General features: G+C 38.8%; 51 protein-coding genes. 14 read left to right on the top strand and 37 right to left on the bottom strand.

The genetic code is table 11. The annotated features are described in order from the left end of the window. Positions 1 to 664: 664 nt before the first annotated feature. The 10 genes from Q1K78_RS11230 to Q1K78_RS11185 all read right to left on the bottom strand — a co-directional run bounded on the left by Q1K78_RS11230 (position 665) and on the right by Q1K78_RS11185 (position 11660). Entirely contained in the window at positions 665 to 2386 is a 1722-nt protein-coding gene (locus Q1K78_RS11230; protein ID WP_101214633.1) for a DUF6119 family protein, read from the bottom strand. A gap of 192 nt (positions 2387 to 2578) precedes the next feature. Next, entirely contained in the window at positions 2579 to 3118 is a 540-nt protein-coding gene (locus Q1K78_RS11225) for a GNAT family protein (RefSeq protein ID WP_300178369.1), read from the bottom strand. Positions 3119 to 3363: 245 nt separating this feature from the next. After that, positions 3364 to 4383 (bottom strand): formate dehydrogenase subunit gamma, encoded by a 1020-nt coding sequence (locus Q1K78_RS11220; RefSeq protein WP_300178366.1) that lies wholly within the window; start codon positions 4381 to 4383, stop codon positions 3364 to 3366. Between the two features lie 16 nt (positions 4384 to 4399). Next, a complete protein-coding gene (fdh3B, locus tag Q1K78_RS11215; protein ID WP_300178363.1) occupies positions 4400 to 5008 on the bottom strand; it encodes a formate dehydrogenase FDH3 subunit beta in 609 nt (202 codons plus the stop codon). Between the two features lie 13 nt (positions 5009 to 5021). Further along, on the bottom strand, positions 5022 to 7877 hold the full coding sequence (locus Q1K78_RS11210) for a formate dehydrogenase subunit alpha (protein WP_300178360.1): 2856 nt from the start codon (positions 7875 to 7877) through the stop codon (positions 5022 to 5024). A 12-nt stretch (positions 7878 to 7889) separates the two neighbouring features. Beyond that, positions 7890 to 8090, bottom strand: a complete 201-nt coding sequence (locus Q1K78_RS11205) for a twin-arginine translocation signal domain-containing protein (RefSeq protein ID WP_300178357.1) — start codon at positions 8088 to 8090, stop codon at positions 7890 to 7892. Between the two features lie 78 nt (positions 8091 to 8168). Next, positions 8169 to 8780: a molecular chaperone gene (locus tag Q1K78_RS11200; protein ID WP_300178354.1), complete on the bottom strand. Its 612-nt coding sequence runs from the start codon at positions 8778 to 8780 to the stop codon at positions 8169 to 8171. Positions 8781 to 8784: 4 nt separating this feature from the next. Further along, positions 8785 to 10449, bottom strand: coding sequence for a 4Fe-4S dicluster domain-containing protein (locus tag Q1K78_RS11195; RefSeq protein ID WP_300178351.1), 1665 nt, complete (start codon positions 10447 to 10449; stop codon positions 8785 to 8787). A gap of 202 nt (positions 10450 to 10651) precedes the next feature. Then, on the bottom strand, positions 10652 to 11218 hold the full coding sequence (locus Q1K78_RS11190; protein WP_300178348.1) for a DUF3306 domain-containing protein: 567 nt from the start codon (positions 11216 to 11218) through the stop codon (positions 10652 to 10654). Then, a complete protein-coding gene (locus Q1K78_RS11185; protein WP_300178345.1) occupies positions 11199 to 11660 on the bottom strand; it encodes a DUF3305 domain-containing protein in 462 nt (153 codons plus the stop codon). Before Q1K78_RS11185 ends, Q1K78_RS11190 begins: the two co-directional genes overlap by 20 nt. A 162-nt stretch (positions 11661 to 11822) precedes the next feature. Between Q1K78_RS11185 and Q1K78_RS11180 the strand changes: the two genes are divergently transcribed. After that, positions 11823 to 12662 carry a formate dehydrogenase accessory sulfurtransferase FdhD gene (locus Q1K78_RS11180; RefSeq protein ID WP_300178343.1) on the top strand — a complete coding sequence of 280 codons (840 nt, stop codon included), beginning with the start codon at positions 11823 to 11825 and terminating at the stop codon, positions 12660 to 12662. Between the two features lie 85 nt (positions 12663 to 12747). Here Q1K78_RS11180 and Q1K78_RS11175 read toward each other — a convergent pair whose 3' ends face one another. The 11 genes from Q1K78_RS11175 to Q1K78_RS11125 form a co-directional block, all read right to left on the bottom strand. Then, positions 12748 to 14880 (bottom strand): transporter substrate-binding domain-containing protein, encoded by a 2133-nt coding sequence (locus tag Q1K78_RS11175; RefSeq protein ID WP_300178340.1) that lies wholly within the window; start codon positions 14878 to 14880, stop codon positions 12748 to 12750. 43 nt (positions 14881 to 14923) lie between these two features. Beyond that, positions 14924 to 16072, bottom strand: coding sequence for a membrane-bound lytic murein transglycosylase MltC (mltC, locus tag Q1K78_RS11170; RefSeq protein ID WP_300178338.1), 1149 nt, complete (start codon positions 16070 to 16072; stop codon positions 14924 to 14926). Positions 16073 to 16300: 228 nt separating this feature from the next. Next, positions 16301 to 18193, bottom strand: coding sequence for a methyl-accepting chemotaxis protein (locus tag Q1K78_RS11165; RefSeq protein ID WP_300178335.1), 1893 nt, complete (start codon positions 18191 to 18193; stop codon positions 16301 to 16303). Positions 18194 to 18536: 343 nt separating this feature from the next. Then, a complete protein-coding gene (gene pcp, locus Q1K78_RS11160; RefSeq protein ID WP_300178332.1) occupies positions 18537 to 19175 on the bottom strand; it encodes a pyroglutamyl-peptidase I in 639 nt (212 codons plus the stop codon). A gap of 9 nt (positions 19176 to 19184) precedes the next feature. Next, a complete protein-coding gene (locus Q1K78_RS11155) occupies positions 19185 to 20090 on the bottom strand; it encodes a DUF979 domain-containing protein (protein ID WP_300178329.1) in 906 nt (301 codons plus the stop codon). Between the two features lie 9 nt (positions 20091 to 20099). Beyond that, the gene (locus Q1K78_RS11150) at positions 20100 to 20777 is read right to left on the bottom strand and encodes a DUF969 domain-containing protein (protein ID WP_300178327.1); all 678 of its coding nucleotides are present in this window, start codon (positions 20775 to 20777) and stop codon (positions 20100 to 20102) included. Positions 20778 to 21046: 269 nt separating this feature from the next. After that, positions 21047 to 21184, bottom strand: a complete 138-nt coding sequence (locus Q1K78_RS11145; RefSeq protein WP_300178324.1) for a hypothetical protein — start codon at positions 21182 to 21184, stop codon at positions 21047 to 21049. A gap of 33 nt (positions 21185 to 21217) precedes the next feature. Next, complete coding sequence (locus Q1K78_RS11140; RefSeq protein ID WP_300178321.1) at positions 21218 to 24109, bottom strand: alkaline phosphatase family protein; 2892 nt, start codon at positions 24107 to 24109, stop codon at positions 21218 to 21220. Positions 24110 to 24339: 230 nt separating this feature from the next. Next, positions 24340 to 24690, bottom strand: coding sequence for a hypothetical protein (locus Q1K78_RS11135; RefSeq protein ID WP_300178318.1), 351 nt, complete (start codon positions 24688 to 24690; stop codon positions 24340 to 24342). A gap of 65 nt (positions 24691 to 24755) precedes the next feature. Next, the gene (locus tag Q1K78_RS11130; RefSeq protein ID WP_300178315.1) at positions 24756 to 25286 is read right to left on the bottom strand and encodes a GNAT family N-acetyltransferase; all 531 of its coding nucleotides are present in this window, start codon (positions 25284 to 25286) and stop codon (positions 24756 to 24758) included. 101 nt (positions 25287 to 25387) lie between these two features. Then, positions 25388 to 27640: a peptidase U32 family protein gene (locus Q1K78_RS11125; RefSeq protein WP_300178311.1), complete on the bottom strand. Its 2253-nt coding sequence runs from the start codon at positions 27638 to 27640 to the stop codon at positions 25388 to 25390. A gap of 182 nt (positions 27641 to 27822) precedes the next feature. Here Q1K78_RS11125 and Q1K78_RS11120 point away from each other — a divergent pair, with 182 nt between their 5' ends. Continuing rightward, entirely contained in the window at positions 27823 to 28473 is a 651-nt protein-coding gene (locus tag Q1K78_RS11120) for a glutathione S-transferase (protein ID WP_300178308.1), read from the top strand. 9 nt (positions 28474 to 28482) lie between these two features. Here the strand turns inward: Q1K78_RS11120 and Q1K78_RS11115 are convergent, their stop codons facing one another. From Q1K78_RS11115 to Q1K78_RS11090, 6 genes are all read right to left on the bottom strand, one after another. After that, complete coding sequence (locus Q1K78_RS11115) at positions 28483 to 28947, bottom strand: GNAT family N-acetyltransferase (RefSeq protein WP_300178305.1); 465 nt, start codon at positions 28945 to 28947, stop codon at positions 28483 to 28485. A 167-nt stretch (positions 28948 to 29114) separates the two neighbouring features. Next, positions 29115 to 29333 (bottom strand): DUF6500 family protein, encoded by a 219-nt coding sequence (locus tag Q1K78_RS11110; protein ID WP_300178302.1) that lies wholly within the window; start codon positions 29331 to 29333, stop codon positions 29115 to 29117. 18 nt (positions 29334 to 29351) lie between these two features. Beyond that, positions 29352 to 30197: a sulfurtransferase gene (locus Q1K78_RS11105; protein ID WP_300178299.1), complete on the bottom strand. Its 846-nt coding sequence runs from the start codon at positions 30195 to 30197 to the stop codon at positions 29352 to 29354. Positions 30198 to 30232: 35 nt separating this feature from the next. Continuing rightward, positions 30233 to 31018, bottom strand: coding sequence for an SDR family oxidoreductase (locus Q1K78_RS11100; RefSeq protein WP_300178296.1), 786 nt, complete (start codon positions 31016 to 31018; stop codon positions 30233 to 30235). A 12-nt stretch (positions 31019 to 31030) separates the two neighbouring features. Then, entirely contained in the window at positions 31031 to 31450 is a 420-nt protein-coding gene (locus tag Q1K78_RS11095; RefSeq protein WP_300178293.1) for a GNAT family N-acetyltransferase, read from the bottom strand. A 56-nt stretch (positions 31451 to 31506) separates the two neighbouring features. Next, positions 31507 to 31953 carry an N-acetyltransferase gene (locus tag Q1K78_RS11090; protein WP_300178290.1) on the bottom strand — a complete coding sequence of 149 codons (447 nt, stop codon included), beginning with the start codon at positions 31951 to 31953 and terminating at the stop codon, positions 31507 to 31509. Between the two features lie 185 nt (positions 31954 to 32138). On the opposite strand from Q1K78_RS11090, the gene Q1K78_RS11085 reads away from it, so the two are divergent. Continuing rightward, complete coding sequence (locus Q1K78_RS11085) at positions 32139 to 33827, top strand: glycoside hydrolase family 19 protein (protein WP_300178287.1); 1689 nt, start codon at positions 32139 to 32141, stop codon at positions 33825 to 33827. Positions 33828 to 33892: 65 nt separating this feature from the next. On the opposite strand, the gene Q1K78_RS11080 is transcribed toward Q1K78_RS11085, so the two are convergent. After that, positions 33893 to 34327 carry a hypothetical protein gene (locus tag Q1K78_RS11080; RefSeq protein ID WP_300178284.1) on the bottom strand — a complete coding sequence of 145 codons (435 nt, stop codon included), beginning with the start codon at positions 34325 to 34327 and terminating at the stop codon, positions 33893 to 33895. Between the two features lie 188 nt (positions 34328 to 34515). Continuing rightward, complete coding sequence (locus tag Q1K78_RS11075; RefSeq protein WP_300178281.1) at positions 34516 to 36075, bottom strand: BCCT family transporter; 1560 nt, start codon at positions 36073 to 36075, stop codon at positions 34516 to 34518. A gap of 305 nt (positions 36076 to 36380) precedes the next feature. On the opposite strand from Q1K78_RS11075, the gene Q1K78_RS11070 reads away from it, so the two are divergent. The 3 genes from Q1K78_RS11070 to Q1K78_RS11060 are packed head-to-tail and all read left to right on the top strand — an operon-like array spanning position 36381 to position 38842. Then, positions 36381 to 36770 (top strand): PepSY domain-containing protein, encoded by a 390-nt coding sequence (locus Q1K78_RS11070; protein ID WP_300178278.1) that lies wholly within the window; start codon positions 36381 to 36383, stop codon positions 36768 to 36770. A 35-nt stretch (positions 36771 to 36805) separates the two neighbouring features. Continuing rightward, positions 36806 to 37462 (top strand): response regulator transcription factor, encoded by a 657-nt coding sequence (locus tag Q1K78_RS11065; protein ID WP_300178275.1) that lies wholly within the window; start codon positions 36806 to 36808, stop codon positions 37460 to 37462. A 15-nt stretch (positions 37463 to 37477) separates the two neighbouring features. Further along, positions 37478 to 38842 (top strand): ATP-binding protein, encoded by a 1365-nt coding sequence (locus Q1K78_RS11060; protein WP_300178272.1) that lies wholly within the window; start codon positions 37478 to 37480, stop codon positions 38840 to 38842. Positions 38843 to 38903: 61 nt separating this feature from the next. Here Q1K78_RS11060 and Q1K78_RS11055 read toward each other — a convergent pair whose 3' ends face one another. The 4 genes from Q1K78_RS11055 to Q1K78_RS11040 all read right to left on the bottom strand — a co-directional run bounded on the left by Q1K78_RS11055 (position 38904) and on the right by Q1K78_RS11040 (position 44899). Continuing rightward, complete coding sequence (locus Q1K78_RS11055) at positions 38904 to 40181, bottom strand: LssY C-terminal domain-containing protein (protein ID WP_300178269.1); 1278 nt, start codon at positions 40179 to 40181, stop codon at positions 38904 to 38906. 21 nt (positions 40182 to 40202) lie between these two features. After that, a complete protein-coding gene (locus Q1K78_RS11050) occupies positions 40203 to 40934 on the bottom strand; it encodes a glycosyltransferase (protein ID WP_300178266.1) in 732 nt (243 codons plus the stop codon). A 507-nt stretch (positions 40935 to 41441) separates the two neighbouring features. Continuing rightward, entirely contained in the window at positions 41442 to 43484 is a 2043-nt protein-coding gene (locus tag Q1K78_RS11045) for a cache domain-containing protein (protein ID WP_300178264.1), read from the bottom strand. After that, a complete protein-coding gene (locus tag Q1K78_RS11040) occupies positions 43481 to 44899 on the bottom strand; it encodes a sigma-54 dependent transcriptional regulator (protein ID WP_300178259.1) in 1419 nt (472 codons plus the stop codon). The genes Q1K78_RS11045 and Q1K78_RS11040 overlap by 4 nt, the downstream gene beginning before the upstream one ends. Before the next feature lie 283 nt (positions 44900 to 45182). On the opposite strand from Q1K78_RS11040, the gene Q1K78_RS11035 reads away from it, so the two are divergent. From Q1K78_RS11035 to Q1K78_RS11010, 6 genes are all read left to right on the top strand, one after another. After that, complete coding sequence (locus Q1K78_RS11035; RefSeq protein WP_300178256.1) at positions 45183 to 46004, top strand: substrate-binding domain-containing protein; 822 nt, start codon at positions 45183 to 45185, stop codon at positions 46002 to 46004. A gap of 3 nt (positions 46005 to 46007) precedes the next feature. After that, on the top strand, positions 46008 to 46706 hold the full coding sequence (locus Q1K78_RS11030) for an ABC transporter permease (protein WP_300178253.1): 699 nt from the start codon (positions 46008 to 46010) through the stop codon (positions 46704 to 46706). A gap of 12 nt (positions 46707 to 46718) precedes the next feature. After that, positions 46719 to 47426, top strand: a complete 708-nt coding sequence (locus Q1K78_RS11025; protein WP_300178250.1) for an energy-coupling factor ABC transporter ATP-binding protein — start codon at positions 46719 to 46721, stop codon at positions 47424 to 47426. After that, positions 47404 to 47988, top strand: coding sequence for a molybdenum cofactor guanylyltransferase MobA (mobA, locus tag Q1K78_RS11020; protein WP_300178247.1), 585 nt, complete (start codon positions 47404 to 47406; stop codon positions 47986 to 47988). The genes Q1K78_RS11025 and mobA overlap by 23 nt, the downstream gene beginning before the upstream one ends. Then, positions 47985 to 49766, top strand: a complete 1782-nt coding sequence (locus tag Q1K78_RS11015) for a bifunctional molybdopterin-guanine dinucleotide biosynthesis adaptor protein MobB/molybdopterin molybdotransferase MoeA (protein ID WP_300178244.1) — start codon at positions 47985 to 47987, stop codon at positions 49764 to 49766. The genes mobA and Q1K78_RS11015 overlap by 4 nt, the downstream gene beginning before the upstream one ends. An 86-nt stretch (positions 49767 to 49852) precedes the next feature. Further along, complete coding sequence (locus Q1K78_RS11010; protein WP_300178242.1) at positions 49853 to 50185, top strand: PBPRA1643 family SWIM/SEC-C metal-binding motif protein; 333 nt, start codon at positions 49853 to 49855, stop codon at positions 50183 to 50185. A gap of 143 nt (positions 50186 to 50328) precedes the next feature. Here the strand turns inward: Q1K78_RS11010 and nagK are convergent, their stop codons facing one another. Together nagK and Q1K78_RS11000 are read right to left on the bottom strand one after the other, a co-directional pair. Beyond that, positions 50329 to 51237 (bottom strand): N-acetylglucosamine kinase, encoded by a 909-nt coding sequence (nagK, locus tag Q1K78_RS11005; RefSeq protein WP_300178239.1) that lies wholly within the window; start codon positions 51235 to 51237, stop codon positions 50329 to 50331. Between the two features lie 124 nt (positions 51238 to 51361). Next, positions 51362 to 52105 carry a tRNA-uridine aminocarboxypropyltransferase gene (locus Q1K78_RS11000; RefSeq protein ID WP_300178236.1) on the bottom strand — a complete coding sequence of 248 codons (744 nt, stop codon included), beginning with the start codon at positions 52103 to 52105 and terminating at the stop codon, positions 51362 to 51364. 86 nt (positions 52106 to 52191) lie between these two features. On the opposite strand from Q1K78_RS11000, the gene Q1K78_RS10995 reads away from it, so the two are divergent. Next, positions 52192 to 52995 carry a sterol desaturase family protein gene (locus tag Q1K78_RS10995; RefSeq protein ID WP_300178232.1) on the top strand — a complete coding sequence of 268 codons (804 nt, stop codon included), beginning with the start codon at positions 52192 to 52194 and terminating at the stop codon, positions 52993 to 52995. A gap of 48 nt (positions 52996 to 53043) precedes the next feature. Here the strand turns inward: Q1K78_RS10995 and Q1K78_RS10990 are convergent, their stop codons facing one another. Then, positions 53044 to 53733, bottom strand: coding sequence for a pseudouridine synthase (locus tag Q1K78_RS10990; protein WP_300178229.1), 690 nt, complete (start codon positions 53731 to 53733; stop codon positions 53044 to 53046). 168 nt (positions 53734 to 53901) lie between these two features. On the opposite strand from Q1K78_RS10990, the gene Q1K78_RS10985 reads away from it, so the two are divergent. Further along, a complete protein-coding gene (locus Q1K78_RS10985) occupies positions 53902 to 54381 on the top strand; it encodes an NlpC/P60 family protein (RefSeq protein ID WP_300178226.1) in 480 nt (159 codons plus the stop codon). 91 nt (positions 54382 to 54472) lie between these two features. Here Q1K78_RS10985 and Q1K78_RS10980 read toward each other — a convergent pair. Then, positions 54473 to 54543: DUF3802 family protein (locus tag Q1K78_RS10980; RefSeq protein WP_300178401.1), on the bottom strand; the 71-nt coding region annotated here is incomplete at its 5' end.

Genomic DNA, 54543 nt, shown 5'->3' with positions numbered 1-54543 from the left:
CTTGTTCTCCTTAGAAACTTAACGCCGCATTAAGTAGTGAGCAACACTACCACCTTACTAAACCATTACACCGTAAACACAAAACTCAACTTGAATTGAAAACGCCGAGTGTTGCGAATCTGTCTTAAATGCCTTGTTATTTTACCTACATGATGAAGCCAAAGTTTAGCACCAAGGTGCTGAATTGGTTACAAAACTACTGGCTTTCGACGCAGATGTAAAACTGAAAACTACGAAACTCAAACCCAACTAACAAAACAAACTTGGCTAAGAAGCGACATGCGCTAAACAACCAAAATTGAAGCTCTCAAACTGACAAAGGATTCGTTCGATGAACCTGACAACCAAGTACGACTAAAACCAATATTCACGGATTAGCCACCAAGAAAAAGAAGCCACACCAAAGAACTATCACGAAAAAGTTAGAGCCAGTAAGTGACTACGCAACCACGAACACTTCCCATATAGTGCCACCGGAAAGTTCGTGATATTAGTAAACGAACAGGTGCAAAGCACAATAACCGGACAAGCTCTTGGAATAAAATCCCTGTTCTACTCTTGTAAACTAACGCCCCAATAAGGGGCTAAAAATTGTTTGCTAAAATGTGTAGCGAAGCGAAACCGAGCAAACTGTTTTTAGTCCCGCTTGATTGGCTTGTTAGTTTTATTTTTTCACCAACCTGATAGCGCATGATAACTCTATCCCCCTCTCTTCTAATAGGTACTTATGAGTTTTTGCTAGTTCATACCTAACCATGAAGGGTAAACTATCAATATTCTTTTTTTTGTCGAATGTTAATATACACAAAATAATAGAATAACTTGAAGCATGGACATCCTTTCTATCTTTCGGAATTAAGGTTAAAAACGTTTTTTTGTTTTTATTTTTATTTTCATCATTTGTGTTGTTGTTTACAAAATCCCTCATAGAATTTCGAGTTGCTTCTTCTTTAATAAATGCATCTATATAGAATCGAGATTGTAGAAAAAGGTGACTTAAAGAGCTTGTGCCTGATTTAAAAACCTTCACATGGATAAAGCTTTTATCTGAATGAAATAAATCACATATTTCATATAACTTTTGATCTGCAATTTTAATTTTTGATTTATCAAAAAGGAAAATATCATTATAGTTTTTAGCTACATGAGAATTATATACCTCCTCTTTATATCTATCTTCACCTTTCACTATGCAATGTATTGAAACATCATTAGGTAAATATGTTTCTTGGTTGTCATTTACCTTATTTTTAATGTAGTCATCGATTTGTGTTTTAAAATCAGTACTAACACTTCGCCATACCCCGCCAGTGAGTATAAAGGTTTCTCCTTTGATCACAGTTTCAAAATTAATACAATCATAAGCTCTCATACTTGAGTATTCACCAGCATCACTAGCACTATAAATTTTCCAGTTTTTTATAGTCGTAATAGATGATTTTACATTGAACTTAGGATGAGCTTTTAATAATTCATATATGTTCAAATCATCATGTTTTACAGATGAGTCCTGAATATCCTCATAACTATAAAAAGCATGGTCATCACTTTCAATGACACTTGAAGATAAATGAATAGAATCGAGCTTATTCAATTTAAGCTTGTCAAATAATATATTATCAAGAACTTTTATTTGGTCATTATCACTAACAAAATCTAACCGTCCGTATGTAGGGAAACTTTTTTTATAAGAACGCAATTCGTAAGCAGTATCTAATTTCAGTAAGATATTTATTAAATCATCATTGTCTACGAAAGCTTTTTTATTGAAATTTACTTGAATTGAGTTACGGCCTGAAAATGATTTAATAAAGTCATAGTTTGTATGAGTCGTTCCTGCAATAGATCTAAAAAACTCCTTTTCATCGTTAATATCAAAGATATCTAAACTGGCTCCTTTGCTTGCTTGCCTATCAGTTAAGGTAGATACTGATGAATGAGTCATCGTATTTACTTTCCGTAAATTTTCAGGGTCACAAATATTCATAGCGACTTTAATACCAAAGTCGTTAACAAGCTTATCGTTGTTTATGAATCTAGACGTGTGCATTCCAAAGGTTAAAAGAAAAAACAAAACATCATTACTAGGCTGTTTTGTGATTTTTATCCCCACAACAGCAGAAGGAGTTTTATTAGTAGATGAAAACTTAAGATTTATATCCTCTGATAACTCATTGACCATTGCCATCCATGGATAATCATCTTGTGTTTTTTTTACCCCGCCAACTTCACTATATTTGACAATACCTTCAACAAGGTTTTCTTCGCTTTTGAATTTAAAGCTATCAAGAGTTTTAGTCGTTACGTCAAAAATTTCAGAAAAAGCTTTTACCGCTTTCTTTGCCCTGAAAATCGTCATTTTATCCAATTTATTAACGCTCAACATATACTCCTTTATACATTATAAAACTAACGCTCTTTCTACGACAAAATGTCTTATAGTTCCCTACCAGATTTGTCGCTACTTATTCTATTAAGGCTTACTAGCCTTTTTCTTAAACTGAAATAAATCAACATCATAACAATTCGACATTCATCGTTTCATTCATGCTATACGACAACGTGTCGCTTTATGCGCTTAGCTCACAGGCTGCTTCGATAAACCATAAATAGCATGGTTGATAATACGGCCATTCAGGTTTTCTCGATTAGAAATAATGCCTTCTAATGTCATTCCTAAACGCTCACAAACCTTACGGCTTGGTAAGTTGTGCTCGCCTGCTGCTATTTGAATTTTCTCAAGCTGTAAATCTGTGAAAGCAATCTCGATTAACTTAGATACCGCACGAGTAATAATACCGTTACCCTGATAAGACTCACTGAGCCAATAGCCAATCTCAGCCATTTTTAAATTATGATTAATCGTGTTAAAGCTGACATTACCGACTAACTCACCTTGGTAAATCATGGCGCAAACCATTCCTTTACCTTCGGCATAATCAAGTAACGATTTACGCACAAAGCGTAGAAAGAAATCCTCAGACTTTGCGTGTGACGGCCAAGCTAGCCATTGAGATAAATAAGCGTCTTCCTTCGATACGATCTCAAAGTACTTTTTCGCAAAAGAAGGTTCAATAAGTGCCAGTTTTAATTCACTATCAACTTCTACTGTAAACATAAGTCATCCTTTGAAATGGTTATTTATCTTGCGTATATCATACTCATTCTTAGGTAGATTTCATGTGGTTTCTTTTTGTTTTGCCTTTAAGCTCTGGTTTTTGTTAAAACTCAACCTATTGATAGTATTAATTATAAATGATGATATTTCTCTTTTGCCAATCTTTAGGTACAAAAAAGCCGAGCAAGTTACCCTGCTCTGCTTTTGATTTTACCAATTATCGCTATACGAATATTAACTCGCTATTAGCTGTTTTTGTCTTTTGGCTGATTCTCAGGTAAGTCTTTTACTTCGTCATACCATAAATCGTGGTGTTCTTTAGCCCATGTTTCGTCAACATCACCGGTGATCATGCCATCCAGTGCGGCTTCCATACCGAACAGACCAATGTATATGTGGAAAATAAAGCCACAAATCAAGATCAGTGCAGAGAACATGTGGATCAAGTTCGATAATTCCATATCACGGCGTAATTGGCCGAAGATTGGGAAATCGAGAACAAAGCCACTGATTGCCGCAATAATACCAAAAACGATAAGTAACCAAAAAATCGCTTTTTCACCACCATTAGAGAAACCTGCTGATGGGTGCGTTCCTTTGTGTTTACCTACCATGCCGCCCATTTTCATAAACCACACAATATCGGTTTTATTGACCATGGATTTTCTCCACCATTTCACTAATACCGTGATCAGTAGAATGGCAAAAATTGGACCCATGTAGTTATGGTATTGCTTCGCGGCATAAATGATCATACCCCAAATGTCTGTCGGTAAGATTGGTTTTAAAAAGTGCTTACCGTAAACCAAACATAACCCACTGAACGCCAGTGTTAAAAACGTAAACGCCATGCTCCAGTGCAATGCACGGTCCATTTTGCTCCAACGTTGAATTCGACGTCCTGTTTTTGGTTTACTTAACTTTAGGGGACCAATCGTAAAATACGCCAGTGCCACCATAACTAAACTACCAAAGATAGCTAATGCACCTAATGGCGACATCCACTTCTCTTTCAATACATACCATGTTTCACCAGCAGTACTGATCAATACACCATGCTCTGGTGACTGTGAAGTCGTATAGCCTTCTTCGCCCGCTCTTACTTGACGCCAAAAATCAGCACCACCAAGTTGGGTCATTTCTTTCTCTGCACTTTTCGCGGCTACACTGTCATTTGCCATGCTAGGCATAGCAAATGTCAGTGTTAATGCTGCCAATACTGGCAGCAATAACGAAAGAGAAAGACGTTTTAGTTGTTTCAACATCGCTCTCTCCACTGGATTAGCTCTTAGTCGCATCAAACGATAAGTCTTCACCGTTTGTCCAACCCGCGTCTTTTGCACCACGCTCTACAACACGTTGACGGAAGATGTCAGAAACTTTCTCAGCATCACCAGCAAGCAGTGCTTTTGTTGCACATAATGAAGCACACATTGGCAACTTACCTTCTGCAATACGGTTTGAACCATACTTTTCACGTTCTTCTTGTGAACCTGGTTCTACACCCGGACCACCAGCACAGAATGTACACTTGTCCATTTTTCCACGCTCAGCAAAGGCACCCTGTTTAGGGAATTGCGGCGCACCAAATGGGCAAGCAAATAGGCAGTAACCACAACCGATACAAAGATCTTTGTTGTGACGTACGATGCCATCTGCTGTCTGTTCAAAACAATCCGCAGGACAAACGGCCATACAAGGCGCATCGGTACAGTGCATACATGCAACTGAGATTGACGTTTCACCCGGCTCACCGTCGTTTAGTGTTACTACGCGACGACGTTGGATGCCCCACTCTAGCGCATCATCATTTTCATTTTTACATGCTGTGACACAGCCGTTACATTCAATACAACGCTTGGTGTCACATAAGAATTTCATTCTAGCCATTTTATATCACCCCTTACGCTTTCGTGATTTTGCATAGTGTCACTTTGGTTTCCTGCATTTGTGTTACAGGATCATAACCATAAGTGGTTGCTGTGTTTGCTGCTTCGCCAATAACGTATGGAACCGTACCTTCTGGGTACTTAGTCGTTAAGTCTTCACCTTGGAATTTACCGCCAAAGTGGAATGGTACGAACGCTAAGCCCGGTTTAACACGACGTGTCACCATTGCTTTAACGTGAATTCGACCTTTCTCTGCGCCTTCAACCCAAACCATATCACCATCTTTAAAGCCGATGTCGTTTGCGTCTTTCGGGTTAACTTCTACAAACATTTCTTGTTGAAGCTCTGCAAGCCATGGATTAGAACGCGTTTCTTCACCGCCACCTTCGTACTCAACCAGACGACCAGAAGTCAGAATAATTGGGTATTCTTTTGACTTATCTTGGTCTTGAATTGTTTTGTACAACGTTGGTATACGGAAGTTAGCCGCGCGGTCATCCCATGTTGGGTAATCAGCAACTAAATCACGACGTGGTGTGTATAACGGCTCACGGTGTTGTGGAACACGGTCAGGGAACGTCCATACAATCGCACGTGCTTTTGCATTACCAAAAGGCATACAACCGTGTTTAATTGCAACACGTTGAATACCGCCTGATAGATCGGTTTTCCAGTTTTTACCTTCAGCAGCTACTTTTTCAGTCGCTGTTAAATCGTCCCACCAGCCAAGTTGCTTAAGCAGTTTGTCAGTGAATTCTGGGTGACCATCTTCAATTTCACAGCCTACTGGGTAGCTGTCTTCAGCTAATAGACTTTGACCTTCAAATTCCACACCAAAACGGGTACGGAAGTTACCGCCGCCTTGCGCTACAGGTTTTGACGTATCATAAAGAATGTGCGTACCTGGGTGCTTCATTTCTGGCGTACCCCAACAAGGCCAAGGAAGACCGTAGGTTTCGCCATTAACTGGACCGCCTTCTGCTTCTAGCGTTGTTTTATGGAAGGTGTGCCAGTTCATTGTGTGCGCTTTAATACGCTCAGGGCTTTGACCTGTATAACCGATTGTCCACATGCCTTTGTTGAATTCACGAGTAATGTCTTCAATGACAGGTTGGTTGTTCTCATCAATTTTGATGTGTTTGAACAGTTGATCTGAGTAACCTAATTTTTTAGTCAGTAGGTACATGATCTCGTGGTCAGGTTTTGATTCAAACAATGGCTGAATTACTTGCTCACGCCATTGGAATGAACGGTTTGATGCGGTTACTGAACCGTGCGTTTCAAACTGCGTTGTTGCAGGAAGAAGGTATACGCCATCAGTACGATCATTCATTACTGCTGCAACGGTTGGGTATGGATCGACGATAACCATCATATCCAACTTGCTCATTGCTTTTCTGATCTCAGTACCACGTGTTTGTGAGTTTACTGCGTGACCCCAGTAGAACATTGCACGGATATTGTCGTTTTGTTCGATGTTTGCTTTGTCTTCTAAAACACCATCAACCCAACGAGATACAGGGATACCAAAGTTGTTCATTGGCGTTTTGCCGTTGTATTTACCTTGGTCGAATCGATTTTGAACCCATGCGTAATCGAGATCCCATACTTTTGACCAGTGTTTCCATGCGCCTTCACCAACACCGTAGTAGCCAGGAAGCGTATCTGAAAGAACACCTAAATCCGTTGCGCCTTGTACGTTATCGTGGCCACGGAAGATGTTTGCACCACCGCCTGATTTACCCATGTTGCCAAGAGCAAGTTCTAGAATACAGTAAGCACGTGTGTTGTTGTTACCAGTCGTATGTTGAGTACCACCCATACACCAAACAACACAACCTGGACGGTTTTCTGAAAGCAGTTTTGCAGTCTCAAAAACTTCCGCTTCTGTCACGCCAGTAACACGTTCAACTTCCACAGGATTCCATTTTGCAACTTCAGTGCGGATCTCATCCATACCAAACACACGTTGGTTAATGAATTCTTGATCTTCCCATTTGTTTGCGAATACATGGAACAATACGCCCCAAATAAAGGCAACATCAGAGCCCGGACGCAATGAAACATAATGATCCGCTTTTGCTGCGGTACGTGTGCGACGTGGGTCGGCAACAACGATTTTACAACCATTCTTCTCTTTAGCGATCAGAATATGTTGCATTGCTACTGGATGAGCTTCCGCAGGGTTTGAACCAATAAATAGCATAGATTTACAGTTATGCATGTCATTGAATGAGTTGGTCATAGCACCGTAACCCCAAGTGTTTGCAACACCGGCTACTGTGGTTGAGTGACAAATACGCGCTTGGTGATCGACGTTATTTGTGCCCCATAATGATGCCATTTTACGATACAAATACGCTTGTTCATTGTTGTGCTTCGCAGAACCTAACCAGTAAACTGAGTCAGGACCTGATTCTTTACGGATCTCTAACGCTTTGTTACCGATCTCTTCGATCGCTTGATCCCAAGACAGTTTTTTCCACTTGCCGTTTTCAAGCTTCATTGGGTATTTTAGACGACGTTCGCCATGACCGTGCTCACGCAGTGCTGCGCCTTTTGCACAGTGACCGCCTGCGTTAAATGGATGATCGAATGCAGGTTCTTGACCTGTCCACACGCCATTTTGAACTTCAGCGTAAATACCACAGCCAACAGAACAGTGTGAACAAATAGTACGTTTCACTTCTGTTGGTGCATCAACTGGCACTTCCTGTGCTTGTGCTTTTCTCATCATGCTTGGAACAAACATGCTTACGCTTGCTACTGCACCAGCGGCAATAGTTGAGGTACGCATGAACATACGACGAGTAATGCCCAGTTGGTTCTCTTGTTTTTGTACCGAATCGGAACGTTTAGTCAGTTTCATTATTATGCTCCGTTATAGGCTGTCGTAATAATCACGAATGTGTTGAGTTTCACGATATCCATCGCCTTTTTTCTCAACGCTTTTTTCAGCAGTTACTGATGGTGTTGCGTTTGCTGTACCTGAAACCGCAGCGGCTACTGTTCCTACGGCTGCAGCAGTTGCAAGGCCCTTTAGTACATTTCGGCGGTTTAGGTCCGTTTTGTTATTGCTCATTCAATGCTCCTTTGCTTCCAATTCACTTGGAATGGGCGTTTGTTTTTATGGTTTTAATTCGGGTTGTCACTACTACGTTTATACTTCTGTGACTTCAATTGCGTTTGGATTTTTTGCAAAGCGTACTTGTTCTACACTAAAGAACGCTTCGGTTAGGCACGCCACTGATTGGTAGAAATCCGCATTTTCTGCGTTATTGATTTGCTCGCACAGTGATACATACCAAGGTTGAATATGACGATTAAAGAAACGTTGTTGCAGCACTTCTGCCTCACCCGCTTCAATAAGCATGGCCATTACTTCACATAATGCTGAAATATGGTCTTCTGGTTCTTTTACGTCTTCTGCTCGCTCAAAACCTAATTGCATTAGATCTTGGCGAAGTGCGACTAATGGTTTTTCCATTAATGCACCCGCAATGTGCCATGATCCAAACTGCATCACTTCACCGCGGCCAACACCAATAAATAGATTTTGGTATTCGTCTTCTAGTTTTTCTAGCGTGTCGTTAAGGCTTGCTTGCTCTGCCGCCTTAACCAATTGGCTCCACGCTTGGCTCATACCGTGGGTTTCGCTCTGTTCCGTTTCGATGGTAACTAACCAATCAATCAATGCTTGCTCTGGTGCTGAACGGAATAAATGCGCTAATAAGCCATAAATTTCTTGTCGGATCTGGTGTTGTTCATTCATGGTATTAGACCTTTAATTGTTTTTCTGGATTTGCTGATAAGTCGATAAAGATGTCTTTTACTCGACAGTCTTCACACATGTATAGACGGTTGATGGAAGCTTCATCGCTAAAGTGAGGGTTACCTTGTAACTTAACTCTTAGCATTTCAATCATTGATGCAGGAGCAAATGGTTTGCCACACGTTAAACAGCATGCTGCGTCTTCTTTATGCATGATCTGTGTTTCTTGACGTTGTTCTTTATTCCAGTTCATTTGCACTTTCATGCTTAATGCTTTTTCTGGACACGCATTGACACACAAACCACATTGAACACAGTCTTGCTCGATGAATTTCAATGTTGGCGAATCAGGATCACTGTGTAATGCACGCGTTGGACATACCGCAACGCAACTCATGCACAACGTACAATCTTTAGTTTCGCAATTAACCGTTCCGTAAGGAGCATGAGATGGCATCACTTGGATTTCAGTAATTTCAATACTGCTTACTGCTAGATGATCCAATGCGCCCATTAAACGTTCACGTTTATTACCCGTTAATTGACCGTCAATGATTGATAATGGTGTATCAATTAACATCATGTCATTTAATGCTTCCATGTACACAACTTGTACACGTTCTGGTTCAAGACCAAGTTGCATTAAGAACGCTTGTGCGATTTCAACTTCTTGCGTTAATACTCGTTGAATTGTTTCTGGCATTCTGCGGCTTGCGATAAATAGAACTTGAGCTGCACCATTCACTAACGCGGAGAACCACGTATCAATACCGACAGATAAAATCTCATCAAGTACGACAGGAATTACATGATCAGGCATGGTTTTTAATGCCATGACATTGAAGTTTTCATGGCGATCACTACAGAAAGCGATGATTGGAGTCTCACCACCTTCTTTTTTATAATTTGCTAATAAACGAGCAGCAAAGTTTTGTGTTTTTTCAGCTTCGGGTAATGCATAGCTGATGGCTTCTGTTGGACAAGCCGTTGAACACGTACCAACACCTTGACAAAGGTATGGATTAATTTGAATGTGGTGGCCTGTTTGATCTGAACCTTCACTGGTTAACGCACCAGCAGGACAAGCATCTACACAACGCTCACACCCTTTTACGCCACGTGAACTGTGCGCACATAAATCTGGGTTTAAACGGAAATATTTTGGTTTATCAAACGTACCCACCAAACCTGGCAATTCGTCTAATACTTGTGCCAATGTTGGATAGCCGCGCCCTACTGGGTAATAACCAGGAACAGGCACTTGTTCAGACATAACGCTGTCTAGCTTCATATCCAGAACTAAATCGAATGCTGTCGCACCAATGGTGACTTTCGCTAGATTTACTTTTTCGCCATTCACAACACATTCGATATCAAATGCGCCTAAAAAGCCTTTTACTGATAACTCTTTGGCAAAGTAAACGGTACGTTCGGATTCATGTGCTTGATTTTCTGATTCAGTAGAGACAAGCGTGATGCTGTTTAAATCGGTGAATTGCTCGGCAACATCAACAATGATTCGAGTAGGTCCGATAATAACGAGGTTGCCACGGCTTTCGTAGCTTACTGTTGGCGGGATCAAGTTGTTCAGCTCTACGGTTTGCGTAATAGCAAACAGACGAGCTTTGGCATTTGTTGTTTCAGATTGTGCTAAAAATTGAGATAACATTGCTTCACCTATTCTTGACCCCATTCGGGCCGATTCAGTTCGATGACTGGTTCCTAGATGTTGTATCGCAATAACCGTACCAACTTAATGGGTAATAAATATTTATATTAATAGGAAGAACGCTGTATTTTTACACTATTTTTTATCTTTTATTTAATGACGGGACATTTTGTCTCAAACTGGTTCAAAATGTCCCTATTGCTTAGATGGTCTTTTTTGTCTCACTTTCTTGTGCTTCATCTTTGTTAACGCATTGATATTCATTATCATTCCCATTAATTGGGATTATTTCTTCTACGTTTTCTACGGCTTGTTCTACTAATAATTCTGATGCTTCCGCGTCTTCTTCCTCTTCTATTGGCTCAACCATCCAATCTCTTAATTTAGCTGCGATTTCAGGATCTAACTTTGGTGGAGTTGAGTAGTTAGGCTCATCTTCCATCGCAAATTCTGGATTTAAAAACATCTTTCTCAATGCGGCTTTTTTCAGATTCTTATCTACGCCTGTCGCCATAAATTGGCTAACATTACTTGTACCATTAATGCTAACAAGGTCTTCTTCGGTTGGAAGTTCGATACCCTCTTCCAAAGCTTCGACTGTCTCAGTTGACGACGTATCAGAAGACAATTCAGTATGAGTATTAATGAGAGCAATATCTTCAGAGTGATCAACACTCTCAGTAAGATCTATTACTTTCTCATCACTAACTTCTTCACCTTGTTGAACTTTTCTTTTTCTTAATGACCATCTACTTAGAAAGTTGCTCACTTGCGCGCCCCGCACCTTTACGTTTTTTTCTACGAATTTCGATAAGTTCGCCATGCTTTCCAATGAACGCTTCTAACCACGCTTGCATTGGTAGTGGCATGTCGATAGATAGCACAACATAATCGCCATCCATGTATTGCCCTATCATGCTTTGGGACGCGGTGATCATCACTGGTGTAAGCACATCGTTATCATTTTCAAACGCAAAGAATAACTTAGGACTTTGCGAGCTTAGATTGAATCGGTAGTCGGTTCTTTCATCTAAAAAAATCTCTAGCTCACGCTTAAATAACATCCCGTTACTTTGTGTTGTTGCAGCCACTTTTTCATACAGCTGTACATCACCAATATGCCAAGAAGGGGCACTCCAACGGCCTACTTGCTTCATTTCTTCAATCACTTCAAATTGCAGTGGCCAAACGCTTTCTGTCTTTAGTTCCACAAGTTACCCTTCTTTCTATGAGGTTTTTGTCTCTATTCGTAAGATAAAGCAATCCTTGTACCAACAGCACTGTATTTCTAATTTAACCACAACTCATCCTGTGGTATAAATTTTGCGTATAAAAAACTAATTACCTTAAATCTCATTAATTTGGAGCTTACTTTGAGCCAATCACCAAAAATAATAACTACTGGCGCTGTACCTAAACAAACTCTTACTGTGGATGTTTATGATGAATACGGTGAGAAGCTAAGCAAAGAAGTGGCATGCGAGCAGCCATTAACCCTAATGTTGAACTGGCAAGAAGTCGTGACATTAATGACGTTAGGCGCTCGCCCTGCTGAATTGGTATTGGGCTATTTGAAAAACCAACATTTCATCTCTGATGTGTCGCTTTTAGAGTCGGTATTGATCGATTGGGAAACCAAAACAGCCGCGGTAAATACCAAAGAAACCACAGAGCACGTAAAAGAAAACTTGAAGAAAAAAACGGTTACTTCTGGCTGCGGTCAAGGCACCATGTATGGCAATGTAATGAAGCAACTTGAAAATTACCAAGTACCTCAAGTTAATATCAACCAATCTGATATCTATGCGTCTTTAGAAGCGCTGACTTATCACAATGATACGTATAAAGCCGCTGGCGCTGTACATGGCTGTGCGATTTGTGAAAACAACCAAGTCTCGTCTTTTGTGGAAGATGTAGGTCGCCACAATGCGGTAGATACACTTGCTGGTGAGTTATGGTTAAACCGTGGTACGGGTGACAATAAGCTGTTTTATACGACAGGTCGGTTAACCTCTGAGATGGTCATCAAAGTTGCTCAGATGGGGATCCCAGTACTACTTTCTCGTTCAGGCGTAACACAAATGGGCTTAGATTTAGCGCAGAAATTTGGCATTACGATTATTGCTCGTGCTAAAGGTAAGCGTTTCCAAGTGTTTGCTGGCCATGAGAAAATCAATTTTGATGTGAAAGGTGAAGCGGCGCTTAGGGATTAGTACTAAGAGCTAGATTCTAGAAAAAACAGGGACGAGTAAGTACAAAAAACCTCTTACTCGTCTATAACATCTAACTACTCACTCTCTATTTAAGAGGTATTCTTGGTGCATGTGTTTGATTGTTTTCAAAAATAGTTCTGAATTCTTCATGATGTTTTAAGAATAAGTCAACCATCACGGGGTCAAAAGATACACCACGTTCTTCTTCAATAATCTTAATCGACACTTCATGAGTAAATCCCTCTTTGTAAACACGCTTTTGTCTTAAGGCATCATACACATCGACAATACTTACAATTCTTGCTTCAATTGGGATCGCTTCACCCACTAAGTTTAAGTACCCTTTCCCATTCCACTTTTCATGGTGATAAAGCACTATATTTTTAGTTATTAAACTAAGCTCTGTGTTTTTAATTATTTCATAACCAATATTGACGTGTTGTTTCATCACATCAAACTCATCTGAATCTAATTTTCCAGGCTTTTTCAAGATGTAATGAGGAATACCGATTTTTCCAATATCATGCAAGGACGCAATCATTTGAATCTCTTTAATAAACGGCTTTGGCATTCCTAATAAATTCGATAAATGCCCAGAATATACATTAATACGTTTGTTGTGCTCACTCGTTTCTTCATCACTGTATAGCGAAGCCATTTCTAACGATCCAATCAAAGATTCATTCATCGTTAATAGCTTTCGTTCTGACCGTTTGGCAATAAGTACACGAGCAGCTAAGAGTACAATGACCAATAAACCTACAGCAAGCACCCAAGTGTCATTGTGTTTGTATTTTTTATTTTCATTGATATAGACATTTTTGATCAAATGTTCACTATCAGAGCTGATTGATATCAAATTAATAAGGTCATATAAGGCTTTTTTATCTTTCTTTACTGCCATATAAACCGAAATTCGTTCTTTTAATGTACCCGCTGTTTTTAAACCATACATATCATCATTAATCGTATGGTTAAATAATAAGCGTTGATCACCAAAGGCATAATCGATCTTACCATCATTCAAAGCATCTATAATCTCCTCAAACGTATCAAAGAAGACCATGGTTACATTAGAGGTATTATTTTTAACATAATCATAATAGTGAGCATTTTTAAGTATTCCTAATGTTGAATAGTTCACATCAGATATTCTAGAGATAAAACTGCCTTCTAACTTATTAAATACAGATAATTCAAAACTATAATATGGCTTGGTGAGATAGTAATGTTCAGTAATACATTCATTAGAAAAAGTAGAAAGTAATAGATCATATTCTAGGCACTCCCCCAATTTCGGTTGAGTAAATGTCACAGTGTCTTTAAAAATCGTTTCTATACTGTCAAAAAGTGCCGGTGCTATTCCTTCGTATTCTCCGTTAACAAGATAACTGGCAGGAAACTCCTCAAATCCATAACCAACGGTTACATTTAACCCTTTAATTTCCTGATTATTTTTAAAGAAGTAAATGAAGTTTTCTTCGCGAGAATTTTTGACTAATTCTTTTATCTCAACTGCACTTAATTCATTGAAATATTTTATTAATATAGCGTGTAATTCAGGCTGATCTTTTGTTACTGCAAAAGAAGTATACAAACTATCGAGTCTTGGTAGCTCATGCGTGAAATATGATTTCTCACTAATTGCTTGTGTATCTGCTATGAAAGCGTCAATCTCACCATTGTTTAATGCTGCCATCATCTCATTTAAACCAGTAAATCTAACTGGGATATAATTAATATCATCCTCATATTTTAGAATGAACTCATTTGAAGAATACCATTCTTCAACCAAGTCTACTCTTTTGTTATTTAAACTCACTAGATCATGAATAAGATCGTCGTCTTTATAAAAAACCTTAATACTTATACGATATAATGTAGGTATAAAATTATAATTCAGATCTCTCTCTTCAGTTTTGGCAAAATCAAAGTAAGCGCCAGTCTCAACATTATCAAACTTAGTAATAAGATCTTCTAGGTCTTCTACTTTTATATGGAAATTAGTGTTTAATTTTTTATTGATATCTTTAATTAAATCACTATAAAGCCCTTTTTGAACTCCATTTTCTATAAAGAAAAGCCTTGAATTATAATTATCATTATAAAATGTAAAATCACGATTATTTGTTATCCAATCTTGCTCTGCTTCTGTTAACAGAATTGCACATGAAAAAGAAGAATACAAACACACTAGTAAAAACCAAAATAATCTCACTTACTATACACCATTAATTATTGATAGTAACGAAGGCTTCGCATTACGCTTTTTCATTGAATTCTTTCTGAAACTTCAATACTTTTTCTAAATATCGTCGAGCTTCAGCCTTAGGGTGTTTATTGGTTAACGCCCAATATAATTGACTTGGCTGCAAGCTATTTATTTCGTTAATCGCTTTGGTTTTACTAGGATCAAAAGTGCTAAATACCCCACCAGAACCACCGTTATAGGCTGAGACCATGCTGTAATGTTTATTAGTTGCATGAGTAATATCTCGTAAATAACGATTTTTTAAAATATAGAAATATGCAGTTCCTGTATCAATGTTGTTTGCAGGATTAAATAAGTATTCTTTAGTCGGTATTCCTGATTTATTTTTTACTAACTTAAAAACGTCTGCTCCTGCTGTTTTTGGGATCACCTGCATTAATCCATACGCCCCTGCATGACTAACGGCATAAGGGTTAAAGCTGCTTTCTGTTTGAATAATTGCATAGATTAAATCAATTGATATATCGTATTCATTCGATGCTTTTTTGATTAAATCTGCGTATTGAAATTCACGCTGCTCTAAGTGGTCATCCACCATTGAGATCTCAACGTAATACGCTTTGCCATTTTTAATCGTTTTTGATTGCAGCTTATGTTCAATTAAATAGTCTGCGTATTTTCCTGCTCTCCACGGCCATTCGATATCTTTATTTTCTTGATCTTTAATTTGACCAAGTAAAAACGGACGACCACGCAAAGGAATTGATTTATCACTGAATAAATCAACATGTGAGGGATCTGATGGCATTAAAAGGGTGCCAATAATTGCTTTTTTAAGCGTCTCTTTAGGTTGATATTGAGAAACCGTTGAAATGTAAACTTTACCTTTATCAAAATCAATATGTGCGCGTGTACGGTAGCCATCAAGGTACTTTACGTAACGATGTTTACCTGCTTCCAGAAACTCTTTATCACCCCATGTTTTATGCACATGGTCAGATAAATTCGCTAACTGTTCTTCAATTGATTGATTTTGTTCTGAGGTATTTGGTTTCCACGATCCTGAACCAGACGAAGAGTTTCCACTACAATCACATGATGTTGAATTTGAATTTGATTGATTGTAATCACCATCGAAAATTGGGGTACAAGAAACCGTAATTAGAGCAATAACAAGAGCAAATAATGCGTTTTTCATTTCTATCCTAAAAGTGTATTCGTCTTTATTTTCAATACACTGGAATACATCACACATAGTGTGTTAGCCGACAAGGAAGCGTATTCTACACCTTGTTTTACTTTTGGGAATAGTTAATGGAAAATGTTTATGAATTATTTTACAAGGTACGACTCTAATTTTTATTCTGAACTAATCTCATAAAAAAACCGCCAAAAAATGACGGTTTATATAGGGTTTCTTATGATTTTATAATTTATAACGCTTAATTTCTTCTTCTAACGAATCTGCTAATGATTTTAATGCTTCCGCTTGCTGCGCTGCTATTTCTGCTTCCCTTGCCATTTGGTTGGCGACTTCTTGCACACCTTCAGTATTACGACTGATCTCAGCGGTTACGCTTGATTGCTCTTCGGCTGCCGATGCTATTTGTGTTGCCATGTCACTAATAACATTAATTTGAGAGGCGATATTATCAATACTTACTCCCGCTTCATCAACGTCTTTTACACTGGTTTCTGCAAGATTATGACTGTCTGACATCACTGAAACGGCTTCTTGCGTTGTTGTTTGTAATGTTTCAATCATTGATTGAATTTCTTCGGTTGATGTATGTGTTCGTTGCGATAATACACGAACTTCATCAGCAACCACAGCAAAGCCACGACCTTGATCTCCTGCTCGCGCTGCTTCAATGGCAGCATTCAACGCCAGTAAGTTAGTTTGCTCTGCAATAGAGCGGATTGTCGCTAAAATTGAACTAATTTTGTGAGCGTGACCGTTGAGAGCTTCAATAATACCTACCGCACTATTAACTTCACTCGCTAAGTTACCAATTGAAGATTGGCTTTGGTTCACTTGTTGATGGCCTTCTTGCGTCAGCTCTACCGCTTGCGAGGCTGATTTTGCCGTGTTTTCTGCATTGCCTGCGATTTCTTGTGTTGCACTCGCCATTTCTGTCACCGCAGTGGCTACCATTGTAATTTCATCTTGCTGTTGGCGAATATTTTCACTTCTTTTAATCGCAGAACTGGCAGAATCTGCTGCCGAGCGATTTAGCTCTAACGTGATCTCTTGTAGATTCGATGCCATTGTATGTAAGCGAGACACAAATTGATTAAAATTCTCAGCCAGTTTGCCAACTTCATCATCCGATTTCACATTGATACGAACCGTTAAATCCCCTTCACCATTGGCGATGCCTGCTAATGCTTCTGATACAGTACCTAGCTCTCTCAACTGACGCGTAACCAACCAGCCAGTAAATAACGAAACAAACAGTAAGATTAAACCACCAATAAGGCATAATTTTACTAACATCGCATTTAATGGCGCTTCAAGCGTCTCTTTATCCATAACAAGAGCAATCGCCCAATGAGTATTAGGAACTGCTGTCACCATCACCGCTTTCTCTTTGCCTTGTTGTTCAGTAAAGAAGAAACCATCCGATGAAATTTCGCTATTCAGATTATTGGCATCAAACCCTTGCCCCAGTTCTGAAATTGGCTTTAACGCCATTTTTTCATTTGGGTGCGCAACCACAATTCGATTGCTCACATCAAGAAGCATTGCGTAACCATCGCCCGGAACCGAAATATCAAGCACATCATCAATTAATGCACTCAATGCTAAGTTTGATGCCGTAACACCCACGATTCGACCATTTTCACGAACCGGCTCTGTTAGCGTAACCACTAACGCTTGCATGGTGTGACTTACATAAGGCTCTGTTGTTATGCCTTTATTGGCGGCAATAGTTTCTTTATACCACCCACGTGTACGAGGATCGTAGCCCGCTTTATTCAATGATGGATCTTGACGTTGCATTACGCCTTCTGCATCACCGTAGTAACTCAAACCAAAGTCACCTGAAGTAAAAGTTTGCTTTAAATGAGCGACCATATCGAGATTAGGATCGCGTTCAATTGCTTCTTTCATTGCAGTTATTGCATCTTGACGCCCTTTGAACCAATCTCCAATGCCTAAACTGTACGCTTTCGCAGTATTCCCACTCTCACTGTGAATTGCATCCCATGCTTGTGTTTTCATTGTTTGGTATGAAAAAGTACCTAGAGATATAATCGTTAATACGATAAGTGCCACACTTGTTAAAACAAGTTTAATTTTTAAGGTTAGATGCATAATCTTTCTACTTCTAATGGTTGTGATTTTAAATAAGATGGAGGCAATTAATAGTAAACAATGTAGCCGACACTGCTACCATAATTACAAGACTCATAAATGAAGCAAATGGTTACATTCTTATTCATATTAACAGTCTTACTATTTAAAAATGTGTCCCTTTTCACAAACCACTACCTAAGTAGTAATGAATTTATTATCAAAACCACACCACACACAGACAAATAACACATTTTACAGCTAAAATTAACCTATAGTTCTCCCGCCCAAGCAAATAAAAAAGCCTAGCAATAATGACTATTGTTAGGCTTATATATACGAATATCATTCGACGATTATTACATTAACAAATCGTTCCTGCACCTTGCTGGATGTCTTCATCATTATCAATAATCGCTTGAGCAGCAATAGCTAAGCCTTCTGCTATTTGCTCTAACTTCATTGTTGGTTGAGAACCATCAACAGATTGCTCTGGCAATAGTGGAATATGTACAAAACCATGACGAATATTGCTGTCTTTTAGGTAATGTTGTATTCCATAGAACAAATGATTACATACAAATGTCCCAGCTGTATTCGATACCATGGCAGGGATCCCCTCACTTTGCATCGCACTTACCATCGCTTTTACTGGCAGAGTAGTAAAGTAAGCATCAGGGCCTCCTTCTACTACAGGTTCATCAATCACTTGAATGCCATCATTATCTGGAATGCGAAAATCATCCACATTAATTGCAATTCGCTCTGGCGTTATAGCCGTTCGACCCGAAGCCTGACCTACTGTGATCACGGCATATGGTTGTTGATCTTCAATGGCTTGTTTCACCACGTCGATCGATTTATAACGCACAACGGGCACTTGGCAAATGCTAATCTCGCCACCGTTCAATTTACGACCTGCAATTAATCTTACAGCTTCTAGCGCTGGGTTAATTTTGTCATTACCAAAAGGTTCGAAACCTGTAATTAGAATCTTTTTCATCGTTAACCCCTAAAAGGCAAAAAAGTACATAAAGGTGGTGTTAATAAGTAGCATTATAAAACCGGGAATGAGCTGGGTAATGATCACTTGGTTTTTATTATCTAATTCCAATAATGCCGCAGGTACAACGTTAAAGTTAGCCGCCATTGGTGTCATTAAGGTACCACAATAGCCTGAGATCATACCTAATACACCAATCACAATTGGATCACCGCCCATTTCAACAATCAGCAATGGAATACCAATACCTGCGGTAATTACAGCAAAAGCCGCAAACGCATTACCCATAACAATAGTGAAAAGAGCCATACCAAACGTATACGCAATGACATAAGCTAATACGCTGCCGTGAGGGACAATTTCTTTTACTATTTGAGAAACGGTATCACCGACCCCTGCCTGACCAAATAGATAACCTAATGCAGCTAGAAATTGAGATAAAATAGCCGCCCAACCAATCGTATCAATCAGGCGACGGCCTTCATGAATACTTTGTACGGGTTTGCATTTTGTTAGCCCGTTAGCGACAATAAGTGATAAAAATGAACTTAACCCCAAACCAATCAGTGCACTTGTTCCCGTTACCTGACTCCATAAAATCGTACCCACGGGTACAATTAACGCAGGAAGAAACAACATGTTTTGTAATGACTTCGCGCTGGTTTCTCTGAACTCATTATCACTTGAGTTGTAAGAGCCAATGCCCATCAATCCCGCCGAAGCGATCAAGGTCATCACTAAGACTAATGCTCCGACAACCCAATCAGGTAATACTGCACCTAAACAAAAAGAAAGACCATAAGCTAACCAAAAAAGTCCTGTGCCAATGGCTTTTGGGTTCTTTTTATCAGTAAAACTTTGAAATGAAAACGCAATCAGAAGTAAGCCTGTCGCTTGATAAATATACTCTAACATGATTAATTCCTACTCTTCTTTGCCAGCTTTCGCTAAACGTGAATCTTCTATCCATGCTCGAACATAGAACACAACGCACGAGGCTAATGCCGTAGGAATCGCCCACATAAACATGTCATTTAACGCAACACTGTAACCGTGCTCTTCAAGTACGCCTTTAATAAGTAGTAAACCACCCGCGCCAATAAAGATTAATTGGCTGAAAAAGTTAGCAAAGTTTTCACTCATTGCCGCAAGCGCACGAATATGCTGTCTTTCTTTATTCGTTAACGGTTTTCTGTTCTTCTCAGCAGCGGCTTCTGCCATTGGTGCCACTAAAGGACGGATCATTGATGGGTGCCCACCCAAATTTAAACCTAACGCATTCGTTACTTTACGCAGTAATAGATACGTAAACATAACTCGACCAGCAGATGCTTGCTTGATTGAGCCAATCAGCGTTTCTGCTCGCTCTCTTAAACCGAAGCGCTCTAGTACACCAATCATAGGGAGTACAAGTATGAATAAAGACATATAGCGATTTTGAGTAAATGAAGCACCTAAAATGGATAAAATCTCTATAAAGTCAATATCAGCAACCAAACCAGTCACTATTCCTGCGGTTAAAATAACCAATAACGTGTTTAAACGTAAAGCCAGCCCAAGAGTAATAATTACTACTCCGATTAAAGGCCAAAAATCAATCATCTTATATCCTTATTTGCTTTATCTCAGCCCAACATCATGAAGGACGGATACTTGTAAAATTTACAGTATGTTAAAACTAAGTAGACCCTAACACGTCGGTAAACATATTAGGGCCTGCTATTGAGTATATTGAAAATTAAACAGATGAAAAGTATTTATCTGCATAATAATTCTAAAATATAGTGATATCCTTAGAATTATCAGTCCATTTGAACAAAATAACACCACTTACAAGGTGTATATACTCATATACGCCATTATACCAGTGACTAACCAACCGAAGACTGACATCCAACAGGACATTTATAGTCACCAACAATCGACGATTTTGTTGCAATAATGAGCATGGCAGTTAAGGTTACAGGTAAAATAAAACCATTCAATGCACCTACTACAATCAATAACATGACTGGCTTACCAATAATGAATCGACCTTCTCTTTATTTTCTCGGTTGTATATCTAGATCATCGAGTAAAGAAGGATAGCCCCAGCCGTTGTGATTCTCAATCACGGTTTCTTGAGTAAGATATTCATACAATGTTGGCGCTAATGACCCATTCGCCTCACTCGTTAATGGCGTAACATTAGGGCCTACAGGGGTTCCCCAGAATCCTAAAAAAGCATCTTTTTCTAAATAATGTTCGCCAGCATGTCTACCCGGCACTTTGGTATTAAAACCAACACCAAATTTAGGAAACAAGTTTATCGTCCCTGCTCTGTCTTCTTCATACAATTTAGCCAATTGATTCACGGAATCTGGTCGCGCCGTGTAAGCAGTCAAGTTTCTCCACTCTTGCTCTGTACACCATGAATTCACATTGTCATTAACGGCAGATACCATACATCGTTGATATAACTCTTGGTATGATGCTAATTCAGCTTTATTTGGCTGCGATTTATAAGGATTCAGAACATCGAGTTCAAGTAACTGGGATGATCCAATAACAGGCTGATACAGTAATCTGTCCCCTTTTTTAGTGATTAATTCATCAACTCTAACATCGTCTTTAAAACCGATAATTCGAACTGTACATTCATCTAACGTACAGTTTGTTTCTCTAACAACGAGATAATCTAACGATTCTTCTAAACCTGAAGCAACCTCATTAATCACGTTGATATACTTACCTTTTAGCGCATTAACAGGCGTCCACGTTGTTAGCTCAGCGTACGTTGGTTGCACTTTCCAACCTTGGGCAGAATTAAAGAAATCCATCATGAAATTACCACCCGCAGTAGAAGCGACCACCACATCGACTTCTTTATTGCTTTCATAATTAAGCGCATTGGTAATTTTAGGCCCTTCACCTTCGTCGGATGAGATTTTCTTTATCACTAATGGATAGCCAAGTTCTTTTTCAAGAGATTCAAATACCTGTTTTTCCGGATTCAATGAATAGTAAACAGGCGCTAAACCGTGATCTCCTGCCATTCCCCATAGGGTTCTATCATATACGCCAGCGTCTTTATATGTGTTGGTAAATTGCGTTAACCAATAATCTAGTCGATTCAATTCCCCGGTAGGCATGAGGATTTCATCACTAAATGGACCAGTGAAATGGGCAAAATGATCCGGCCATGGGTTATAGATTAAGGTGTAATCTGGCATCCCTTTTTGTTCAAGTTTCGAGAGGGATTCTAGGTTTTGTTGGATCTTCCATTTTTGAGTTAACTTACTGTAAATATCCAAGGCAAAGATACCGTTATAAATACGAATGTCTTCAATAAGATCGGCTCTCATGATCGACACTGTTTTCTCTATTTCTGCACGTTGCGTCAACTCTCGCAGACAACGCTTTTCACCAAAATCTCGTAAGCTCTCACCTGCCCCTAAATTCACCAAGCCATCATAGGTGGTATGTGCATTCCAATCATATTGCGCATTACAGTTTAAAGTCACCAAATAATCCAAGCGATCAAACATGGTTTGAACCTTGTTCGCTTCCATCAAGCGGTCAAGTTGCAACGCATCGTTGCCAAAGAAGTAATAGGCACGATCTTCTTTTCTATCGACAAAGTGAAAATTTGGTATCCCAGTCCCGCCTTTACCTGACACTTTTGCGCCAGTTTTTATTATCGGTAAATTGCGAACACTGATAGTCGGTGTTGATGAAATGCCCACATCGACAATGCTGTTATCGTAATTTTCATGCAGCTCAGTAAAAAATGGCAAGTACGATGGGTCTTTATACTCTTTCTCGGTCAGTCTTTTTAAAAATGACAGTTGTTGTTCATGTTCTGGCTGCGTGGTGATTTCATTCTGAGGTTTGTAGCTTTCATGGTTAAGGTGATCTTGATAGATCTGTTTGATGAATGGCTTTTTCAGCGGAGAAACAATACCTTCAAGTAGCCCTTGTTGCAGCCCATCAACCGTAACTTGAACCGCTAGTCGACGCTGCTGACGAGAGTCTAAATAAGCAATAACCGTCTCTGGGTTATCTTTAAAGTTTTCTTGTAACCACTCATTCAATACTTCTTGTCGTTGTTCTTGATAAATAAACTGACGGTACGATTTCAATACATTAAGACGAACAAAATCAATAAGAGTAATAGTTAATGCTTCTGCTTTATTATTTACAGAGCCTTTATGTTCAGGCTGACCATCTGCAATGATGTGCTCTAACGCCGCACGCATGTCCCCTTCGTCCATACTCATGACGGCTTTTGTCATACCCGCGATAATGATGGGTTGAATTTTATCTATGATCTTTTTATCTTTAGGGCTATCAGACAGATAGGTATAACGCTCAGGCAGTACCTCAAGATCCTTCCACTCACCAGTCTGTACCAATTCATCATAAACAATCACCATATTCGCAATGAATTTACGATCAATATTTAGCCCTTGGTGATGGCTATCTGCTAACTCTGGCTTATCTTCTTTTTTAACGTCATCCAGAGTAAATAGAGAATGGCTAAACCCATTAAGTGTTTCTTCATCATATTGCGTTTTTAAGTAGGTTTTAAAAGCATCTTCATTATCCATATCTCCGTATTTATCAACAAAGGTATAAATAAAATGCCCTAAAGGGATCGCGTATGAGGGATTTGAAAGCTTTGCAATGATGCTTTTCTTAACATCCCCCTCCAATGGTAGCGATAAAATGTAAGCGTCTAATGTGATACCAGCAATGGTAAAAATAGCGGCATCACGAACCGTTTTCGTTGTATAAACGACAGAATTGTTTATCTGATTTTTTAGTATTTCTGTTGAGTTAACTACGCCACCAATCACAGGAATAGCACTGACATTGGCCGAACTGTTGGCACTCAACATTGAAAGAGATAACACACTGAGAGTAAATATTGACGAAAACGATCTGTTTTTCACTTTAACTTCCTTTTATAGTAATTTGGATAATTACACATTTGAATATAACGAGGGCTGCGAGAATAGCAAAAGAAGTGATGATATTTACAGTGAGCTTAATTCATGGAAGCCCTCTACAAAACTCATAAGTATGAATTTTATAGAATACTCCCATTGCAATTTAGTTCTGATTTAGCTCTCTAGGATTACGATGCAGCTATAACTATCCTGTAATTGATAGTTTTAATCGATTACAGTCCGAAACCAATTTTAGGTTGACGACGAACAGATCGAACACCCCATGGACCTAAATCTGGTTTTGGTTGACCTTCAAAATCACCAAGGCAAATATAGCCTTTAGAAAGATAGCGAAATAGGAAATCGCCACCATCTAGTGAGCCAGTTCTGTCATCACCAAACGGTAAATGAATACGCTCAATATGAAGATCTGATGCTTTTTTAAATGCAGGGTAAGCCGTTGAGTTAATTTGGTATGCATCTAAATTTTTCAGTAACGCTTTATCTGACATCTTTGCCTTCATACGAGCAAAGATCATGATTAAACGTTTCTGTTTTTCAGAAGAGACTATGATCATTTCCATTATAGGAACTCCTTTCAAAAAAAAAGGAATTATATAGTAAGCCTCAGCCTACTTCTATATTCACTTTATATCGCTACAGACAACTGCTTAATTACACAGCGATATTCATAACAATCAATTATTTCACCGTCCACAATGGTAAATTCAGGCTTAAATCCAACTTGTTTAAAGCCATTTTTACTTAACACTCTTTGTGACGCTAAATTATCTGTCGATGCTGTAGCAATTAACTGGCTCAACGCTAACGTATCTCTTGCTACATCAATCAAAAATTTAGTCGCATAAGTCGCCAATCCTTGAGAAATGAATGCTTCACCAATTCGATAACCAATAAAACCAGACTCTTTTTCTTTATTAATATTATAGAGATTAGCTCGGCCACAAATGGTTCCTTGAGCATTCTTCAGGAGCATTGGATAAATTCTGTCTTTTTCATATTCAGAAAGATAAAAATCGATATGATCTTTAATCCCTTCGTCACTGAAAAAGTCTTCATCACGCGCTTCAATAAATGATTCAAACCATTCTTGATTTACCAATTCAAACTCCAGTAATGCCGCGGCATCTTCTGTTTTGAGTAGTTGTAGTGTCACCATAGCCAGTTCCTCTCATACGTATTACTGAATTATAGACAAAAAAAACCGTGATACGTAATCACGGCTTTATATTTTTCTTCAATATTAACTAAGAGTCAATCTTACAAACCTTGTTGATATTGATCATTAGTATTGATTGGAACCATAGTGAACAATTCATCTTGAACACTCATGTCACCATTTACGAGTTTCTCGAAGTGCTTAACTAACTCAACTTTATCAGCTTGTTCTTTAGAACCGCCACCAATGTTAGTTAGATCAATAAAGAACTCATCAAACAAGTCAGAGAAATCGGTCACGATATCCATGTTTAAGAATTGTTCGTGATTATAGATGCTTGGGTAACCACCTTTTTGCTTATCAACCGCGAATGAAATGCCTTTCACGTTAGTAATCGTAGTCGCTTTCTCACACTTCAACATACAACCCGCTTCAATCGCTGGTTTGTTACAACCTACCGTTTGTTGGAAGAAGCACTGACGGCTTGTCATCATCAGGATTGGATGATAAATGCTGTAGGCTAACTTGAAGTTTTCAGGACGACGAATGTGTTTCATCTGACCTTTATTGATTTCATTTGAAATAAACGCACCCGCACAATTTAGTGTTTCTTTCATTGTCACTAAAGCGTGTGAATTCGTTGTATTTAAGAATGGACCGGCAACCCATTCAATTCCCATTTCAAAGGCTTTATACGCAATACCTGTGTTATTGGTTACGATACGAGCTGGTTTTACTTCTTCAAGTACTTTCACGGCTTCGTCGTAATCTTTACCAATCAGAACCGCAGGGAACCATGGGATTAAACGAGGGTTTTCTAAGAAGATATTAATGTATGTTTTATCACGCTTTTTAAAGCTTTCTGGTAATTTGAAGTAAATGTCTGCGTCAGTCACATCACATATGTTCAAATCGGCAACATCAGAAATCAGCATCGACAATGTCGGTTTCTCTTCGACTTTTGGCTGCTGTACTAATGCCGCAACATCTGTGTGTTTAATCACTTCTTTAGAACCATTCAATAAGAAAGCGACTTTCTCTTTAAGCTCAGAAAGCTCTCTGAATGGAACGGCTAGGTTGTCTCCAAGCTCTGAGAAATCGTAACCTTCAAGAAGGTAATCTGGCGTAATCACACCTTTAAAGCGCTTCTCTAGCTCTTTTGAAGTGATCGATTTTTGACCGGCTTCGCTCAGTAGTGATGTAGATTTCACTTCAAACGTTTCTTGATCGTCTTTACTTGGTGTAATGATCACCGTTAGTGGCTCACCTAATACCGCTTTAAACGCAATCGTAATCGCAATTTTGTCGATACTTAGAGACTTCACTTTTTCTTCAAGAGTGGCACCGATTGCATTTTTATCAGTGTAAAGCTCTTGTTTCACTTCTTGGATTTGAACAACATCAATCGCGTTACTCTGATCAACCGCGTAATTTACGCTGTTATCACGAGGATTATCGATAAACATGTCTTTGGTCAAATTCCCTTTTAAGAATTTGTTGGTTAAACCACGGTTGAAGACTTTATGTAGATTCGAGTCATCTTCATATAGCTCACCCGTTTCAATAAACGTATTAATATTTTTACGCCAGTTTTCCACCACAGTATAGACGTAGTGAGCGCCTTTAATACGACCTTCAATTTTCAGTGAATCCACTTTCGCGTCTACAAGTTCCGGTAAATCGAAGTACGCTGAGTTATCTTTTAGGTTTAATGGGAATTTGTTACCCGCTGCGGTAATTTCATATTCATCACGACACGCTTGACTACAACGACCACGGTTACCTGAGTTACCCACACTCACTGAGCTTGAATAACATTGGCCAGAGAAAGCAATACACAACGAACCATGCACAAACACTTCCGTTAGGATATCGTGTTCATGAGCAACGGCTGTCATTTCTTTGATTTCGTCGATATTCAGTTCACGGGATAAATTAACACGTGATGCACCGACTTTTGAAAGGAAGTGAATTTGACCTTCATTGTGCGTCGTTAACTGAGTAGAAGCGTGAACATCTAATGTTGGGAAGTATTTTTTAACTAAGTTAAACACACCCAAATCTTGAACGATGATGCCATCAATAGTTGTGTTCACTAATTGATTAAGCAGCTTCGCTAATGATTTAATTTCATGTTCAAGAATAACAACGTTTAATGTCAGGAATACTTCACAACCGTATTCATGAGCAAGTCGTAACACGCCATTTAGTTCATCAAATGAAAGATTGGATGCTCGGTTACGGGCGTTGAACATATCTAGACCACAGTAAACAGCATTTGCTCCTGCAACGATGGCCGCTTTAATCGCTTCAACATCACCACCAGGTGCCAATAATTCAAGTTTTCTACTCATTATGAAATTGCTCGCTTCGGTTTTTATGTAATAATTTTTTTGAGGGGGCATTCTACTCGCCCCACGCTTTCATTACCACTCATTCGGCTTTTATTGATCTAGATCATAAAGAAATAAGGCTGGATCTAGCCATTTATTCCGTTAATATCGTTTTAATTGCTTTAACTTTTGAGTATTTCATCATGACAACGCCTATTCTTTACTCTCTTCGACAGTGTCCATATGCGATGCGTTCTCGTCTTGCTATTTTGCATGCACAGCAGACTGTGGTGCTGCGCGATATTGATATGAACAATAAGCCTGAAGAAATGTTGTCAATTTCACCAAAAGGTACAGTTCCTGTATTGCTACTGGGTGATGGATCTGTAATCGATGAAAGTCTTGATGTGATGGTATGGGCGCTCACCCAATCAGATCCTAATAATTTGCTCTACTCACACGATGAGACAAAATTAACTCAGATGCTTGATGTCATTAATCAAAGTGACAATAAGTTTGTGGATGCATTGCAAAAATATCGCGCAGCCTCTCGCTACCATGATACGAATGAAGTTGAATGCAGAGAACGATGTTGTGAATGGTTAATGACGATCGAAAAGGCGTTATCTCAGCATGCTTATATTATGGGAGAAACACCGAGTTTGGTGGATTACGCTATCTTGCCCTTTATTCGTCAGTTTTCACGAGTCGATAAGAAGTGGTACGCTCAAGCTCCGCTCCCTTATTTAAGAGCGTGGTTGGTGAATCATTATAATGATCCTACGTTTTCAAAAGCGATGTTTACACACCCAAAATGGCAGAAAGGATCTGAGAAGATTATTTTTGGGGAATAACCGTCTTTGTTAACCCCCAAGTTGTCCAGAATAAAGCAGTGAATGTTCCATATCGACAAAGTGTTCATCTTCTCCGACAATTTTATACCCTAATCCGTGATAAAACTGGATAGCTTTGGGGTTATTTTTAAATGAAGAAAGGCTTATCTTGGTGACCCTGTCACTGAAATGATGCTGATAGCATCTCATTACAGAAGCACCTACTCCTTTGTTTTGGTATTTTTTAAAAATGATAAACAGATGAACATGTGCTTTGTTAAGATCCAAATGAGTACAGATTAACCCTAAACGCTCTCCGCTAAACATAACCCAATCAAACCACTCTTGAGGATATGAATCGATAAAGCGTTGTTGTTGAAACATTTCATCCCAGCCAAGTGAGCCTTCAATTATAGAGTGAAAATACGTTTTATATATCCCAAACAATGAGGGATATTCACACGTTGTGACTTTTTTAAACGTAATTCTTTCCATTGAATCATCCTTTATTCTGAGCTTAGTATTTCAAAGTATTATTTGGTTTACCTATTCTTTGATTGTAGACCATAAAGAGTGATTTTTTACTCTAGTACTACCTCTGAGATGCGCGCATCTACCTCGAGTACATCTTCTATTGTGCCTTGGCGAATTTCTATTTTCATTTATTGCCCATCTTGAATCATTGTTTTTATCTTAATTGCTTTTTCAAAGTGATCTAATTTATGGGTAGCAATCCACCACGTTGCCGCTTCCATTAATAACTCTGGATCATCGTTTTTATTAGCAAAGAAAGCATAAAAAGGCAAGCCTACATTATCTCCTTTTTGCTCTATTTTCTTATCACACACCGTGATGATTTTTGCTCTTAAAATGTCTCTCATAGATCACCCTTACTTTAATTACTCTATCGGCAACGAGTGATTAGTTCCCCAATCAGCCCATGAGCCATCGTATAAAACGACCTCTTTATAACCAATAGATACGGCGGCTAACATTAAGATGCACGCGGTAATACCTGAGCCACAACTGAAATAGGTTTTTGTATCTACTGATGGCACTCTTTCTGTAAAAATAGCTCGTAATGTCTCTTCATCTTGATAGGTATAATTATCTAACAATATGGAAAACGGGATGTTTTTCGAACTTGGAATGTGACCACTACGAACTCCTTCTCGTGGTTCTGGCGCTTTACCTAAGAAGCGCATTTCTCCACGTGCATCTAAAATTGCAACATCGGTATTTATTACGCTAAGTACTTCGTCCGAGTCACATGCTAAGCCTTTCACCGCTTTCGCAGTCGCATTACCTAATATCGATGTTGTTGTGTATTCTGATGCGGTTTCTCTTCCCTCTTTTAGCCATTGAGGTAATCCGCCATCCAGAACGTAAACATGTTCAAATCCCATCACCTTAAACGTCCACCACGCTCTAGGAGCAGAGTAAATACCTTGGTTATCGTATAAAACAACGATTGAATCTGAATTAATGCCTAGTTTCTGTATTGCTTGAGTAAACTGCGTTTCAGTCGGTAATGCATGAGTCTGAGCAGAGGCGTGATCACAAAATTCAACTTCTACATCAAGCTTGCGAGCATTAGGCAAACAAGAAAATTCCTCATAAACTAAAGGCTCTTTACCAACGACATTCGCCATATAAGCATCGACGATGACCAGTTTTTCATCATTAAGGTGTTCAGCTAACCATGTGCTTGTTATTAGTGGGTTTGTTGCTGATGAGTTCTTCATTATTCTGTCCTTAGTTAGAATCGCGCTTTAGTGAATTAACATTCGTCGTAAGTAATTTTCATCACATCGGGATAAATAAACTCATACCCTAATGTGTCTTTAATCTTTTGATTACTGATGATTTTAAAGGTTTGTTCATCTGATTCGATAAAACAAGGCGGAGCAATGCCTATACGTTGCGTGGCTTGTGTATAAAACTCTCGCTTTGTTGGATGCGTATCGGCACAGGCATTAAAGAGATTGTTCCATTTCTCTTGTTTTATGATCTGCTTAATTAACTCAACGCAGTCATCTTGGTGGATCATATTAACTGGTGCGTCTGGGTTACTCACTGAGCGCCCACTTTTAGCAAAGAATCGCCCAGGATTTCGTGAGTAACCTACCAAACCACTAAAACGAATAATAGTGGTACTAAAAGCCGTTGATTGGGTAAATAAAGACTCTATTTGATATAAGACTGAAGCGTTTAATGCCGATTGATCTTCAGTGACTACCCCATTTTTATCAGCATAAACCGACGTTGAACTCACAAATACAAGGTGCTTAATTGAAGACTGTTCTATTAAAGCAATAAGCGAGGAAAAACCCTCAATATTCTTCGATGGTATCGCGATAACAAGAATATCTGAATGTAAAAACGGCGCCCAATCTTGTTCTTGCTTATCAAGGTCTAAGACATAGGGAATAACAGAAATTTGCTTTAATGCTTCTGTTTTTTCCTCACTTCTCACAGAGCCTTTAACTTGAAAGAGATCATTCACTAAACCTTTAGCTAGAGGTAAACCTAACCAACCGCAACCTAATACACTAATTGATATCATTTTATTACCTTGCTAGAAAAGAGCCAATTGACTTGCATCCGATAAAACCCATGCACTATTGTGAGCTTCAAAGCCAATTTTTGGGTAATACCCTTCTGCCTTTGGTGCCGCGAGTAAGATTAATTTACAATCAGGCGTTAGCTCTTCTTTGGTCACCAAGATAAGATATTTTCCAATCCCGACAGATTGAATACTTTCGTCTACTGCTAAGTCCGATAAATAACAACAAAAGTTAAAATCAGTAACTGAGCGAGCAATACCAATCAATTCCCCATCGCCCCATGCGGTCACAATTAGGTTTGAGTTATCAAGCATGGCTTGTATTTTTTCAACATCATCAATTGGACGACGAACACCTAAAGAGGTTTTCTTTAACAGAATAATAAACTGCTCTGCAGTAATAGGTTCATTGACTTTATAATCGATTTCCATGCTCTCTCCACCTTTAATGTTAACTATTTTTTATTCTTAAAAGATACAATAACAAGTTACTTTGCAATATCCAGAGCTAAAACAAGACGGTCTTCACCAATATCAAAATAGTCTTGCTCTTCTTCTAATAAATAAAAACCATACAATTGATACAAAGCATATGCACCTGTGTTTTTTGGGCATACCGTTAAGAGTAATCGTTTGTATCCATTGGCATTCTCAATCGCTGTTTCTAGTAATTGTTTACCAAGCCCAATGCCTTGCGCTTTCTTTGCCACAGCCAATGATAATACCCATGCATCTCCTTTTATTGCGCTTGATGGCACTTGTAAAAGATAGCCTACAATTTCTTTCTCTTTTTTGGCAACTAGCAGTCCATTAGCCCAGCAATCAAACGCCTGTCTAATGAAAAAAGAGGGATATCCATGATTACCAAACGCTTCGGTTTCTATTTCATAGATCTTTTTTAAATCGATTTTCTCTGCTGCTCTAATGCTTATCATTAATACATTTCCTTGACTGTAGTGCTAATCACATTGTGAATATGCTTTTGCTTATAATTTATACTCTTTGAAACAACTCGCATAGTTAAAACTGATTTATCTATCTAGATAACTAAACTTTATAAAAACTCCTATAGTTATTCCAACTTAATTTAATCTTTAAATTATCACAAGGAGCGTTAATAATGTTTAAACTTGCTTTATTACCAACACTACTCGCTTGTAGTTTTGCAGCCAATAGTTTTACTATGAACCCTCAGCCTGATCCCGAAAACCCAACAGGTTATATTGTTTCTAAAGCAGAAATTAAGGCTGCCGAAGATGCGAAAACATTAGACCCTATGTATGACGTCTGGGCTAAAGCATTAGAAACATTACCTAATACCGCAGTAGAAGCGATTGATGCAGGAGTTGCAACAAATCCTGCGAACGTGAAACGTGTTGAGCGTGTTTTTCCTCAATCTGAATGGTTTTTCTTAACCCAAATGGCAGCGCCTGAATACACTTATACTCGTTTTTTGCGTGCTATTGGTAAGTTCCCTGCTTTTTGTGGTGACTATACGGATGGACGCGACTCTGATGCCATTTGTAAAAAATCCATCGTAACGGCATTTGCTCATTTCTCTCAAGAAACTGGCGGTCACATTGCTATCGATAACATTTCTGACAACCCTCTTGCCCTTGAAGAGTGGCAACAAGCCTTAGTGCACGTTCGTGAAATGGGGTGGTCTGAAGGTCAAGAAGGATACACTACCGGCTGTGGCCAAAATGATTGGCAAAACAAACGCTGGCCCTGTGCCGCTGGTGAAGGTTACTTTGGTCGTGGTGCTAAACAATTATCTTACCACTTTAACTACGGTGCTTTCTCTGAAGTGATGTACGGTGGTGATGCGACAGTATTACTAAATAATCCAGGGTTAGTCGCTGATTCTTGGCTAAACCTTGCCTCAGCAATTTGGTTCTTTTTAACACCCCAAGCACCAAAACCTGCCATGCTGCATGTTATCGACCGTACTTGGACCCCTTCTCAACGAGAAACTAATGCGGGTATCGGCTACGGATTTGGTACAACGATTAACGTGATTAATGGCGGTATTGAGTGTGGAGAACAAAACAAAGATAAAGGCCAGCCCGTTAACCGTATTCGCTATTGGGAGGGTTTGGCAAAACATTACCAAATTCCAGTAGAAGCGGATGAAGCAAATACCTGTTGGCAACAAACCCCTTATGGCAGTTTGAATTTAAATGGTGCAACCGATGTGCTTTATACTAACTGGGATGGTAATTGGAAATACTATTCTGATCGTCCTGAGGGGGCTTCTTTTGAGTGTGAATTAGTGGGCTTCCAAACTGCATATTCTGCGCTTGTCCCTGGTGATTATGAAAAATGTGTCACTAACTTCTATGAATCTCACGCTAACTGGCCTGTGACTCGTGTGGTTGATTCTTTACCAACAGAGCCGACTGATCCCACCGACCCGGTAGATCCAACAAATACTTGGGATGCAAATAAGGTTTATAACACTGGCGATCAAGTTGTTGTAAGTGGAGTAACTTACCAAGCTAAATGGTGGAACCAAGGTGATAACCCAGCAACAAGTACAACTGGTGTTTGGGAAGTGATCAGCGGAACTCCAACAACAAATCCAGTAGAACCGACTCCTCCGGCTCCTATTGAACCAACTCCGCCAGCTCCAATAGAACCAACACCTCCAACAGTACCCGTAGATCCTGATTCAACATGGGATGCAACTGCAAGTTATAATAGCGGTGACCAAGTGACCGTTAACGGCATAACTTATCAAGCTCAGTGGTGGACTCAAGGTAATAACCCTGAAGCTTCTGGTGAATGGGGAGTTTGGAAAAGAGTGTAATATTTCGATATTAATGATTAATAGAAAATGTCACGGTGGGTCGTCATAAGCGACCCATCTTCTATTTACACTCTCGTCTGAGCTAATTTAAGATAGGAATGAAGTTCATCATTTTTGTATTCAATCGCAGAGTGAATGTTAACGCTAGAGTTTGCCACAATTACAAAATCGTATTGGTTTTCACCTTTAAATATTGATACATACAATAAACCATCATCTAACTCCCACTGCCCGACCGTTTTTAATCTATCAAACAACGTAAATTCAGTTAAGCTGCCACTCGCCTTGAAAATAACCTCGGTAATGTAACCCGCTGTACATGACTTAATCCAATGGGATGCACATACCTCTTCAACTGAAAAATCACGTTTCTCAGACAACCACTGATCATATTGCTCTAGTTGAATTTCCGTTAGTGATTGACTTCCTCGCTCTGCGATTGGCCTTCCCAGAGTCTCTCTAAGAAATAATTGTTGTAAAGTAACGGCTTTATTTTTCATTCTTACCCCATCATATCATTAGCAAAATTTTGCACGGTGTGCTCTGGACGAATGTCTTGTTGTATCAACACTAAAATCATAGTTCATTTATCGATCTACTATTCGTTTCTCACTCAAATAGCAGATATTAAAAAAGGCTTACCACAGATCCTGCGATAAGCCTTTCATTCAGTATTGTTCTTTATCTGTTATGCAGTCGCTGTTTTCTGGCTAACCGCTTCAGACTGGTAGCTTTCTTGCTCTACTTTTTTCATTCGTAATACGGCAATCGGTGCCGAAATAAACGTAAAGCCAAGTAAGATTGATACTGGAACCGCTGTGATCACAATGAAAGATTGTAGAGCATTTAGTCCACCGTCTCCGGCAATCAATAATACACCAGCAACCACACCCATCATTATTGCCCAAAACAGACGTTGGTAACGTGATGGAGTATCAGTACCCTCAACTGCCATTGCAATTGAATAGGCCATTGAATCACCCGTTGTAGCAACAAACGTTGTCGTCAGCACTAAGAATGCAGGGATTAACAACCAACTTAACGGTAACTGCTCTAATGACGCGAGTAATACCGCAGGTAATCCGGCTTCTTGTAACGGGCCAGAAATACTACCTGGCGTTTGTAGCTCAAGGAAAATACCCGTACCACCCAATGCAGAGAACCAAAAGTTTGTCGCGATAGGAGCAATAATTGCTACAGTAATTACAAGCTCACGAATACTGCGTCCTTTAGAAATACGAGCAATAAAAATAGCCATCATCGGTGCAAAACCAATGAACCAACCCCAGAAGAACCACGTCCACCATGAGTTCCATGCAGGATCTGCAGTGCTTAAGCTCATTTCCGGAAGGTGTTGAATATAGTTACCAAATGCCAGACCAAACTCAGTAAAGATAAAGCTTGTTGGACCTAGTACTAAAATAGCGACTAGTAACGTCACAGCGCCAATAACATTCATTCGGCTTAACCACTGTAAGCCTTTGTCCATCCCTGTGAAGGCTGAAACTGAATAAATGGCAACAATCATAGATAAAAGACCCATTTGGCTCATCAGCGTGCTTTCAAGCCCTGTGAGTACGGTCAGACTATAGCTAAGCTGTGTTGCTAAGAAGCCAATTGGGCCAATAGTACCTGCTGCAACAGCAATAATAGAACAAGCATCGATTAATGAGCCTAACCAATGATTTTCAAGTTTCGTACCTAAAATTGGATATAGCAGCGCACGAGGACGCAATTTAACACCACAGTTATAATGTGCATACATTAGTACAATCGTACTTAATGTACCCAATACAGCCCATGCTAGAAAGCCCCAATGCAAAAAGCTTTGACTTAATGCTGGCGTTACCGCAGCAAGAGTACCACCTTTAATATCGGAGAAAGTTGGAGAAGGCGTGATGAAGTGAAAGATAGGTTCAGCGGCTGACCAAAAAACGCCACCGCCAGCAAGTAAAGTACACATGATCATTGCGACCCATTTAAATGTACCGAACGTTGGTTTTTCTTCACCACCCATTTTGATTTTACCATAGCTACTCATCGCTATGATAAGGGCGAGAACAAACGTGATGATCATTAACCACTGCCACCACAAGCCAAACATTGTCGATGCTGACATGAACATGGTTTGAATCGTTGCTGTAAATGTTGAGAGATCAACAAGAGCAAAGAGAAGAAATAAAAGGATAAATCCTATAGTAAGTGTTGGAACTAGTTTATCGCTATTTTCATTGCTATTTTTAAACATGGGTATCCCACTTGATGCGTGAGGGATGGGACTCTAGCAGCTTAAAAAACGTAAAACCAGTCAAATATTTTTAAAAAAGGCAAAAAAACAGTCAAATAATTATGATTTCAATCACAATAAGTAACATTTATCGATTAGAATCAACACCTTATTATTTGCACCATGAAAAAACACAATCACTCACAATAATTTACACATTTATCAGAATAACTCATTATGAGTAGGCTTTTTTTGAACTAAAATTCATGTTCTATTCATCTTCGTTGTTTTATACTTCTTCTGTGTTCACTCAACTAGGAAATCCCATGCGAAAGAAATCAGCGTTATACCTAGCTGCCCTCTTTACCCTTCTCTCCCTATCTCAAAGCGCATTAGCGAATGAACATCAAAATGGACATAAATTGGTCATTGATGTTCCTCAAAGTGAAGCTCGAATCGAGATAGAGGAAGATCAAGATGAAGTCTATGATGCAGTTCAAGCAGGGCTAGTAAAACCATTTTCCGAACTATACGCCATGGTCGATAAAGATTTTCATGGTCGCATCATTAAGGTTGAACTAGAGGAAGATGACGATGAATGGACTTATGAATTAAAGCTTGTTCATGATAATAATGTTATCAAAGTTGAGTATAACGCAACAACCTTAGCCATTATAGAAATCAAGGGTCGTGACATACGATCTGCCTTGAAATAATAATCCCTACATAATTACTAGAGACAAAAATTACAATGAAAATTTTAGTGGTAGAAGATGACCCTCGTCTAGGCGAACAAATTATAGACACATTAGAAAGCGCAGATTGGGTCCCAGAGTTATCTCAAGATGGGATTGATGCTTTATATAGAGCAACAACTGAAGAATGGGATGCAATTGTTCTTGATCTCGGTCTACCTAAATTAAATGGCTTAACCGTTTTAAAAAGCCTCCGTGATGAAAACATTAATACGCCAGTCATTATTTTAAGTGCCCGTGATACGTTATCTCAACGCGTTGAAGGGTTAAATGCAGGCGCTGATGATTATCTAACTAAACCCTTCGAAATGGTGGAATTAATTGCTCGTATTCGTGCTCAATTACGTAGAGCATCAGGAAACGCCTCCCCTATTCTAAAAATTGGCGATTTAAGTTTAGATACAAGAAGTTCCAAAGTTTTATGGCAAGAACAAGCGGTAAGCTTAACTGCGCTTGAGTACAAAGTTATTGCCTATTTTATGCATAATCCAGAAAAAGTAATTTCAAGAACAACCTTAGTTGAACATATTTATAAACAAGATTTTGATCGTGATTCAAACACCGTTGAAGTCTTTATTGGTCGTATTCGTAAAAAGATCGCCCCTAATATAATAAAAACAGTTCGTGGTCTTGGTTATCAATTAAACCCTTAAAAATAAAGGCCTATAGTGAAAAGAGCACCTAAGCACCTTAAAGGTACGTTCAATAAATTGAGTTTAAAAAGCCGCTTGCTTCTTGCTGCGGCTTTTTGGCTATCTGCAATGATCTTAGCGGCGGGTATTGGTATTCCAAAACTAGTCAGTGACTATTTAGTCCAGGATGAGAAAGATCAGCTCTCTCTTTCTATGGATGAAATCACCGCCAATATCGAAGTAAACAGTGAAGGTAATCTCATCATGCCTTCTCGGTTATCTGACCCTCGCTTTAATCAACCTTATAGCGGGTTATACTGGACAGCTAATACAAAAGGTACAGAGTTACGTTCTCGTTCTTTATGGGATAAAAAGCTCACATTCGAAGAAGATACGTTAGATATTAGCCCTAATGTTAAAGGGGCTAATAATGAAAAACTTATTTATATTCAAAAGAAAATTTATCTTCCTGAAATAAAAACCCCTGTGACGATTACTATTGGTCTTGATGAAGATCCTCTAGAAAAAACATTGCAGCAACTCACAGGACAGCTTTGGGTTATTCTGGGCTTATTGTTTAGTGGCATATTGTTTCTTATCGGTATTCAAGTCAGCTGGTCACTTCGCCCTTTAGCTAAAATGCAATCTGAGTTAGTTATGCTGCGTAAAGGTGAACAACAGGCATTAAGTCAGCATTATCCTCAAGAGATCGCGCCATTGGTTTCTGATCTCAACGCACTATTATTTCATTACCAAGAGTTACTTGAACGTGCTCGTCATCATGCCGGTAATTTATCTCATTCATTAAAGACACCTCTATCGGTACTAAAAAATGAATTAGAATATTTGAGCGTTGAAGATAAAAATCGGTTATCTGCTCCTATTGCTCAACTGCAAGCACATATTGATTATCACCTTAGTCGTGCTCGCATGGCAGGTTCAATGAATATCCTCTCAGTGGCCACCTCACCCTCTGAACGAGTAGATGCGATCTCAATGGCATTTGATAAAGTCTATGCTGAACGTGACGTGATATTAATAAATGAGCTAGACAGTGAAGATCATATCGCCGTCGATAAAACTGATCTCGATGAGATGCTAGGAAACTTACTTGAAAATGGATATAAATGGGCACATTCAATGATCCGTGTTCATTCTAAGGAAGTTGAAGCAAATCAAATTCGTATAATGATTGAGGATGATGGTGAAGGTATTCCTGAATCAGAGTTTGAACAAGTCATTAAACGTGGTATCCGTTTGGATGAAACGACTCCAGGAACAGGTCTTGGGCTAAATATTGTGAGTGAAATGGCGCACAGTTATCGCGGCTCGCTTGAATTATCAAAGAGTGCAATGGGAGGACTAAAAGCCACCCTAACCTTCCCACGAGTAAAAGAGTGATCGTTTTTCTGCTTTATTAAACATCGTATTCTGACAATCTAAATTAGGGTCAATAACGACCCTAATTATTTGCGATGAGTAAACTCTGTGATAAACCAATAACTAGTATCTTTCCATCAGAATAGTAATCATGTTGTTCATCTTCAGTGATCGGTTCTGCATAAGCTATATTTAAGGTCGTTAAATCGAGAAAAAAAGTATCAATACTCGTTTTTAATCGTTCTCTTTCCTCATCTACATTAGGATCAATGCTATGTAACATAGTCACAATACCTCGATAAGCGGTAATCGTTAACCCATCATCGTAACTTAGTACTCCTAACCATACTTGTTCATTATTTTCGTTCTTACCTGCACTCCACCACCGAATATGACTTCTCTTTAATAAATCGCCCGGTAATTGAAATGCCATATCTTGTATCCGCCCGTTCCAAAATAGATCAGAAACCGGTGGCGTTTTATTCTTAATCAGTGAGAGATAATCAACAAATTCAATATCATCACGAGAAAACGTTTTATTCTCAATCCAACCTAATTGCACCATTATAGATTGAGGGTGATGGCCAATAAGTGCGATATTAACCGCTTGCGCATCAAAAAAAGAAGATACTCCAGGGAAAGCTTTGAAAGATGTTTTTGTTTCATCAAAATGCAATGGTGCAGGAATTGACTTTTCTATTACATCATCAGCGACCCAAAAAAAATGACTATAATTCAAATAAATAATAGCACTCACAACTACTGCTACTGATTTCTTGCCAATATTTTTCCATTGAAACTTCTTTGCCATCACGAAAAAAATAACTATCAGTAACAAGGTCACTATTGATTGTTTATGCTCGGTGACAAATAGTGTCATATCACTCATCAATGGAAAGGCATCAATCCCATAAGAGAGTAAATACCCCCATAAGACAAATTGACCCACACCAAGTAGTAATCCAATAGATGCAAACAATGAAAATCGTCGCCACTCGATATTATTTACACCAGCGATAAAGGGAACGATCCAAGCCACTGGTCCTAATAAGCGAGCAAACAATAAGACCGAATTACCTTTTCTCTGAAGTAACAAGCGACAGCGAGCAATGGGTCGGCGAGTTTTTGGTTGCCAGTTCATTAATCGTGTCTGAGCCTTTCGGCCAAAGCGACGTCCAATCCAATAACTGAGTTGATCACCAATAAGACCACCGAACAATACTGCAATAACGCCAGCCCAAACGCCTTGATGAAGCTGAAAACCGGCTGCAATTAAGAACGGCTCACCCGGCACAAATAAATTTGGCCCTATGAGCGCATCCAATAATGCGCCCGTAAATAATGCCATAGAATCATACATAAGCACGCTTACCTATGCTGGTTACTTTTGCTCAGAATAATGACCGAATTTATATTCCATCTCGTTATTGCGCATCTCACCAAAGAAAAAGCGGCGAATATTGGCTTTTAAATACGTAGCCCCCATCGTAAATAAACCATCTTGGTCTAATCGACGTGGATCAAACTCAAACGTCATTGGTAAAAATCGAAAACGCCAGGTTTGACTTGCTCGTTTCACATAATCGCAGTCTTCACATAAAGTGATGTTTTCATCAAAACCTTGCAATTCATTGTGCGCACGCTTTGTTGAGAAAATACACGCACCAACGGCAGTTGGAAAAGTGAATTGAGTAGCAAATAAACCTAAGTTAAATAAACCGTAGCCTACTCGATGAGCAATAGGAAGCCCTTTAGAGCCCATATACACACCAGCGACTTCTAATTTTTTCTCAGCTAATTGTGTTGCTGCTCTCTCAAGAAAATCTGTTTTTAGGCTTACGTCTGCATCTAAAAATAGTAAGCGTTCATGCTTAGCGAGTGATGCGCCAGTATTACGACCTAGGCTAACACCACGTTTATCCATTTTGTGGATCATTAAATCAGAAATACTCGCTGCAAAGGCCTGAGCAACTTCACATGTGGCATCTTCGCTGTTTGAATCAACAATGACCACTTCAAAGTTTTGATTTGTTTGTTTTGTTAAATCTTCCAATAAACGACCGATTCGTTTTTCTTCATTTAATGTGATGATTACAATGCTTAATGGGCTCATAATTTTTCTCCAAGTAGATTCATTCGTTAACTTAGGAGTAAGATTACAGGGTCGTATCTTAATGATTAGTGAGCACATTATTCATTTTGGGTTCATATAAGTATGAAAGAACAACTTACCGAACAAAATAAAACTCAATTACATACAGATCAGACTGATAATATCGTCATTATTGATTAGATTTTTTAATACAAAATAGAATGGATACATCTAGAAAAGAATAGGTAAAACAATAAGTAAAGGGGAAGAAAAAGGAAAGCCACACGTCTCAGAATGTGGCTTAATTTAGTACTGTTCGGGGTCATAACCGGACGAGCTAACTATCCTATATCATAATCATAATATCAACGAATTTCGTAAACATTATGGTTATAAAAAGTACAAACTTTGAAGTTGTGCCATATTTTGTGAAGAGGATAACATTTTATTAGTCATTCTTTTTTCCTTTTTGGATTTATCATACCCATCTTCATAATTAGCATGAACTAATTATCTTAGGGTATAAAATCATCCAACCAAGTTATCATATTGAGAACACTCGTATTTTATAGGTAAGAATACGGTAAATACCGAGCCCTCTCCCAACCTAGAACGAACTTTTATTTCTCCATTCGTTTGGCTTAATAAACTTTGAGAAACCGAAAGTCCAAGCCCTGTTCCATCACGCTTAGTCGTATAAAAAGGGTCAAATATTCTATTTAGCTGATCTGAGCTCATTCCTAAACCAAAGTCTTCAATTTCAATGATCGCACCAAGTTCAATTTCGCCTTCATACCACGTTCTACTACGAATAATTAACTTTCCTTTACTGTTCATTGCATGAATACCGTTCATTTGTAGATTAACGAGCACCTGTAATAAATGATGTCTATTAACTTCTACTCGTGGCGGTTGTTGAAAATCGAATTCCACCTCAATATCCCGCTTATTCGCACCAGTTCGAACTAAGATGACACTCTCTTCAATAATTGGATTGATATATTGCCACGTGACCTCATCTTGAATACCTCCTTGTCTACTATATTGCAGTAAACTACGAGTAATATTCCGAATACGGTCAATCTGTTCCATTATCGCGTCTAGCTCTTCTGAAATGACATGAGCACCATCACCTAGTTCATACTTAATTAGCTCTGCATTACCTAAAATCACAGCCGTTGGGTTATTAATTTCATGAGCAATACCCGCAGTTAACTCTCCAAGAGACGCTAACTTTTCACTCATAATAAGCTTATCTTGTGCTTGTTTTAATAATTTGATGTATTGCTCAAGCTCAATCGTCTTTTCATGCAGACTTGCTGTTCGAGACTCAACTTTTGATTCTAATTCTTTAGACGCTCTTTGGATCTCAATATTTCGCTGCTGCAATTGATCCAACATATTATCAAATTGTTGAGCCAAACTCGTAAGCTCATGGTTATTATCTAATCCTAAATTTCCAATTCGGACATTTTTGCCCATTTGAACTGATTTAACAACATAATGAATTTTTTCAATTGGCAGAAAGAGATCTCTTGCCCCTCTGTGTACAAAAATAGTTGATAACAACAACGTAATTAAAATCGTTACTCCTGCCTCTACTAGATTTTGTAGATATTGCTTAAGTAAAGGCCACTCTAAATATCCGGTATATAACATGCCGATGACATTATCATCCATACCTTTTATTGGTTGATAAGCTGATATATACCAATTGTTATACACATAAGCTCGGTTAACCCAACGTTCTCTATTTTGAATTACACTTTCTTTTACTTCAGGAGAGACGCTTGTTCCTATTGCTCGACCTTGATTTAGAGATTTATTCGCAAAATCATTATGTAATGGTACGTTAGTGCTAATACGTAAATCATCTAAAAACAGAGTGACTGTGCCATAATTATCTGACGCTAAGTCGCCTTCTGGATAAATAAGGTCTCGGATCCTATCAACCAAAAAAGTACTGTTATTAAGAATAATGCCACTATCAACTATCCAAGCTAAGTTACCTTCCTTATTAAAAATAGGGATTAGGGTTCTAATCACCAGTCCCCGCTTTTCAATACTGCCGTTTTCTTTATTGATAACTTGGACTTGAGTGCTTAATTCCGAACTAATATTCTTTAAATCTTCATTCGTCATCACTTGAAAAAAGGTACGAGAGATCCCTAATGACAATGCGTTAACCGATGATGCAGGGAGGTGTTCAATATAATCAATAGGATGAACAACAATAAAATCAGAATTATAGTTATCAGCTTGGTGTTCAGCCCAATACTGAAGATCTGGATCATTATTTTTTAATCTTGTTTGAAATTGATATGACTCAACAAAAGCACGAAGTTCAGCCCCCTGCTCTTGTTGCAGAAAATCAACGCTATTCTTCGCTATTGATAATTTACTTCCAACATCATTGAGTGCGTTTTGCCACGTATAATGCACCGACCAAAACGCAGTAATAATCACTAAAGCAAGCAATGTGAGAAATAAAGGAACAGAGTTTAACCACAATAAGCGATATCTCACCATGGTTTTGATTCTACGTTTCCATAAAAGAGGAGATAACATCATGCGATCTCTTCACTCCACTCTTTAAATTTTCTCTCTAATGTTTTACGAGCAACACCTAGTTGCCTTGCGGCCGCTGACTTGTTCCCGTCATGCAAATCTACAACCGTAATTATGTGCTTCTTTTCAACTTCTTTTAATGTCCACTGGTCAGGGTATTCATCCATCTCCGGCATACAAGTACATTCAGTTGGTTCTTGATTTAGCATCTGCTCTTGATTCGATGATTGATGCAGTGGCGTATCACCTTGTAAGCTAGACCAGTGATCTACTGGCGGTTTACCGAGTAAAATACAACGCTCAATCATATTTTTAAGCTCACGAATATTCCCCGGCCAATCATATTGAGTCATGGCAGCTATATCTTCGTGTGCCCAGTGAATTGGTTTTAATCCCATTTCTTTAGCGATCATGTGTGAAAAATGCTCAGTCAAACAAGCCAAATCCGCTTTACGTTCACGCAAGGCTGGCAATGACACTGTAAGGACATTCAATCGATAAAAAAGATCTTTTCTAAAATTGCCTTTTTCTACTTCTTCAAGCAAGTTTCGATTGGTTGCCGCTACAATACGAACATCAACTGGGATCTCTTTTTCAGAACCTACAGGACGAATCGCTTTTTGCTCTAACGCTCGTAGTAATGATGATTGCATCCCAATTGGCATCTCACCAATTTCATCTAAAAACAAGGTGCCATTATTTGCAACTCTAAATAGACCTTCTCGAGCTTTTTTCGCGCCAGTAAAAGCACCTGATGTATGACCAAACAATTCACTCTCTAAAAGATCAGGGGCAATCGCGCCACAGTTTAAAGGCACAAATGGACCATTTCGATGACTTAATTGATGCAAACCACGAGCAACTAGCTCTTTACCAGTACCGGATTCACCTTCAATTAAAACCGCAGCGTTTGAGGGCGCAAGTTGAGCCACCATTTGTTTTAATTGTAAGGTTTTTTCTGCATTACCAATGATCTCTATTGGGTTATTCTTTTCAACTTCTCTTTGCAGCGCAAAATTAGTACGTTCAACAAGACGTCGATCCATACACCGTCTCACCGCTTGTAGCATGTTTTCTAAATTAAATGGCTTTAATATAAAATCAGCAGCCCCTAAACGAAGTGCTTGAATTGCGGTATCTAACTCTGCATACCCTGTCATGAATATCACATCATAATTACGAAAATCGCAAGCAATACTTTCTTGCCATTCTAATCCCGTTTGCCCCGGCAAATTAATGTCTAAGATAATTAGATCAAGATGGTGAGATTGGCGAATTACTTCTGCATCTTCAATCGTTCCTGCGGTATGAACTTGACCGAATTGTTTACTTAATGCTTTTTTTAGTATGGTTTGCATACCTATTTCATCATCAACCACAAGAACTGAGAATGCGTGCCAATCTGATTTTGCTACCATAATATTTCCTAATTAATAGTACTGACAGGGATTTGTGGGTCAAAATGTCCTAATTATTCTAACCTGTATTCTGCAAAATGTATCCTTTCTAATGAGACATTTTGTCCTAGTCACATTTTTTGTAAGGTTTTTATATAAAAATAGCATTCAATTGCTTATATATCATTATGTTATATACAAAATCATCAGTATAAATTTTGGCATAATGATTGCTTTAATGGTAATGAGTCTATTATTTTGAGACATTTACTAACGATATTACCTTTCATTACATGGATATAACATGAACAATAAAATCAGTACATTTTCAGTTATGGCTACACTGGCTCTTGGTTCTTTTTCTGCTGCGAACGTTTATGCAGATGACACAAGCACCGTTCGTTTGGCAACAACAACCAGTACTTACCATTCAGGTTTATTAGATTATTTATTACCTGAGTTTAAAAAAGATTCCGGTTATGAAGTTCAAGTTCTTGCCGCAGGTACAGGCAAAGCCCTTAAAATGGGTGAAAACGGTGACGTTGATTTAGTAATGACTCACGCCCCTAAAGCAGAAGCAGAATTTGTTGAAAAAGGCTATGGTGTTGACCCAAAAGCACTAATGTATAATGATTTTGTGCTTGTAGGCCCTAAAACTGATCCTGCACACATTCACGGCATGAAAGAGGTTACTGCTGCCTTTAAGAAAATGGCAGAAACTGACGTAACTTTCGTTTCTCGTGGTGATGACTCAGGCACAAACAAAAAAGAATTAATCCTTTGGGGACAAGCTAAAATTGAACCTAACTTCGGTGGTTATAAAGCCGTAGGTCAAGGCATGGGACCAACATTAAACATGACTTCTGAACTGCAAGCTTACACATTAACAGACCGTGGTACATGGTTAGCTTACCAAAACAAATTAGACTTAGAAATCATGGTTGAAGGCGATAAGCGTCTATTTAATCCATACCAGGTAATCCTAATCAACCCTGAGCGTTACAACAACTTAAACACTAAAGGCGCGCAAATATTCAGTGATTGGTTAATCAGTGATAAAGGCCAAACAATGATTAATAGCTTTAAACTAAGTGGCAAACAACTATTTACTGCGGACGCTAAATAATCCATGAGCATATTAGCCACCTCTCACGAAGCAATTCAATTACTGTTTAGTGGTGATACTGCATTATGGAGCATCGTTGGTGTTTCATTTTCTGTTTCATTATTTGCAATGGCGGTTGTATTGCTCCCTGCTTTATTACTGGCATTTGCACTTGCTTATGGCTCGTTTCCGGGACGGTGGCTACTGCTCTCTATTATTAATACATTACAATCAGTACCTACCGTGGTTATCGGTTTATTGTTGTATATGATGCTTTCTCGCTCGGGACCTTTGGGAGACTGGCAGCTACTCTTTACGCAAGAAGCGATGATCATTGGTCAGATGTTTATCTGTTTCCCTATTATGGTTGCCATGATGCATGGCGCATTTCAACACAGTGACCGTCGAGTATGGGAAACCGCATTTACTTTAGGAGCGTCACTACCTCGTGCTTTTGGTAGTTTAATTTGGGAAACTCGATTCCCTATTCTAGCCGCAGTTATTGCTGGTTTTTCTCGGATCATAACCGAGGTCGGCTGCTCTATGATGGTCGGCGGTAACATCTTCAATGCCACTCGGAATATTCCAACCGCAATCGCGATGGAAAGCCAAAAAGGTGCATTTGCTCAAGGGATTGCTCTTGGTATGGTGCTATTAATCTTAGCGCTAGTGTTAAACTTCTTACTCTCTATCACTCGTGGTAAAGGGTATTTACGTACTTAGTAGGCATAAAAAATGACAATAAGAATTACTGCCGATAATCTATCAATGCGATTTAATGATCGTGTGCTTTTCCACATCCCACATTTGTCGCTAGGCCCAAAAGAATCGGTCTATTTACGTGGTGCTAATGGTGTAGGTAAAACAACCTTACTTAAAATTTTATCTGGTTTACAGACCGCAACAACGGGTAAATTAAACCTGAATCAACCTCACTGGACTGCTCGTTTATTCGGACGATCTGGAAACAATCAAATCGTATATTTACATCAGAACCCATTTTTGTTTGATGGTACGGTTTTCGATAATGTTATTTATGGTATGAAATACACCACCATGAATAAACTTGAAAAACGTAACATGGTGATTAATGCGCTACGCATGGTAGGTCTTGAAACCTTAGCTGATGAACACATTTCTGTATTATCTGGTGGTGAAAAGCAACGTGTCGCTATGGCTCGTGCTTGGGTATTAAAGCCTTCTATCTTATTAATGGATGAACCAAGCGCCAGTGTTGACCAAGAATCGATTGATCTATTAGTTATTATGGCAAAAGATCTGCTCGATCGCAGTTCAAGTATTGTCGTTACTAGTCATCAAACTAACGCCCTAACTGAAATTTGTCATCGCCAATGGACTATTTCGGATGCAAAGCTGATAGAATCAACCCCATTAAAAGTGATTGTTAGCAAGGATAAGTATGCTCCAGCCAAAGCAAACTAGTTGGGTAATTTTAGCGGGTGGACAAGCCCGCCGTATGGGTGGTCAAGACAAAGGCTTTGTGACTTTTCAAGACAAACCTCTAATTGAACATGCCATTGAAATTTTAACGCCGCAAACGGATCAGATTGCCATTAATGCGAATCGAAGTATTGAAGAGTACTCTCGTTACGGCGTCACATTTAAAGACCAATTTAGTGATTACCCCGGTCCACTGGCAGGAATGCATTCAGGCTTAATCAATATGAATTCTGATTGGGTTGGTTTTATTCCTTGCGATTCCCCTAACCTGCCTGACAACCTTGTCTCTTTATTGTGTGATGCAGTAAAAGAAGACACTGATATTGTGGTCGCTCATGATGGCGAATACATGCAACCGGTCGTCACTTTAATGCATAAACGTATTATTCCTAAAATTGATGCCTTCTTAGCACGCGGAGATAGAAAAATCATCCTATTATACAAAGAGTGTAATACTGTTTTTGCTGATTTCTCTGCTTACCCAAATGCTTTTATCAATTTGAATAGCCCTCAAGAACTCGAACAATTTGGATCTTTATTATGAGCTTAACGACTGCGTCTATCCCACTATTGGGTTTTGCTGCTTATAGCGGCACAGGTAAAACGACATTACTAGAAAAGCTATTGCCAAAACTGAATGAAATGGGACTAAAAGTCGCAGTCATCAAACACGCTCATCATAATTTTGATATCGACCAAGAAGGCAAAGACAGCTACCGTTTACGTAAAGCCGGCGCTAGCCAAATGCTAATTAGCTCGCGTTTTCGTAATGCATTAATTACTGAAACACCAGATGAAGAAACCACCTGCCAACAGTTAATCAATAAGTTAGATCAAACTGAACTGGATTTGATCCTTATTGAAGGATTTAAACAACTGCCATACACAAAGATTGAATTGCACCGCGATGAAGTAGGTAAACCGTGGATCTTCCCTGAAGATAACAACATTATTGCGATTGCGTCAGACTCAAAAGCAGAATCAGAACTGCCTCAAATGGACATCAATGACACCGATGCGATTACTGCATTCATTGTTGAATACGTGAAACAGCAGCAACACAAACAACAGAGTGACTTATCCGCTAACTGCGATGAATTATCACCTGCGTTTTTATCTGTTAGCCAAGGCAGAGCTAAGATTTTAGAAGCAATAAAACCGCTAAATTCACAAAGTAATGTCTCTTTAATCGACTCTATTAATGCATTAGCGGCCCAAGATATTTTATCGCCAATCAATGTTCCTCAACATAATAATTCAGCAATGGATGGCTATGTGATTTGTGGGGATGATATAGAGCGTGAAAGTTACACTGTGGTTGCCGGAATTATGGCTGGTCACAGTTATGATCTCCCTCTTCAACACGGCCAAGCCGCCAAGATCATGACGGGGGCACCAGTGCCTGAAAATGGCAATACTGTGATCATGCGAGAACAAGCGATTCAAGAAGGCGATCAAGTCCGCTTTGATGCAGGAAAATCTGGCATTCGTAAAGGCCAAAACGTTCGTCTTGCGGGTGAAGATCTCGCTATCGATCAAATCTGTATTGCTAAAGGTTCACGCATTACAGCGCCTGAAGTCGGTATGCTTGCTTCTCTTGGTATTGCCTCTATACCTGTATTCAATAAAACTAAAGTGGCTATTTTCTCTACTGGTGATGAAGTTCAGGCTCCGGGAGAAATACAAAAAGCCAATTCTATTTATGACTCCAACCGCTTCACATTAACGGCATTATTGCAGAAACTAGGCTGTGAAGTGATTGATTTTGGCATCATTGAAGATAGTGAAACAGCTTTAGAATCAACGCTTTCTCAAGCATCACAACAAGCGGATATGATTTTATCTTCTGGTGGTGTATCGGTTGGTGATGCCGATTACATCAAAACGATTTTAGATAAATTAGGCAATATTAACTTCTGGCGTATTAATATGCGTCCGGGTCGCCCTCTTGCTTTTGGTCATATTGGTGACACGCCTTTCTTTGGTTTACCGGGTAACCCTGTCGCGGTAATAGTGGCGTTCTTACAATTTGTTGAGCCTGCATTACGTAAACTTCAAGGTGAAGACGACTGGCAACCTGAAACCTTTACGGCGATAGCAAAAGAATTCATTCGCTCTCGCACGGGCCGAACAGAATATAGCCGTGGTATTTACTCTATTAACCAAAATGGCCAAATGGAAGTAGTTACCACAGGTAAACAAGGCTCTGGTATTTTACGTTCAATGAGCGAAGCAAACTGCTTAATTGAAGTACAACCTGAGGTTGAATCGGTAGATATTGGTGAGAAAGTAACGATTATTCCGTTAGGTTCGAGAGTTTAAATAAATGAGTATTCTAGTGTATTGCTAGGCACTTTGATGGTATAAAGTGCTTAAAATACTGTGTCCAAAAAATATAAGGCTCCAAGATGTCTAAAATGTTCTTCAAAGGTCGTATCGAAACTCGTCAAAACCACGTTAACTCTGGTTTTAACACTAAGCGTGACGTTAAGTTAGGTACTGAAGAAGCTCCACTAACTTTAGTTGTTCAAACAGAAGAACGTAAAGTTGAAATTGAAGCGCAGATTACTGAGCATAACTTATTCGCAAACATCGAAGTGAATGCTGAGAAAGAAGAAAATATTCTTGAGCTTGAAGGCGTATTAAACAAGCCTAAAACAACTCGCTTTGAAAAAACACCTAACCGCAATGAAGCATGTCCTTGTGGTAGTGGTAAAAAATACAAAAAATGTTGTGCTTAATTGTTAATTAACTTTTAACTAATCGCATTGCAAAAAAAAGAGCCTCTGTTTATCTGTTATTAATAACAAACAACACGAGGCTCTTTTTTTATCTGCATTTTCTTACTACATGTAACTATCTACCGTATAATCTAACGATGATTTTATTTAATATTCAAGAAAGCTGCGCCACGCACACCACCTGAATCACCATGCTTCGCTTTAATAATACGAGGGACACGCGCAACCGACAATAAATGTTTTGGAAGTCGTTTTGGCAACTCTTCATAAATCAGATCAAAGTTTGATAATCCACCACCTAACGCAACCACATGTGGGTCAAAACAGGTAAATAAGTTAGCAAAACAAATCGCTAGCAGTTCAATAAAGCGATCTACATGCTCAACAGCATTCGCCTCACCTGCTTCATTCGCTTTAATTATATCAATCGCTTTTTTCTCTTCACCGTAATAGTGAGCGTAAAGCAATTCAAAACCACGACCAGAAAGATAGCTATCCAAACAGCCTTTATTACCACAACCACAGCCTAATAGTGGTGCTTTCTCGCCTAAGTGAAACCATGCATCGATTGGTAAACGTGAATGACCTAACTCACCAGCAACGTGACTGTAGCCAGAGAATGCTTTACCATCAAAAATTAAACCACCACCAAAGCCGGTCCCTAAGATTAATCCCATTACTGATGGAGAATCTTTAAGCTCTTCATCCCACGCTTCTGATAGAGCGAAACAGTTAGCATCGTTATCAATTTTTACTGAGCGACCAATTTTCGCTTCTAAATCTTTACGCAAAAACTGACCTTTTGCTGCTGGTACATTACTGGTAAGTAAAGCGCCCGTTTCAGCATCTTCCATTCCTGGGATTCCTAAACCAACATTGCCCTCTACGCCAAACTCAGCATCGTACTTTGCAATTAAGCCTGCAATATCATCAACCAATAGTGCGTAATCTTCAGTTTGCGTTGGAATTCGCTCTATAGCAACACGCTCAAGTTTTTCGTTAAACGCGCCAAATTCAATCTTTGTGCCACCTACATCAAAACCGTAGTACATAAGGTATCCTTGTCCTAATCTATTAAAATTTTTATGGTGTCATTTTATCTAATTTTTATAAATACAGACTGTGACCTAGGCGGAATTACCCTTTATTTTGTGTGAAATGAACCTCAAAATCCCATTAGATTTGGTTGCTTCCTTTTAGTTCTGTACGAAATTCAATCAATCGTTCCAAGCCCATTCCTCGTTCAGTACTTTTCACTGGGCGTTTACTGTAAAGATAATGCTCACGAAATAGTTCAAACCAGCATTCTAAATGCCTTGCATTGTCTTTCTCTCCAAATAAATCCAAGACCAAACTCGCCACTTCAGCGGTCGCCAGTTGATGATCTTTCGACGCTTTACGCATGATATAACTAGAAAGATGTTCACGGTTAAATGAAAGCACTGGTAATTGATGTAGGTAAGTACTCTTACGATACATGCGCCCCGCTTCGCGCCAACTCCCATCAAGAAGAATAAACAACGGTGTTTTACCTTCTTCAAGATTAATATCATTCGTAACTAGCGTTTTATTTTCAATCTGCTCTTCAGGGAAAATAACAAATGGTTGATATGATTCATCTTGCAGTAACGCTAACATCTCTGAATTTGGTTCAGTACGAGACCATAGATAGGCATGTGTTTCAGGAATGACATCAGCAATTAATTTACCGGTATTACTTGGCTTTAAAACTTCAGTATCAAACATAATCAATAAAAAAGCCGCTTTTGACGTACTTTCAGGCTGATACTCACAAATACAATAATCTTTACGTACCTGACAAAACTTACAACGGTCCACATTAGCACCTCGTGCATTGAAGGGCTTTGTAGAGCGAGCTAGTCTTTCTATGTGTAATTGGTGAACTTTGTGAATACGCATTTGCAATAACCAAGCTATTTATATGGAAAAAAAAACGCATTTTACTTACAGTGTCGGTAATAACAAGTTCTATAAGAGAATTCCTAATGGAAATTAACTGGATTGAATACAGTGACCCCCTTCGTTTGGGCTGTTTTATCGTTGCATTTATCATTTTTTCTTTGGCTGAATACCAATGGCCTCGAAAAGTATTAACTCAAAAAAAATCGACGCGTTGGCTTAGTAACATTGGCTTAGTCTTATTTAATAGTTTGATTCTTCGCCTAGTTCTGCCTTTATTAGCGGTTGATGCGGCTTTAATTACACACCAAGAGCAGTGGGGATTATTTAATTATCTAAACACGCCATCGTTTCTAACGGGACTTCTATCCATCCTGTTATTAGATTGGTTGATCTACTGGCAACATCGAGCTTTCCACCGTGTTCCTTTGTTATGGCGCTTACATCGTATGCACCATTCCGATCAGGATATCGATGTAACTACAGGCTCACGCTTTCATCCTATTGAAATAACCTTCTCTATGTTGGTTAAAATTACGGCAATTGGATTGTTAGGTATTCCTGTTGAAGTGGTCATTTTATTTGAAATTATTTTGAACGTAAGCGCGATGTTTAATCACAGTAATATCTTTATTCCAAAGTGGTTAGATCGTTATGTACGAGTATTAGTGGTTACACCTGATTTTCATCGAGTTCATCATTCAATTCATGCGACTGAAATGCATAATAACTACGGCTTCTTCTTATCTATTTGGGATCGTATTGGAAAAACGTATTTAGTCAGACCGAGAGATGGCCAAGAAGATATGAAAATTGGGATTGCTTTATTTAGAAACGAAAAAGAGCAACGATTAGATAAGATGCTCACTCAACCTTTCAGAAAAAAATAGCGTTTAAATCACAAGTAAGGCTACTATCACTATGGCCTTACTTGTTTCTTATTCTTCAAAAGATCGAACTTCCCCCACCGTTAAATAGCGCCACTCACCTTCTTCCACATCCAAGCTAATATCACCAATCTTTTCACGATGCAGAGAAGTCACCTTATTACCAATCGTAGAAAACATACGTTTTACTTGGTGAAATTTACCTTCTGTAATAGTCAAAAGCACTTCTTGAGATGTAATCACTTCTAACTTTGCAGGTCGTGTGAGTTGTGATTCACCTTGTAACTGAAGACCTATTGCAAATTTTTCTGCCGCATCTTCTGTTATCGGTTTACGTAGACCGACTCGATATACTTTTTCACATTCCTTACTTGGTGTGATGATATTATAAGACCAACGGCCATCATCCGTAATTAACACTAACCCTGTGGTATCGGAATCTAATCGTCCTGCAATGTGTAACTCTGCATTATTACCTTCTGTTATATAATTAAATAGCGAGGGGTAGACTTCATCAATATTGGAGCAAATTGTATTCGCGGGTTTATTCATTATCAAATAACGAAACGGTCTAGGTGTTAAAAGAGAACCATTAAGAGTAACTTCATTATTCTCATGAACTTGAGCGGACCTAATCGTGACAGTGTCACTATTTACTTTCACTCTTCCCTCATGAATCATCACCAATGCTTGATCCTTGGTTAACTCTGTACTCTTGCAAACAAATTTATCAAGACGCATTACTACCACACACTACTATTTTGAATTTCGCTATTATCCTTTCTCTGTTTTATTATGCAACCAAACATAATCAAACTCTTATCTAGGTGATATTCGTATTAATATTGCTTTTTCTACCTATAATCGGTCAAAATAGTTACATTGCCTTTTTATCATCTAGGATTGATTATGATTCGCCAATCTATCTGCGCTCTTGCTTTACTTGGTTTATTTGGTTGTGCCTCTTCCCCATCATCTCCACAATTAACCAAACAAGAAATTACAACTCAGCACCCTCAATTATTACAATCAGATGATTACCAAGACTACTTTCAAGAATGGCAAGGGGTTCCTTATAAATACGGAGGTTCCAACAAAAGCGGAGTCGATTGCTCAGCGTTCACTCAAGATGCATTAAATAACCTTCATCAATTATCACTTCCTAGAACAACGCAGTATCAAGTTGTTACTGGAGTAAAAATCCCATTAGCAAAGGCTAAGAAAGGCGATCTTGTTTTCTTTAAAACCAGTATAAAGGTAAGACATGTGGGCGTGTATATTGGCAATCGTGAATTTATGCATGCATCCACCTCAAAAGGCGTGATCATTTCAAGTTTAGATAACCCATATTGGAAAAAAGCATTCTGGCAAGTTAGACGCGTTTTATAAGCCTTAAAAACAACAAAGCCAAACAACGTAAATGGGCTTTCCATCTACTCTATTTGGCTTAATGCTTTTGATTATTGAAAATTACTATCTATTATTTGAAAGCACTATCAAATAAGTTTTTAATCAATCCGATGTAGTCATCTAAGAACATCACTTGCTCAT

It is taken from the genome of uncultured Aliivibrio sp. (assembly GCF_946479765.1).
GTDB lineage: Bacteria > Pseudomonadota > Gammaproteobacteria > Enterobacterales > Vibrionaceae > Aliivibrio.
This window is presented reverse-complemented; position numbering and strand designations above follow the sequence as displayed.

Coding starts and splice junctions, on each gene's coding strand:
- Q1K78_RS11105 (WP_300178299.1), bottom strand. CDS start 30,197: ATGAAGAACTCATCAGCAACAAACCCACTAATAACAAGCACATGGTTA.
- Q1K78_RS11225 (WP_300178369.1), bottom strand. CDS start 3,118: ATGTTTACAGTAGAAGTTGATAGTGAATTAAAACTGGCACTTATTGAA.
- Q1K78_RS10990 (WP_300178229.1), bottom strand. CDS start 53,733: ATGCGTCTTGATAAATTTGTTTGCAAGAGTACAGAGTTAACCAAGGAT.
- Q1K78_RS11125 (WP_300178311.1), bottom strand. CDS start 27,640: ATGAGTAGAAAACTTGAATTATTGGCACCTGGTGGTGATGTTGAAGCG.
- Q1K78_RS11085 (WP_300178287.1), top strand. CDS start 32,139: ATGTTTAAACTTGCTTTATTACCAACACTACTCGCTTGTAGTTTTGCA.
- Q1K78_RS11210 (WP_300178360.1), bottom strand. CDS start 7,877: ATGAAACTGACTAAACGTTCCGATTCGGTACAAAAACAAGAGAACCAA.
- Q1K78_RS10985 (WP_300178226.1), top strand. CDS start 53,902: ATGATTCGCCAATCTATCTGCGCTCTTGCTTTACTTGGTTTATTTGGT.
- Q1K78_RS11080 (WP_300178284.1), bottom strand. CDS start 34,327: ATGAAAAATAAAGCCGTTACTTTACAACAATTATTTCTTAGAGAGACT.
- Q1K78_RS10995 (WP_300178232.1), top strand. CDS start 52,192: ATGGAAATTAACTGGATTGAATACAGTGACCCCCTTCGTTTGGGCTGT.
- Q1K78_RS11200 (WP_300178354.1), bottom strand. CDS start 8,780: ATGAATGAACAACACCAGATCCGACAAGAAATTTATGGCTTATTAGCG.
- Q1K78_RS11120 (WP_300178308.1), top strand. CDS start 27,823: ATGACAACGCCTATTCTTTACTCTCTTCGACAGTGTCCATATGCGATG.
- Q1K78_RS11015 (WP_300178244.1), top strand. CDS start 47,985: ATGAGCTTAACGACTGCGTCTATCCCACTATTGGGTTTTGCTGCTTAT.
- pcp (WP_300178332.1), bottom strand. CDS start 19,175: ATGAAAAAGATTCTAATTACAGGTTTCGAACCTTTTGGTAATGACAAA.
- Q1K78_RS11205 (WP_300178357.1), bottom strand. CDS start 8,090: ATGAGCAATAACAAAACGGACCTAAACCGCCGAAATGTACTAAAGGGC.
- Q1K78_RS11090 (WP_300178290.1), bottom strand. CDS start 31,953: ATGATAAGCATTAGAGCAGCAGAGAAAATCGATTTAAAAAAGATCTAT.
- Q1K78_RS11135 (WP_300178318.1), bottom strand. CDS start 24,690: ATGGAAATGATCATAGTCTCTTCTGAAAAACAGAAACGTTTAATCATG.
- Q1K78_RS11040 (WP_300178259.1), bottom strand. CDS start 44,899: ATGGTAGCAAAATCAGATTGGCACGCATTCTCAGTTCTTGTGGTTGAT.
- Q1K78_RS11070 (WP_300178278.1), top strand. CDS start 36,381: ATGCGAAAGAAATCAGCGTTATACCTAGCTGCCCTCTTTACCCTTCTC.
- Q1K78_RS11110 (WP_300178302.1), bottom strand. CDS start 29,333: ATGAGAGACATTTTAAGAGCAAAAATCATCACGGTGTGTGATAAGAAA.
- Q1K78_RS11050 (WP_300178266.1), bottom strand. CDS start 40,934: ATGAGCCCATTAAGCATTGTAATCATCACATTAAATGAAGAAAAACGA.
- mobA (WP_300178247.1), top strand. CDS start 47,404: ATGCTCCAGCCAAAGCAAACTAGTTGGGTAATTTTAGCGGGTGGACAA.
- mltC (WP_300178338.1), bottom strand. CDS start 16,072: ATGAAAAACGCATTATTTGCTCTTGTTATTGCTCTAATTACGGTTTCT.
- nagK (WP_300178239.1), bottom strand. CDS start 51,237: ATGTACTACGGTTTTGATGTAGGTGGCACAAAGATTGAATTTGGCGCG.
- Q1K78_RS11025 (WP_300178250.1), top strand. CDS start 46,719: ATGACAATAAGAATTACTGCCGATAATCTATCAATGCGATTTAATGAT.
- Q1K78_RS11065 (WP_300178275.1), top strand. CDS start 36,806: ATGAAAATTTTAGTGGTAGAAGATGACCCTCGTCTAGGCGAACAAATT.
- Q1K78_RS11030 (WP_300178253.1), top strand. CDS start 46,008: ATGAGCATATTAGCCACCTCTCACGAAGCAATTCAATTACTGTTTAGT.
- Q1K78_RS11095 (WP_300178293.1), bottom strand. CDS start 31,450: ATGGAAATCGATTATAAAGTCAATGAACCTATTACTGCAGAGCAGTTT.
- Q1K78_RS11165 (WP_300178335.1), bottom strand. CDS start 18,193: ATGCATCTAACCTTAAAAATTAAACTTGTTTTAACAAGTGTGGCACTT.
- Q1K78_RS11230 (WP_101214633.1), bottom strand. CDS start 2,386: ATGTTGAGCGTTAATAAATTGGATAAAATGACGATTTTCAGGGCAAAG.
- Q1K78_RS11075 (WP_300178281.1), bottom strand. CDS start 36,075: ATGTTTAAAAATAGCAATGAAAATAGCGATAAACTAGTTCCAACACTT.
- Q1K78_RS11155 (WP_300178329.1), bottom strand. CDS start 20,090: ATGTTAGAGTATATTTATCAAGCGACAGGCTTACTTCTGATTGCGTTT.
- Q1K78_RS11055 (WP_300178269.1), bottom strand. CDS start 40,181: ATGTATGATTCTATGGCATTATTTACGGGCGCATTATTGGATGCGCTC.
- Q1K78_RS11130 (WP_300178315.1), bottom strand. CDS start 25,286: ATGGTGACACTACAACTACTCAAAACAGAAGATGCCGCGGCATTACTG.
- Q1K78_RS11000 (WP_300178236.1), bottom strand. CDS start 52,105: ATGCGTATTCACAAAGTTCACCAATTACACATAGAAAGACTAGCTCGC.
- Q1K78_RS11100 (WP_300178296.1), bottom strand. CDS start 31,018: ATGATATCAATTAGTGTATTAGGTTGCGGTTGGTTAGGTTTACCTCTA.
- Q1K78_RS11115 (WP_300178305.1), bottom strand. CDS start 28,947: ATGGAAAGAATTACGTTTAAAAAAGTCACAACGTGTGAATATCCCTCA.
- fdh3B (WP_300178363.1), bottom strand. CDS start 5,008: ATGGCTAGAATGAAATTCTTATGTGACACCAAGCGTTGTATTGAATGT.
- Q1K78_RS11045 (WP_300178264.1), bottom strand. CDS start 43,484: ATGATGTTATCTCCTCTTTTATGGAAACGTAGAATCAAAACCATGGTG.
- Q1K78_RS11010 (WP_300178242.1), top strand. CDS start 49,853: ATGTCTAAAATGTTCTTCAAAGGTCGTATCGAAACTCGTCAAAACCAC.
- Q1K78_RS11145 (WP_300178324.1), bottom strand. CDS start 21,184: ATGTTATTGATTGTAGTAGGTGCATTGAATGGTTTTATTTTACCTGTA.
- Q1K78_RS11220 (WP_300178366.1), bottom strand. CDS start 4,383: ATGTTGAAACAACTAAAACGTCTTTCTCTTTCGTTATTGCTGCCAGTA.
- Q1K78_RS11150 (WP_300178327.1), bottom strand. CDS start 20,777: ATGATTGATTTTTGGCCTTTAATCGGAGTAGTAATTATTACTCTTGGG.
- Q1K78_RS11195 (WP_300178351.1), bottom strand. CDS start 10,449: ATGTTATCTCAATTTTTAGCACAATCTGAAACAACAAATGCCAAAGCT.
- Q1K78_RS11035 (WP_300178256.1), top strand. CDS start 45,183: ATGAACAATAAAATCAGTACATTTTCAGTTATGGCTACACTGGCTCTT.